58 protein-coding genes (2 of these 58 running past the window's edge) are annotated in these 55,344 nt (G+C 68.5%); 25 read left to right on the top strand and 33 right to left on the bottom strand.

Annotated elements, in window-relative coordinates:
• From ABD357_RS20970 to ABD357_RS20955, 4 genes are all read right to left on the bottom strand, one after another.
• Nucleotides 1-1,986, bottom strand: the 5' end (the start) of a protein-coding gene (locus tag ABD357_RS20970) for an FtsK/SpoIIIE domain-containing protein (protein WP_344391972.1). It extends 2,478 nt beyond the left edge of the window; only the first 1,986 of its 4,464 coding nucleotides appear in the window; its start codon is at nt 1,984-1,986; its stop codon lies off the left edge, out of view.
• Between the two features lie 111 nt (nt 1,987-2,097).
• Nucleotides 2,098-4,437 (bottom strand): serine/threonine-protein kinase, encoded by a 2,340-nt coding sequence (locus tag ABD357_RS20965; RefSeq protein ID WP_344391971.1) that lies wholly within the window; start codon nt 4,435-4,437, stop codon nt 2,098-2,100.
• Between the two features lie 230 nt (nt 4,438-4,667).
• The gene (locus ABD357_RS20960) at nt 4,668-6,467 is read right to left on the bottom strand and encodes a serine/threonine-protein kinase (RefSeq protein WP_344391970.1); all 1,800 of its coding nucleotides are present in this window, start codon (nt 6,465-6,467) and stop codon (nt 4,668-4,670) included.
• Between the two features lie 73 nt (nt 6,468-6,540).
• The gene (locus ABD357_RS20955) at nt 6,541-7,389 is read right to left on the bottom strand and encodes a menaquinone biosynthetic enzyme MqnA/MqnD family protein (protein WP_344391968.1); all 849 of its coding nucleotides are present in this window, start codon (nt 7,387-7,389) and stop codon (nt 6,541-6,543) included.
• A gap of 353 nt (nt 7,390-7,742) precedes the next feature.
• On the opposite strand from ABD357_RS20955, the gene ABD357_RS20950 reads away from it, so the two are divergent.
• Nucleotides 7,743-7,946, top strand: coding sequence for a cold-shock protein (locus ABD357_RS20950; protein WP_033319512.1), 204 nt, complete (start codon nt 7,743-7,745; stop codon nt 7,944-7,946).
• Between the two features lie 154 nt (nt 7,947-8,100).
• Here the strand turns inward: ABD357_RS20950 and ABD357_RS20945 are convergent, their stop codons facing one another.
• Nucleotides 8,101-10,002 (bottom strand): AMP-dependent synthetase/ligase, encoded by a 1,902-nt coding sequence (locus ABD357_RS20945; RefSeq protein ID WP_425584949.1) that lies wholly within the window; start codon nt 10,000-10,002, stop codon nt 8,101-8,103.
• 323 nt (nt 10,003-10,325) lie between these two features.
• On the opposite strand from ABD357_RS20945, the gene ABD357_RS20940 reads away from it, so the two are divergent.
• The gene (locus ABD357_RS20940) at nt 10,326-11,240 is read left to right on the top strand and encodes a MaoC family dehydratase (RefSeq protein ID WP_344391964.1); all 915 of its coding nucleotides are present in this window, start codon (nt 10,326-10,328) and stop codon (nt 11,238-11,240) included.
• Between the two features lie 12 nt (nt 11,241-11,252).
• On the opposite strand, the gene ABD357_RS20935 is transcribed toward ABD357_RS20940, so the two are convergent.
• From ABD357_RS20935 to ABD357_RS20905, 7 genes are all read right to left on the bottom strand, one after another.
• Nucleotides 11,253-11,906 carry a TetR/AcrR family transcriptional regulator gene (locus ABD357_RS20935; protein WP_344391961.1) on the bottom strand — a complete coding sequence of 218 codons (654 nt, stop codon included), beginning with the start codon at nt 11,904-11,906 and terminating at the stop codon, nt 11,253-11,255.
• A gap of 112 nt (nt 11,907-12,018) precedes the next feature.
• Nucleotides 12,019-12,324 (bottom strand): DUF4229 domain-containing protein, encoded by a 306-nt coding sequence (locus ABD357_RS20930; protein WP_033319671.1) that lies wholly within the window; start codon nt 12,322-12,324, stop codon nt 12,019-12,021.
• A gap of 111 nt (nt 12,325-12,435) precedes the next feature.
• Nucleotides 12,436-12,969, bottom strand: coding sequence for a GNAT family N-acetyltransferase (locus ABD357_RS20925; protein ID WP_344391960.1), 534 nt, complete (start codon nt 12,967-12,969; stop codon nt 12,436-12,438).
• Between the two features lie 101 nt (nt 12,970-13,070).
• Entirely contained in the window at nt 13,071-13,721 is a 651-nt protein-coding gene (locus ABD357_RS20920; RefSeq protein ID WP_344391959.1) for a UdgX family uracil-DNA binding protein, read from the bottom strand.
• Nucleotides 13,722-14,088: 367 nt separating this feature from the next.
• A complete protein-coding gene (gene mqnE, locus ABD357_RS20915; RefSeq protein WP_344391958.1) occupies nt 14,089-15,252 on the bottom strand; it encodes an aminofutalosine synthase MqnE in 1,164 nt (387 codons plus the stop codon).
• Nucleotides 15,253-15,301: 49 nt separating this feature from the next.
• Nucleotides 15,302-15,757, bottom strand: coding sequence for an Lrp/AsnC family transcriptional regulator (locus tag ABD357_RS20910; protein WP_344391957.1), 456 nt, complete (start codon nt 15,755-15,757; stop codon nt 15,302-15,304).
• A gap of 90 nt (nt 15,758-15,847) precedes the next feature.
• Nucleotides 15,848-16,522: a UbiX family flavin prenyltransferase gene (locus ABD357_RS20905; protein ID WP_344391955.1), complete on the bottom strand. Its 675-nt coding sequence runs from the start codon at nt 16,520-16,522 to the stop codon at nt 15,848-15,850.
• Nucleotides 16,523-16,695: 173 nt separating this feature from the next.
• Between ABD357_RS20905 and ABD357_RS20900 the strand changes: the two genes are divergently transcribed.
• Nucleotides 16,696-17,331: a rhomboid family intramembrane serine protease gene (locus tag ABD357_RS20900; protein ID WP_344391954.1), complete on the top strand. Its 636-nt coding sequence runs from the start codon at nt 16,696-16,698 to the stop codon at nt 17,329-17,331.
• Here ABD357_RS20900 and mqnP read toward each other — a convergent pair.
• A complete protein-coding gene (mqnP, locus tag ABD357_RS20895; RefSeq protein WP_344391952.1) occupies nt 17,321-18,223 on the bottom strand; it encodes a menaquinone biosynthesis prenyltransferase MqnP in 903 nt (300 codons plus the stop codon). The two genes, ABD357_RS20900 and mqnP, sit on opposite strands and share 11 nt — an antisense overlap.
• Nucleotides 18,220-19,680, bottom strand: coding sequence for a menaquinone biosynthesis decarboxylase (locus tag ABD357_RS20890; RefSeq protein WP_344391950.1), 1,461 nt, complete (start codon nt 19,678-19,680; stop codon nt 18,220-18,222). Before ABD357_RS20890 ends, mqnP begins: the two co-directional genes overlap by 4 nt.
• A 186-nt stretch (nt 19,681-19,866) precedes the next feature.
• Here ABD357_RS20890 and ABD357_RS20885 point away from each other — a divergent pair, with 186 nt between their 5' ends.
• The gene (locus ABD357_RS20885) at nt 19,867-20,271 is read left to right on the top strand and encodes a PLD nuclease N-terminal domain-containing protein (RefSeq protein WP_344391949.1); all 405 of its coding nucleotides are present in this window, start codon (nt 19,867-19,869) and stop codon (nt 20,269-20,271) included.
• On the opposite strand, the gene erm is transcribed toward ABD357_RS20885, so the two are convergent.
• The gene (gene erm / locus ABD357_RS20880; RefSeq protein ID WP_344391948.1) at nt 20,268-21,065 is read right to left on the bottom strand and encodes a 23S ribosomal RNA methyltransferase Erm; all 798 of its coding nucleotides are present in this window, start codon (nt 21,063-21,065) and stop codon (nt 20,268-20,270) included. The genes ABD357_RS20885 and erm overlap by 4 nt on opposite strands.
• Before the next feature lie 233 nt (nt 21,066-21,298).
• Between erm and ABD357_RS20875 the strand changes: the two genes are divergently transcribed.
• From ABD357_RS20875 to ABD357_RS20865, 3 genes are all read left to right on the top strand, one after another.
• On the top strand, nt 21,299-21,757 hold the full coding sequence (locus tag ABD357_RS20875) for a nucleoside deaminase (RefSeq protein WP_344391946.1): 459 nt from the start codon (nt 21,299-21,301) through the stop codon (nt 21,755-21,757).
• Nucleotides 21,750-22,715 carry an isopenicillin N synthase family dioxygenase gene (locus tag ABD357_RS20870; RefSeq protein WP_344391945.1) on the top strand — a complete coding sequence of 322 codons (966 nt, stop codon included), beginning with the start codon at nt 21,750-21,752 and terminating at the stop codon, nt 22,713-22,715. Before ABD357_RS20875 ends, ABD357_RS20870 begins: the two co-directional genes overlap by 8 nt.
• Before the next feature lie 275 nt (nt 22,716-22,990).
• Nucleotides 22,991-23,830 carry an NAD(P)H-binding protein gene (locus ABD357_RS20865; RefSeq protein ID WP_344391943.1) on the top strand — a complete coding sequence of 280 codons (840 nt, stop codon included), beginning with the start codon at nt 22,991-22,993 and terminating at the stop codon, nt 23,828-23,830.
• 110 nt (nt 23,831-23,940) lie between these two features.
• On the opposite strand, the gene ABD357_RS20860 is transcribed toward ABD357_RS20865, so the two are convergent.
• The 3 genes from ABD357_RS20860 to ABD357_RS20850 are packed head-to-tail and all read right to left on the bottom strand — an operon-like array spanning nt 23,941 to nt 25,035.
• Nucleotides 23,941-24,558, bottom strand: coding sequence for a TOPRIM nucleotidyl transferase/hydrolase domain-containing protein (locus ABD357_RS20860; RefSeq protein WP_344391942.1), 618 nt, complete (start codon nt 24,556-24,558; stop codon nt 23,941-23,943).
• A gap of 56 nt (nt 24,559-24,614) precedes the next feature.
• Nucleotides 24,615-24,806, bottom strand: coding sequence for a hypothetical protein (locus ABD357_RS20855; protein ID WP_344391941.1), 192 nt, complete (start codon nt 24,804-24,806; stop codon nt 24,615-24,617).
• A gap of 1 nt (nt 24,807) precedes the next feature.
• Nucleotides 24,808-25,035, bottom strand: coding sequence for an SRPBCC family protein (locus ABD357_RS20850; protein WP_344391940.1), 228 nt, complete (start codon nt 25,033-25,035; stop codon nt 24,808-24,810).
• Nucleotides 25,036-25,175: 140 nt separating this feature from the next.
• On the opposite strand from ABD357_RS20850, the gene ABD357_RS20845 reads away from it, so the two are divergent.
• From ABD357_RS20845 to ABD357_RS20825, 5 genes are all read left to right on the top strand, one after another.
• Nucleotides 25,176-26,135 (top strand): helix-turn-helix domain-containing protein, encoded by a 960-nt coding sequence (locus tag ABD357_RS20845; RefSeq protein ID WP_344391939.1) that lies wholly within the window; start codon nt 25,176-25,178, stop codon nt 26,133-26,135.
• Complete coding sequence (locus tag ABD357_RS20840; protein ID WP_344391997.1) at nt 26,077-26,214, top strand: DUF397 domain-containing protein; 138 nt, start codon at nt 26,077-26,079, stop codon at nt 26,212-26,214. Before ABD357_RS20845 ends, ABD357_RS20840 begins: the two co-directional genes overlap by 59 nt.
• Before the next feature lie 290 nt (nt 26,215-26,504).
• Complete coding sequence (locus ABD357_RS20835; protein WP_344391938.1) at nt 26,505-27,803, top strand: hypothetical protein; 1,299 nt, start codon at nt 26,505-26,507, stop codon at nt 27,801-27,803.
• An 89-nt stretch (nt 27,804-27,892) separates the two neighbouring features.
• Nucleotides 27,893-28,240 (top strand): carboxymuconolactone decarboxylase family protein, encoded by a 348-nt coding sequence (locus tag ABD357_RS20830; protein WP_344391937.1) that lies wholly within the window; start codon nt 27,893-27,895, stop codon nt 28,238-28,240.
• Between the two features lie 59 nt (nt 28,241-28,299).
• Nucleotides 28,300-28,719 (top strand): SHOCT domain-containing protein, encoded by a 420-nt coding sequence (locus tag ABD357_RS20825; protein WP_344391935.1) that lies wholly within the window; start codon nt 28,300-28,302, stop codon nt 28,717-28,719.
• Nucleotides 28,720-28,801: 82 nt separating this feature from the next.
• Here the strand turns inward: ABD357_RS20825 and ccsB are convergent, their stop codons facing one another.
• From ccsB to hemL, 7 genes are all read right to left on the bottom strand, one after another.
• Entirely contained in the window at nt 28,802-29,923 is a 1,122-nt protein-coding gene (gene ccsB, locus ABD357_RS20820) for a c-type cytochrome biogenesis protein CcsB (RefSeq protein WP_344391934.1), read from the bottom strand.
• A complete protein-coding gene (gene resB, locus ABD357_RS20815) occupies nt 29,920-31,734 on the bottom strand; it encodes a cytochrome c biogenesis protein ResB (RefSeq protein ID WP_344391933.1) in 1,815 nt (604 codons plus the stop codon). The genes ccsB and resB overlap by 4 nt, the downstream gene beginning before the upstream one ends.
• A 3-nt stretch (nt 31,735-31,737) precedes the next feature.
• Complete coding sequence (locus tag ABD357_RS20810) at nt 31,738-32,502, bottom strand: cytochrome c biogenesis CcdA family protein (protein ID WP_344391932.1); 765 nt, start codon at nt 32,500-32,502, stop codon at nt 31,738-31,740.
• Nucleotides 32,503-32,508: 6 nt separating this feature from the next.
• Nucleotides 32,509-33,150: a TlpA family protein disulfide reductase gene (locus ABD357_RS20805; protein ID WP_344391931.1), complete on the bottom strand. Its 642-nt coding sequence runs from the start codon at nt 33,148-33,150 to the stop codon at nt 32,509-32,511.
• Nucleotides 33,151-33,216: 66 nt separating this feature from the next.
• Complete coding sequence (locus ABD357_RS20800; RefSeq protein WP_344391930.1) at nt 33,217-34,488, bottom strand: polysaccharide deacetylase family protein; 1,272 nt, start codon at nt 34,486-34,488, stop codon at nt 33,217-33,219.
• Nucleotides 34,489-34,670: 182 nt separating this feature from the next.
• Nucleotides 34,671-35,345 (bottom strand): histidine phosphatase family protein, encoded by a 675-nt coding sequence (locus ABD357_RS20795; protein WP_344391929.1) that lies wholly within the window; start codon nt 35,343-35,345, stop codon nt 34,671-34,673.
• Nucleotides 35,342-36,658, bottom strand: coding sequence for a glutamate-1-semialdehyde 2,1-aminomutase (gene hemL, locus ABD357_RS20790; protein ID WP_344391927.1), 1,317 nt, complete (start codon nt 36,656-36,658; stop codon nt 35,342-35,344). Before hemL ends, ABD357_RS20795 begins: the two co-directional genes overlap by 4 nt.
• A 145-nt stretch (nt 36,659-36,803) precedes the next feature.
• Between hemL and ABD357_RS20785 the strand changes: the two genes are divergently transcribed.
• A complete protein-coding gene (locus ABD357_RS20785) occupies nt 36,804-37,463 on the top strand; it encodes a hypothetical protein (protein WP_344391926.1) in 660 nt (219 codons plus the stop codon).
• 67 nt (nt 37,464-37,530) lie between these two features.
• On the opposite strand, the gene ABD357_RS20780 is transcribed toward ABD357_RS20785, so the two are convergent.
• Both ABD357_RS20780 and ABD357_RS20775 read right to left on the bottom strand, forming a co-directional pair.
• Nucleotides 37,531-38,874: a tyrosine-type recombinase/integrase gene (locus tag ABD357_RS20780; RefSeq protein WP_344391996.1), complete on the bottom strand. Its 1,344-nt coding sequence runs from the start codon at nt 38,872-38,874 to the stop codon at nt 37,531-37,533.
• 1 nt (nt 38,875) lies between these two features.
• The gene (locus tag ABD357_RS20775; protein ID WP_344391925.1) at nt 38,876-39,178 is read right to left on the bottom strand and encodes a helix-turn-helix domain-containing protein; all 303 of its coding nucleotides are present in this window, start codon (nt 39,176-39,178) and stop codon (nt 38,876-38,878) included.
• A 476-nt stretch (nt 39,179-39,654) separates the two neighbouring features.
• Between ABD357_RS20775 and ABD357_RS20770 the strand changes: the two genes are divergently transcribed.
• The 4 genes from ABD357_RS20770 to ABD357_RS20755 all read left to right on the top strand — a co-directional run bounded on the left by ABD357_RS20770 (nt 39,655) and on the right by ABD357_RS20755 (nt 44,200).
• Complete coding sequence (locus ABD357_RS20770; RefSeq protein WP_344391924.1) at nt 39,655-39,876, top strand: helix-turn-helix transcriptional regulator; 222 nt, start codon at nt 39,655-39,657, stop codon at nt 39,874-39,876.
• Between the two features lie 669 nt (nt 39,877-40,545).
• Nucleotides 40,546-41,715: a DUF3631 domain-containing protein gene (locus tag ABD357_RS20765; protein ID WP_425584950.1), complete on the top strand. Its 1,170-nt coding sequence runs from the start codon at nt 40,546-40,548 to the stop codon at nt 41,713-41,715.
• A gap of 399 nt (nt 41,716-42,114) precedes the next feature.
• On the top strand, nt 42,115-42,516 hold the full coding sequence (locus tag ABD357_RS20760; RefSeq protein WP_344391921.1) for a plasmid mobilization protein: 402 nt from the start codon (nt 42,115-42,117) through the stop codon (nt 42,514-42,516).
• Nucleotides 42,517-42,520: 4 nt separating this feature from the next.
• Nucleotides 42,521-44,200 (top strand): relaxase/mobilization nuclease domain-containing protein, encoded by a 1,680-nt coding sequence (locus tag ABD357_RS20755; protein WP_344391920.1) that lies wholly within the window; start codon nt 42,521-42,523, stop codon nt 44,198-44,200.
• A gap of 75 nt (nt 44,201-44,275) precedes the next feature.
• On the opposite strand, the gene ABD357_RS20750 is transcribed toward ABD357_RS20755, so the two are convergent.
• A complete protein-coding gene (locus ABD357_RS20750; protein ID WP_344391919.1) occupies nt 44,276-45,472 on the bottom strand; it encodes a helix-turn-helix domain-containing protein in 1,197 nt (398 codons plus the stop codon).
• A 6-nt stretch (nt 45,473-45,478) separates the two neighbouring features.
• A complete protein-coding gene (locus ABD357_RS20745) occupies nt 45,479-45,955 on the bottom strand; it encodes an NUDIX hydrolase (RefSeq protein WP_344391918.1) in 477 nt (158 codons plus the stop codon).
• 168 nt (nt 45,956-46,123) lie between these two features.
• Here ABD357_RS20745 and ABD357_RS20740 point away from each other — a divergent pair, with 168 nt between their 5' ends.
• From ABD357_RS20740 to ABD357_RS20705, 8 genes are all read left to right on the top strand, one after another.
• Nucleotides 46,124-46,927, top strand: coding sequence for a TauD/TfdA family dioxygenase (locus tag ABD357_RS20740; protein WP_344391917.1), 804 nt, complete (start codon nt 46,124-46,126; stop codon nt 46,925-46,927).
• Nucleotides 46,924-47,172, top strand: a complete 249-nt coding sequence (locus tag ABD357_RS20735) for a hypothetical protein (protein WP_344391916.1) — start codon at nt 46,924-46,926, stop codon at nt 47,170-47,172. Before ABD357_RS20740 ends, ABD357_RS20735 begins: the two co-directional genes overlap by 4 nt.
• On the top strand, nt 47,169-47,405 hold the full coding sequence (locus tag ABD357_RS20730; RefSeq protein WP_425584946.1) for a DUF7848 domain-containing protein: 237 nt from the start codon (nt 47,169-47,171) through the stop codon (nt 47,403-47,405). Before ABD357_RS20735 ends, ABD357_RS20730 begins: the two co-directional genes overlap by 4 nt.
• Before the next feature lie 297 nt (nt 47,406-47,702).
• Complete coding sequence (locus ABD357_RS20725; RefSeq protein WP_344391913.1) at nt 47,703-47,849, top strand: hypothetical protein; 147 nt, start codon at nt 47,703-47,705, stop codon at nt 47,847-47,849.
• 16 nt (nt 47,850-47,865) lie between these two features.
• Complete coding sequence (locus ABD357_RS20720; RefSeq protein WP_344391911.1) at nt 47,866-49,059, top strand: JmjC domain-containing protein; 1,194 nt, start codon at nt 47,866-47,868, stop codon at nt 49,057-49,059.
• Nucleotides 49,056-49,961, top strand: a complete 906-nt coding sequence (locus ABD357_RS20715) for an aldo/keto reductase (RefSeq protein ID WP_344391909.1) — start codon at nt 49,056-49,058, stop codon at nt 49,959-49,961. The genes ABD357_RS20720 and ABD357_RS20715 overlap by 4 nt, the downstream gene beginning before the upstream one ends.
• Nucleotides 49,942-50,766, top strand: coding sequence for a phosphotransferase (locus ABD357_RS20710; RefSeq protein ID WP_344391908.1), 825 nt, complete (start codon nt 49,942-49,944; stop codon nt 50,764-50,766). The genes ABD357_RS20715 and ABD357_RS20710 overlap by 20 nt, the downstream gene beginning before the upstream one ends.
• A 263-nt stretch (nt 50,767-51,029) precedes the next feature.
• A complete protein-coding gene (locus ABD357_RS20705) occupies nt 51,030-52,115 on the top strand; it encodes an SAVED domain-containing protein (RefSeq protein ID WP_344391907.1) in 1,086 nt (361 codons plus the stop codon).
• On the opposite strand, the gene ABD357_RS20700 is transcribed toward ABD357_RS20705, so the two are convergent.
• The 4 genes from ABD357_RS20700 to ABD357_RS20685 all read right to left on the bottom strand — a co-directional run.
• Nucleotides 52,088-53,923: a ThiF family adenylyltransferase gene (locus ABD357_RS20700; RefSeq protein WP_344391905.1), complete on the bottom strand. Its 1,836-nt coding sequence runs from the start codon at nt 53,921-53,923 to the stop codon at nt 52,088-52,090. The genes ABD357_RS20705 and ABD357_RS20700 overlap by 28 nt on opposite strands.
• Nucleotides 53,920-54,930 (bottom strand): SMODS domain-containing nucleotidyltransferase, encoded by a 1,011-nt coding sequence (locus tag ABD357_RS20695; RefSeq protein ID WP_344391903.1) that lies wholly within the window; start codon nt 54,928-54,930, stop codon nt 53,920-53,922. The genes ABD357_RS20700 and ABD357_RS20695 overlap by 4 nt, the downstream gene beginning before the upstream one ends.
• Before the next feature lie 207 nt (nt 54,931-55,137).
• Nucleotides 55,138-55,311: a DUF3892 domain-containing protein gene (locus ABD357_RS20690; protein ID WP_344391902.1), complete on the bottom strand. Its 174-nt coding sequence runs from the start codon at nt 55,309-55,311 to the stop codon at nt 55,138-55,140.
• A protein-coding gene (locus ABD357_RS20685) for a hypothetical protein (RefSeq protein WP_344391999.1) crosses the window boundary here: on the bottom strand, nt 55,271-55,344 show its final stretch. Its footprint extends 79 nt past the window's final position; 74 of the gene's 153 nt are visible here — the last part of the coding sequence; its start codon lies beyond the right edge, outside the window — the gene reads right to left on this strand; the stop codon is at nt 55,271-55,273. The genes ABD357_RS20690 and ABD357_RS20685 overlap by 41 nt, the downstream gene beginning before the upstream one ends.

The following is a 55,344-nucleotide window of genomic DNA, read 5'->3' as shown; positions in this document are numbered from 1 at the left end:
CGCGATACCGATGGGAGCGGCCGTCGTCGAACCGCCCGCCTGCCAGATCCGCTCCACGTCCCCACCCGTCGGGTCGGGCATGCCGAGCAGCGAGAGCAACCGGGCTGAGGTGGGCAGAGCGCTGTCGGCGTCGTCACGGCTGACGTCCCGCACCGGAGCGAGGGAACGAGCGAGCAACTCGCACCACTCGAACGGGACTTGATCAGCCAGTACGTCACCCACCGACTCAAGGCCGTGGCCGCGTACCCGGACGTGATGCGGCGCGTCGGGTGTCCAGCACACGACGGCCTTGCACTCCTCGGGAAGCAGCCGCTCGTCCTCGTCGATGCAGAGTGCGTAGATCCCGTACTGCGGTCCCTCGGTGAGGATCTGCGGGACACCGGGCATCCGACGCAGCAGCCGCGCCCCGTCGAGAATCACCAGCACGTTGGCGTCCGGGTAGAGCTGCCCCATCATGTTCTGCTGCTCGCGGGCCGCCTTGCGCCGGCTCAGCTCATTCAGTAGCTCATTGACACGGCGAGCGATGGCTTCCGAGTCCGAGGCCACGAGGGCGACGCAGTCCTGGCCCTGGCCGGGCGCCGTGTGGGGCAGCCAGTGGGCCCAGCTCCACTCGGCACCGGCGGCCGCCGTCGAGGAGAGCGAGACGAGAGAGAGGTCCCTGGGGCTGTGCAGAGCCGCCGCCTGCACTCCGAGCCATCGCGCGGTCGCGAGCGCACGGGCGCGGTCGCCCGCCACACCGACGACCCCCAGTTCCGCGAACGGAAGGGTGACCGGGACGTCAGGGAGGATCGGTGGTTCGGGGCGGTCCTCGTCGTAGTGGGTGCCGCCACGCCCCAGCACGAGCTCGACGTCGGAAGGCAGTCCGCCGACACCGATTCTCAACTGCATCGCGTCCGGGTCCGTGAGTCTGCGCTCCCAGAGGCGGCGGCGCGGTCCCGTTGCGAAGAGCAGGATCTCCGCCGGGTCGGGGTGGTCGGCACGCCGGTCGCGCTGCTCCTCCTTGGCCACAAGCTCGAGTTCGGCCTTGTGGGCTGCGAGATCCTTCTTGTACTGCTTCAGCGAGGTCTTGTGTTTCTGTTTGCCCTCACGGTTCTCGCTCAGCCACTGGCCCGCCATCATCAGGGGGCTCATCAGGCAGAAGAGCAGCATGTAGATCTGCTGGGTGACGAAGTACATGACCAGGCCGAAGATCATCGGCGTGAAGGCCATGATGAACTGGAAGCGGGCCCGCTCCCCCTTCGTGGGCGGCTGCGGCACGACGAGCCGCCGTCGGGGCCGGAAGGGGGAGAGCCGGGGAGGTCGGTTGTACGCGAGGCCGCCCTCGGTCATCGCGGACAAGTGCGCGTCCGGCTCGGTCACTTGGTCGAGAACGAGTATGGAATCGCCGGCCCGGACCACTCCGCCGAGCGGCCACGCGGTCTCGCCGTCCACCGTCTCGTCATCGAGGAGCACGTCGACGCCGGGCTGCGGGACGAGTACAGCCCCGCCCTGGACGTCGATCGTCAGACGGAGCGCCACCGGCGACAGCGAGGAGTCCGGCAGGGACAACGAGCAGGTGGGCGCCGAACCTATGGTGGCCACTCCGGCGCCCAGTCGCACCACGCGACCGGACGCGGGGCCGGCCGCAGCTCTCAGTTCGTACTGCCCGACGGGCTCCCCTCTGCGCAGCAGCGGTCCGATCGTGTCATCGACGGAGACGCGCATACCGTCGCGCAGCACAGGCGCCGCCGGTGACAGCGGGTCGCAAGGGAGGCCGTCGGCCCACAAAGTGGGCGCCGCCGGTCCGCCGTGGCCGGGCAGCGAGGCCAGTGACGTACCGGGCAACGCCACGACGTTCGGCAGCGCGCCGCTCGCGGGTGGCCTCGATGTACCGAGGGCTGCCGCGAGAGCTTCCGCGACGTCGCCGGCGGTAGCCGCGTCGTCCATGGTGACCATTACGTCCTGCGGCTCACCGCCCTCGTGCACGACAGTCACCAGCACCTGCATGGTCGCTTTCCTCCCCGTCAGCCTGTGCGGCTACGTTCATTGCCTCGGTTCACGGAGACTAGCCGCAGTCTCGAGTCCTGTGGCCAGTCGTCTTGATTGAGTGCCGGCGCATCAGACGGCAGGCAGCGCGTAGATCTCGTAGCCGTGCGTCACCAGCAGCCGGTCGCCGGATATAGCGACTTGAAACGGTTCCACCGGGTCCTTGTTGTCGTTGTAGACCCAGCGGGACTTGCCGGTCTTCGCAACGAGCGCGAAGATGCCGCCCTCGTCCTTGTACGAGGCTCCGTAGAGGGTTGCGCCGGCGCGCAGGAACGTGGTGGGGGCTCTCCTTGCACCGGGGTCCTCGCAGAGCCAGATCTTCCTGCCCGTCTTGACGTCGACTGCCCATACGCCGTCGTCGTAGTCGCTGACGTACAGCACGCCGTCGATGACCGTGGGGTCGTTGAAGCCACGACGGCCGTTGGGAGACAGCGTCCAGCGCCTCTTGCCGGTTTCCGCATCGAGCGCTGTCAGGTTGTCGCCCGGGAGGAAGACGAGGCCTGAGGCGACAGTGGGTGTCCAACTCCAGTCGTCGCCGAGCTTCTTGGTCCATAGCTGGCCACCCGTTGCGGTGTCGCGGACGGTGAGGTTGTACTTGGAGTCGGCGTAGACGAAGTACTTTCCGGAGGCGGTGCCCTCGACGTCCCAATTGTTGGTTCCCCAGTCGCGCATCTGGACCCACACCGTCTTACGCGTGGTGTGGCTGATGGCAGCAACGCCCATGCGGTAGTCGGTGGCGCTCTTCGAGTCGCTGAAGTCTGTCACCGTGACGTAGACGTTCTTCTCGTCGATGGCGATCGTGGCGTCGAGTTCCAGATTCTTGCCGAGGCGACTGCGCCAGGCCTCCTTGCCCGTCCTCACGTCCAGTGCCACCAGTGCGCCGTCGTAGTCGCCGTCGGCCAGGAACAGTTTGCCGTCGGCAAACAGCAGCTGGGCATTTGGCCGGACGACGCCAGGGCGAGACCAGCGCTTCTTGCCCGTTTTCACGTCGTACGCCACCAAAGGGTCCCCGCTGATCAACAGCAGGCCGTCGTGGGTCAGCAGCGGAAGGTTGGTACTGATGCTGTCCTCCGCCACCGACTTGTGCCACAGCGGCTGCGGGGCCGTGCCCGCCGGGGGTGTCGTGAAGTTCTCCGCCGCGGGCTCGGCCGCTCCTCCCTTGCCGTTCGCCGCCGACGCCCCGGTTGCGGCGCCGTCGTCGCGGGTCAGCAACCAGGCCGTGGCCGCGCCTGCGGCGGCCACCCCCGCGACGCCGCCACCGGCCGCGATTCCGATGAAACGGCGTCGGGACGGGGGCGCGGGTCCGGCCGGAATGGGAGCCGGCGGTGGCGTGCCCCCGTTGAGGACGGTCGGGGGCGGGCCGAAGCTCGGCGGAGGCGTGGGGTGGGCAGGGGGTGCGACAACTGGCATGCCAGCGCCCGAAGATGACGGATACGCGCCCGGAGTTGACGGATACCCGTAGGCCCCTGCGGTCGAAGCCGCAGGGGTGGCAGCCACCGGCGCCACCCCGTCCGACGGCGTCTCCAGGTCCAGGATCCCCGCCGCATGTGTGGCGATCGTCGAAGCCACCGCCGACGGCAGCCAGTCCCGGAACAGCCCGTCGACGCCCTGCGGCGCCAGGGCCCGCACGATCTCGCCCGGAGCCGGCCGCTGCCCCGGATCCTTCAGCAGGCAGGCCCGGAACAACCCGACCAACGACTGCGGTACGCCCGTCAGGTCCGGCTCGCCATGGACGATCTGGTAGAGCATCGCGGCGTGTGAGGCGGCGCCCTCGCCGAAGACGTTGCGGCCCGTTGCCGCGAAGGCGAGTACGGCGCCGAGCGAGAAGACGTCTCCGGCGGTCCCGACGTCCTGCCCCAACGCCTGCTCGGGTGGCATGTAGCCGGGCGAGCCGACCACAACTCCCGTCTGTGTCATGCGGTTTCCGTCCACCGCTCGGGCGATGCCGAAGTCGATGACGCGGGGACCGTCCGCCGCCAGGAGGACGTTGGAGGGCTTGAGGTCGCGGTGGATCAGGCCTGCCGCGTGGATCTCCTGGAGCGCGGCGGCCAGGCCTGCGCCCAGGGCACGGACCGTGTGCTCGGGGAGAGCGCCGTGGGCCTCCACCACGTCGGTGAGGTCGGGGCCGAGGACGTACGAGGTCGCGAGCCACGGCAGCGACGCGTCGGGGGCCGCGTCCACGACCGGTGCCGTATAGCGGCCGGAGACCGCGCGGGCTATCTCCACCTCGTGCTGGAAGCGGCGCCGGAAGTCGACGTCGGCGGCCAACTCCGGTCGTACGACCTTCACCGCGACCGTGCGGCCGCCCGGCGAACGGGCGAGGTAGACGCGGCCCATGCCTCCCACGCCGAGCCTCCGCAGCAGCCGATAGCTGCCCAACTCCCGCGGATCCTCCGGCTGCAGTGTCTCCATGGTCGGGCCTTCCCCGTTTCCTCGTCCGCGCGGTGTTTTCGTTCACTCGTTTGCAGACACAGTAGTTATCGATGTGACTGGCGGGAGTGGCCGGGGACGGCAAGGGAGAGCTGACGCGGCTGAAGTGGCCGGAGGACAAGGTGGGCCCAGTGAAGTGGTTCGCCGCTTCGTTGCCCGGGATGTCGCGACCGTGCTCGCCGCGCGCTACCTGTACCGCTCGTCCTCTCGACCTACTTGACCTTGTTCATCCGAGCCACCGGATCCCCCGCCTCCGAGTTGTCCGTCTCGTACCGCAGGTCGTCGTCCACCGGAATCAGGCGGACCTCGTGGCGGCCCATCACGCAGACGGCGTCCTTGGACTTCTTGGCGACGCTGGTGGCGGTGATCTGCCGGGGGGTGGCCTTCTTGAGGATGAGTACGGTGTCGCAGTGGCCGCCGATCAGGTCGGTCTGGCGGAACGTGCCGAACTGTTCGCCCACGCCGGCCTGGCGGACCGTGACGCGGAACTTGCCCATGGGAAGGGTGCCGTTGAGGGATACGCCGTCGCCCTCCCAGGTGCCAAGGTAGCGCTCGGGAATGGCCGCCCCCGTCGCTGGTGCCTCGGTGGCCGGTGCGTCGGTGGGCGCGGACGCGCTCGGCCTCGGGGCCGAGTCGCCGGCCGCGTCCCTGTCGTCCGAAGCTCCGCCCGGCAGCAGGTCGAAGACGAGCACCGAGCCGAACGTCACCGCCGCCAGCGCTCCCGCGACCGCCAGCGCCACCGTGCAACTCAGCTTGCGCCCACGGCCGCCCGCCCCCGGCACGGACGTCGCGGCCACGGAGACGGTCAGCTTCCCGGGGCCAGGGCTCGATCCCGATCCCCCCGATGCCGATCCTGGGCTGTCGCCCTCGCGCGGTTCCGGGACGTACGTCGGTACGTCCGCCACCTGAGCCGCTCGCCCAGCGCCATCCCCCACGCCGTACGAAGGATCCGGCGGCCCGAACACCCCAGCGGGACCAGCAGGACCAGTCGGAGCAGACCCGTTGGCCGCCCCCTCCTCCCCAACCGGCAAAACGGCGTCCGCCCCCACCGAAGGACTACTGAACCCCACCAACCCCGAAGGCTCCGACCCCGAACTCACCCCCGTCGCCTCGAGGTTCAGTACCTGCACCGCACTTCGGCTCACCTGCTCCACCAACGGTCCCGGCAGCCACCCTGCCGCCACCGCTCGCGCCGCCCCCTCCGGCGCGAGCCGCGCGGCGAGCGACCCCGGAGACGGACGCCCACTCGGGTCCTTGGCCAGACAGGCCGCGACCACGTCGCGCACCTCGCCCCGCAACGCCCCTTCCTCGGAGCCGAGTTCAGGTTCCTCGTGCACCACCTTGTAGAGCAGGGCGGCTGAGGAGTCCCCGGGGAACGGGGGCGAACCCGTGGCCGCGTACGCCAGTACCGCCCCCAGCGAGAAGACGTCCGCCGCCCCCGTGGCCCCCTTCCCCAGGATCTGCTCGGGCGACATATAGCCGGGCGAGCCGACGGAGACCCCCGTGGACGTCAGAGACGCCGTGCCGTCCGTCGCTCGCGCGATGCCGAAGTCGATGAGGAGCGGGCCATCCAGCGTCAGGAGTACGTTCGAGGGTTTGACGTCGCGGTGTACGAGGCCCAGTCCGTGCACCGCCGACAGCGCCTCCGCCAGGCCCGCACCCAGGACCCGTACGGAATGTTCTGGCAGTGGACCGGCGTCCGCGACCGCCGCGGCGAGAGAGGGTCCTGCGGCGTACGCGGTCGCCACCCACGGGACCGAGGCGTCCGGGTCGGCGTCGAGGACCGGTGCCGTGTACGCGCCGCCCACCCGGCGCGCCGCGTCGACCTCGCGGCGGAACCGGGCGCGGAACTCCTCGTCGAGTGCGAAGTGCGGGTGCACGATCTTGACCGCGACGGTGCGGCCGCCCGCGCTGCGGCCCAGATAGACGCGGCCCATCCCGCCCGAGCCGAGCCGGCCGAGCAGCCGGTAGGGCCCCACTGTGGTGGGTTCACCGACATCGAGCGGCTGCATGGCGTGTGCCTCCCCCGGACGCGCTCTACTCCCAACCAGCAAGAGTAGGGACAAGGAGCAGGGTAGGCGCTGCTTACGGCTCCAGCAGAGCCACCTTCACATCCGCCGGGAAGCCGGTCGTCGGGCCGACCCGGCGGGCGAACTCCGTGACTGCCTCCAACTGCGGCTCGCCGAAACGGAAGTCGAGTGTCGTGAAGTAGTTCTCCAGAACGCTCTCGTCGAAGGCCTCCCAGCGTGCCGCCTGCTCGGCGACCTTGCGAACCTCCTCCAGCGACAGGTCCCTGGACGCGAGGAAGGCCTCGTGGACCTTGCGCGTGAGCACCGGCTCGCGCTCCAGGTACTCGCGGCGCGCGGCCCAGACCGCGAAGACGAACGGCAGGCCCGTCCACTCCTTCCACAGCGCGCCCAGGTCGTGCACGGCGAGCCCCAACTGCGGCCCGTCGAGCAGGTTGGCGCGCAGCGCCGCGTCACCGATGAGTACGGCGGCCTCGGCCTCCCGCATCATCAGGGCGAGGTCGGGCGGGCACGTGTAGTACGAGGGCTGTACGCCGAACCGCTCGGCCAGCAGCAGCTCCGCGAGCCGTACCGACGTGCGCGAGGTCGAGCCGAGGGCGACTCTGGCGCCGTCCAGGTCCTCCAGCGGGACCTGGGAGACGATCACGCAGGACATCACCGGGCCGTCGCAGCCGACCGCGATGTCGGGGAAGGCGACCAGGTCGTCGGCGTGCTTGAGGAACTCGACGAGCGTGATGGGCCCGATGTCGAGATCGCCGCGCACGAGCTGCTCGCTGAGCTGTTCCGGGGTGTCCTTGGTGAGCTCGAAGTCGAGAAGCGTCCCTGTACGAGCGAGCCCCCAGTACAGGGGCAGGCAGTTCAGGAACTGGATGTGGCCGACGCGCGGCCGGGTGCGAGAATTGTCCACATCGCGAGGCTAGACCCTTTGGGGTAGCGTGCAGGCTTCGGGTCCCGGAGTGGTGGGAGCCATTCCGAAACCGGCGGCGCCTCTTGTGTCAATCCCTTTGACACCCGGTCGCCACCCTCACGTCAACCCCTCGGGCGAACTGCTCAAACCTTTGGGTGACGTGATCTTGACCTCTATTGCTTTCGGCTACCTGCGTGCTAGGCTCGGCCGCAAGTTGCAGTTTGGTTTCCCTTGCAGTACAGAGCCTGCGGAGCGCATGTAACCGCGGGCTCTCGTCGTTTTCAGACGAATGCAGTTGTTTACACAATCGCTGGTTCTGGAGCAGGGCAACCCTTTGGGCCCAAGGAGGGCTTATGGCTACCGGAACCGTGAAGTGGTTCAACGCCGAAAAGGGCTTTGGCTTCATCGCCCAAGAAGGCGGAGGCCCCGACGTCTTCGTCCACTACTCCGCGATCAACGCGAGCGGCTTCCGCTCCCTCGAAGAGAACCAGGCGGTTACCTTCGACGTCACCCAGGGTCCGAAGGGCCCGCAGGCGGAGAACGTCACCCCCGTCTGATCCTTCGGCTTCTGGAGCGAACGCTCTGATGCTCTGATCTCCGGAACGAGTGCAGTACCCAAGGAGCCCCGTCACCATTTGGTGCCGGGGCTCCTGCCTTTTGCCTGCGGCGGTTGGGCGGCCTTACGAGGCCGAAGGCCCAGCCCTCGCTCGCCTACCGCTCGTACAGCCCCTCTATCTCCGCCGCGAAGTCCCGCGCGATGACCTCCCGCCGCAACTTCATCGTCGGCGTCAGGTGGCCCGCCTCCTCGCTGAAGCGGCCCGGCAGGATCGTGAAGCGGCGGATCGATTCCGGGCGGGAGACCAGTTTGTTGGCCTCGTGGATCGCTCGATTGAGGATGGTGTTCAGCTCCTCGTCGTCTACGAGGAGCTCGGTAGGTACCGCGTGTTTGCGGTTCATCTGGCGCCAGTGGGCGATGCCGTCGGGGTCGAGGGTGATCAGGGCGCTGACGTAGGGGCGGCCGTCGCCCACGACCATGACCTGGGCGATCAGGGGGTGGGAGCGGAGCCAGTCCTCCAGGGGGGCCGGGGCCACGCTCTTGCCGCCGGCCGTGATCAGGATTTCCTTCTTGCGGCCGGTGATCGTGAGGTAGCCCTCGTCGTCGAGAGCGCCGATGTCGCCCGTCGCGAACCAGCCGTCGGGGGATGCGGGGACGACTCCGCCCGCGTACGGGTCCCAGTAGCCACGGAAGACATGGCTGCCGCTCAGCAGGATCTCCCCGTCCGCGGCGATACGGACCCGGGTGCCGGGCAGCGGCCAGCCCACCGTGCCGAGGCGGGGTTTGAGCGGCGGGGTGACCGTGGCCGCCGCCGTCGACTCGGTGAGGCCATAGCCCTCGAAGATCTCTATGCCCGCGCCGGCGAAGAACGCCGCCATCTCGCGGCTGAGCGGGGAGCCGCCGCAGATCGCGTAGCGGACGCGGCCGCCCAGGGCGCCCCGGATGCGGCGGTAGACGAGGGGGTCGTAGAGGGAGCGGGCCGCGCGCAGGGAGCGGCTCGGGCCGGAGCCCGTGCCGTGCTGCTCGGCCTCGACCGCCACGCCGTACGCGCGGGCGACGCGGGCCGCGCGGTCGAAGGACGAGGCGCGGCCCATGCGCTCGGCGGTCGCGCGGCCCGTGTTGAACACCTTCTCCAGGACGTACGGGATGGCGACCAGGAACGTCGGCTTGAACGAGGCCAGGTCGGTGAGCAGTTCCTCGGAACCGATGCCCGGGGCGTGCCCGAGCCGGACGCGGGCGCGCAGGCAGCCGATCGCGATCATGCGGCCGAAGACGTGGGAGAGGGGGAGGAAGAGGAGGGTGGCCGCCGGTTCGTCGGTGAGGGACCTGAAGGCCGGGTAGAGGAGTTCGATGGCGTTGTCGACCTCGGCGAAGAAGTTGCCGTGGGACAGTGCGCAGCCCTTGGGGCGGCCGGTCGTACCCGAGGTGTAGATGATCGTGGCGAGGGTTCCTGGCCCCAACATCCCACGGCGCACGGCGACTTCCGGGTCCGGCACGTTCCGGCCCGACTCGGCGAGCCGCTCCACGTGCCCCTTCTCGAAGACCCACACATGCCGCAGATCCGGGATCCTCTCCCGCTCCGGGCCCAGCGCGGCGGCCTGCGCGACGCTCTCGACGGCGAGCGCGACGGCCCCCGAGTCCTGGAGGATCCAGCGGGTCTGGAAGAGGGACGAGGTCGGGTAGATCGGCACGGTCACCAGGCCGGCGGCCCAGGCCGCGAAGTCCAGCAGCGTCCACTCGTACGTCGTACGCGCCATGATGGCGATCCGGTCACCCGGCATCAGCCCCTCGGCGATCAACCCCTTGGCCAGCGCCAGCACTTCGTCCGCGAAGGCGTTCGCCGTCACGTCCACCCAGTCGCCGTCCGGCCCCTTGCGGCTGAGCACGACATCGGCGGGGGCCGCGCTCGCGTTGTCGAACGGGATGTCCGCCAGGGATCCATGCGTGACCGGCGCGACGAGCGGCGGCACCGCCGCCTCCCGTACGACACCGTCCAGCCGCTTGAGGTCGGGCTCGACGAGCGCGGGGGCGGGGGTGGAGGACTTCCTGGCGGACATGGGGCGGCTCCTTGTTGTCATGCCTGGCGGTCCCTCCAGGGGTCCCCATGGGTCCTACGGGGCTGATCTACCCGGTGTTCAGTGGGAGTCGGGCCATCAACATACGCATTACGACGTACGCGGGTGTCGTCGACGAACCGTCTTCACCAGCGACGACGCCACCCTCCACAACATTCACAGGCGCTGGGGTGCGTCTCGACCGCTTCCTGACTTTTGAGTAATCTTACTCTGGAGTAAGAACCGTGATGAGACCCGCGATCGGATCCGGGACCATCCGCGATCAGATCCACGACTGCGCCGATCGAGCTGGGAGTTCTTGGACGATGGCCGACCACTGCTCCATGCGCCGCATGCACACCCGGACCCTCGCCGCCTCCCCAGCTCTCGCCCCCCTCCTCGCGTGCGGCGCCCTCGCCTCCCCCTTCAAGCGACCCCGGCCCGGCGGCATGCTCAAGACACCGCCAACTCGCCTCGTACTCCCGGGCGTTCGCATCGACCTCGCCAAACTCGCCGCGTACGAGCGCGTCTGCGGGTACGGCGTGGGCGCCGACGCGCTGCCGGTGACGTATCCGCATGTGCTGGGGTTTCCGCTGGCCATGCGGCTGATGAGTGCGCGGACGTTTCCGTTGCCGTTGCTCGGGCTTGTGCACACGGCCGTCGAGATCGTGCAGCGGGACGCGCTCCCGGCCACCGGGGAGTACGAACTCCACGCGTACATCGAGGGACTGGCGCCCCACCGGCGCGGGACCGAGGCGACCCTCGTCACCGAGGCCCGGGCCGGCGGCAGCCTCGTATGGGAGTCGAGGAGTACGTATCTCGCCCGGCATCGGACCGAGCAGACCGGGCAGACCGAGGCGCCGCGGAAAAAGGCCCACGCCGGGCCGCCGTCGGGCGAGGTCCGCAAACCGACACCCCTTCCCGCCATCGCCGAGTGGCGGCTGGGCGGGGATCTCGGACGGCGTTACGGGGCGGCGTCCGGAGACCGGAACCCGATCCACCTGCATCCGCTCACGGCCCGGCTCTTCGGCTTCCGGAGGCCCATCGCGCACGGCATGTGGACGGTGGCCCGCTGCCTCGCGGAGCACGGCGTTCCCGAAGCCGCTCACATCAAGGCCGAGTTCAGGGCACCGGTGCTGCTGCCGGGGACGGTGACGTACGCGGCGAAGGGGGGCGCCTTCGAACTGCGTGGGGGCGGGGAACGCGTGCACGTCGCGGGCGAGGTACGCCCACCGGCGTGATGGCGTGACTCGTTACGACTTCGGGGGTGTCCAGGCCCGCCCGTCCATCAGGTTCCCGAGTCCCGCCCAGGCGAAGTTCATCAGCGTCGCCGCCGCCTGCTTGGCGGAGACTCCGGGCGTGGTGTTGGCCCAGGCGGCAAGGGACTCGGCCGCGCCGACCAGGGCCTCGGCGAGGCCGGCGACCTCGTGCTCGGCGCGCTCGGCCGGCGACGGATCCCGGTGGGCCTCACGGGCGGCCACCGCGATCAACTGCGTGACGAACGCGACGAGTTCCTCCCGCATCGCGGTGACCTCGGCGGCGAACGGCTCGCCGTGCGTACGCGCCTGGAGGTGCAGCACCGCCCAGCCGTCCGGGTTCTGCGCGGTGTGCGTGAAGAACGCCCGCAGCCCTTCCCAGAGTTGGCGGTCGGCGGGCAGGCCGGGGTGAACTCCCGCGCGTACGGCGGCCGTCAGGGCGGCGGCCTCGCGGCGGATGCAGGCGCTGAAGAGGTCTTCCTTGGAGTTCAGGTACAGGTACACAAGCGGCTTGGACACGCCCGCCAGATCGGCGATCTCGTCCATCGAAGCGGCCCGGTACCCCCGCTGCCCGAAGGTCCGCACCGCGGCGTCCAGCATCTGCTGTTCACGCACGGCACGCGGCATCCGCTTGTTCTTCACAGCACCCATATGGCCTAGCCTACGGTTCTCCGCCACCCGAGGGCGCCCACGGTGTCGCCGTCAGTGACCAACGCTGTGTTGCGAAGGCTGGGTCACAAAGGCTGGGTTACGAAGGGTTGGGTCACGAAGGCTGGCCCTGTGCCCCACCGCGCGCCGCGTCGTCCGCGGTGTCCTCCTGGGAACGGTTGCGCTCCAGGTTGGCCTTGGTCCGGTCCACCCGCTCGACGATCTTCGCGGAGGCGCGGTCGCGTTCCTTGCGCAGGACCACGAAGCTGATCGGAGCCGAGAGCACGAGGGCGAGCAGGACGATCCACATGCCGTTGGAGTCGCCGAGGCCGCGCGGGGCGATGCCGGAGTAGACGAGGCCCCAGACGACCACGAGGCAGCCCGCGAAGATTCCGAGGCGCATCAGTGTGTAGCGGAGCATCTCAATCCACTCTTCCCGTTCGAACGTTCCCAAAGGGCACCCTCCAGTCAAGCACGTCCTGCCCGTGAGCTCGCAGGGGGGCGGGGCTTCCATGGCCGCAGGAGAGTGGCCTCAGGCGGGGCGGGTGAGCGGCAGCAGCATCGTGACGTCGTCGCGGTCGTCGCCGGGTGCGACGCGGATCGCGCCGGGTACGCGGCCGACCTCCTTGTAGCCGCAGGAGGCGTAGAAGCGCTCGAGCCCGAGTCCGCCGCGGCAGGAGAGCCGTATCGCCTCGATGCCCTCGAAGCCGACGGCCGCCTCCGCGGCGGCTGCGAGCAGGTCATGCCCGTAGCCCTTGCCCTGGTGCTTCGGGTGCACCATCACCGTGTAGAGCCACACCCAGTGCGTCATCAGCCGGTGCGTGTTGAAGGCGAAGAAGCCGGTTGCGGCCATGGCACCCTCCTCGTCCCGGCCGACCAGCAGCCGCATACGGCCCTCGCTCATCGCGGCGAGATGCTTGACGAGTTCCGGGCGGATCGCGTCCGCGGTCACGGGCGGTACGAAGCCGACGGCTCCGCCTGCGTTGGTCACGTCGGCCCAGAGGTCGAGGAGGCCGTCGCGCAGGGCGGGGTCCACGGAGGGGTCGAGGGTGAACGTAAGGGGCATATAGCGAGGTTATCCATTACGGCGTACGGGGCTCAAGCGCATTCGGAGGACCGACGGTCCGTCGGCCCGTCGGTCCGGCTCATTCTCCGCTTTGCCCGCGCTCAGCCCAGCGCCCGTGCCGCCACCTTCAGGTCGGAGACCAGCCCCTGGTACACCGCCTCGCGGTCGTCCGCGCGCAGGGCGGCGGACGGGTGGATGGTGGCGACCACGCGGGCCTTGCGGCCGTGGATCTCCTCTTCCAGGAGCGTTCCGCGCTGCTGGGTGACGCGGAACGAGGAGCCGAGCAGGGCCTTGCCCGCGGTGGCACCGAGTATGACGATCAACTCCGGGTCCACCAGGGCCAGTTCGGCGGCCAGCCAGGGGCCGCAGGCCGTCATCTCTCGCAGGCTGGGCGCCTTGTGGATACGGCGCTTGCCGGGGCCGGAGCTGGTGAACTTGAAGTGCTTGACGGCGTTCGTGACGTACGTCTGGCCGGGGTCGATGCCCGCCTCGGCCAGGGCCCGGTCGAGCAGGCGGCCCGCGGGGCCGACGAACGGTTTCCCCTGCCGGTCCTCCTGGTCTCCCGGCTGTTCCCCGACGATCAGCACTCGGGCGTCGGTGTCGCCGTTGCCGAACACGGTCTGCGTGGCGTTCCGGTGCAGCGGGCAGCCCCGGCACTCGGCGGCGGCCTTGCGCAGAGCGGGCAGGCCGCCGCGCTCCGGCACGAACGGCTCCGCCGTGTACGCGTCCTCGGGGGTCTTGGTGCTGACCATGCGCTTCGGGTACCCGTGCTGGGCGGGGGCACACGGACTTCTCCCCCAACCCGCCCTTCCCGTAACCAGGGGCGCTGCCCCTGGGCCCCGCTGGGGGCTCCGCCCCCAGACCCCCGTATCGGCCTGAAGGGCCTCGTGCTCAAACGCCGGACGGGCTGGGGGTGCCTGGGCTCAGCTGGACAGCACAGGGTGCGCCCCGTAGGGGCGCGGGGCGTGACACTATGCGGCTCCGCCGCGTGGGCGCGACCAGCCACCAACAACCCGCACCCTCCCGACTACCACACGTAGCAACCCGGGTGGAGCCGGGAGTTCAAGAGGGCGGAGCCCTCCTGAACCCGGAAGGGCGGGTGGGCGGGGAAGGAAACCCTCAGACCCGCATGGGCTGAGGCGACTCGCGGCGCGACGCGTCCGGGCCCTCGTACTCGCGGATGATCTCGTACCGCGTGTTCCGTTCCACCGGGCGGAAGCCCGCGTCCCGGATCAGGTCCAGCAAGTCCTCGCGGGTCAGCTTGTTCGGCGTGCCGTAGTTGTCGGCGTCGTGGGTGATCTTGTACTCCACCACCGAGCCGTCCATGTCGTCGGCACCGTGCTGGAGGGCCAGCTGGGCGGTCTGGACGCCGTGCATGACCCAGAAGACCTTGACGTGCGGGACGTTGTCGAAGAGCAGCCGCGAGACCGCGAAGGTCTTCAGAGCTTCCGCCCCTGTTGCCATCTGGGTGCGCGCCTGAAGGCGGTTGCGTACCTTGCCGTCCTTCATGTCGACGAAGTCGTGCTGGTAGCGCAGCGGGATGAAGACCTGGAAACCGCCCGTCTCGTCCTGCAGTTCACGAAGCCTGAGCACGTGATCGACCCGGTGCTTCGGCTCCTCGATGTGGCCGTACAGCATCGTGCAGGGGGTCTTGAGGCCCTTGGAGTGCGCCAGGCGGTGGATGCGCGACCAGTCCTCCCAGTGCGTGCGGTGGTCGACGATGTGCTGGCGTACCTCCCAGTCGAAGATCTCCGCGCCACCGCCGGTGAGGGACTCCAGACCCGCCTCGATGAGCTCGTCCAGGATCTCTGATGCCGACAGGCCCGAGATCGTCTCGAAGTGGTGGATCTCCGTCGCCGTGAAGGCCTTCAGGGAGACGTTCGGCAGCGCCTTCTTCAGCTCCGACAGCGACCTCGGGTAGTAGCGCCACGGCAGGTTCGGGTGCAGGCCGTTGACGATGTGCAGCTCGGTGAGGTTCTCGCCCTCCATCGCCTTGGCGAGCTTGACCGCCTCCTCGATGCGCATCGTGTACGCGTCCTTCTCGCCCGGCTTCCGCTGGAACGAGCAGTACGCACACGACGCCGTGCACACATTCGTCATGTTGAGGTGCCGGTTGACGTTGAAGTGGACGACGTCACCGTTCTTACGGGTCCGCACCTCGTGCGCGAGACCACCCAGCCAGGCCAGGTCGTCCGACTCGTACAGCGCGATGCCGTCCTCACGGGTCAGCCGCTCACCGGCCCGGACCTTCTCCTCCAGCTCGCGCTTGAGCCCGACGTCCATGCCCCTACCTCTCCCTGCCGACAACTCAGTCAACCGTACGCCTACTGCCTTACTGCTCCTCGGGCAGCTCACCCACCCGGTTCTCCCACTTCGTGGAGAGCACGATCGTCGTACGCGTACGGGACACGCCCTTCGTCCCCGACAGCCGCCGGATCGTCTTCTCCAGGCCGTCCACGTCCGGCGCCCGGACCTTGAGCATGAACGAGTCGTCGCCCGCGATGAACCAGCAGTCCTCGATCTCGTTCAGGTCCCGCAGCCGCTGCGCGACGTCCTCGTGGTCGGCGGCGTCGGAGAGCGAGATGCCGATGAGGGCGGTGACGCCCAGGCCGAGCGAGGCGGCGTCGACCGTCGCGCGGTAGCCGGTGATGACACCGGCCGCCTCCAGGCGGTTGATGCGGTCGGTGACGCTGGGTCCCGACAGTCCGACGAGGCGTCCCAGCTCCGCGTAGGAGGCCCGGCCGTTCTCCCTGAGGGCCTGGATGAGCTGCCTGTCCACCGCGTCCATGCGATCGATAGCCTTCCGCTGAAGAGTTCCTGAAGTACTGAGGTACTGAAGTGCGTTGTGCTGAAGTGCTGAGTGGGTACTGCCAGTTGCTCAGGTGGGGCGTGAGCCGCCGCCCAGTTCGCCCTCCCAGCGGCGGTAGAGCGTGTGCTCGACGCCTGCCACGTCCAGCACCCGGCCGGCGATGAAGTCGACGAGGTCCTGGATGTGGGTGGCGCCCGCGTAGAACGCCGGGGACGCCGGCAGTACGGTCGCGCCCGCGTCGTCCAGGGTCACCAGGTGCCGCAGGGTCTGCCCGTTCAGCGGGGTCTCGCGGACGGCGACGACCAGCTTGCGGCGCTCCTTGAGTGTGACGCTCGCGGCGCGTTGCAGCAGGTCCTTCGAGAGGCCGAGCGCGACCCCCGCGACGCACCCGGTGGACGCGGGCACGATGAGCATGCCTTTCGAGGTGTACGAGCCTGACGACGGCCCCGCTGCCAGGTCACCGGGGTTCCAGTACCGTACGTCCCGGGCCTGGATGTCGAAGGTGCCGGGCTTGCCGTCCGCGCCACGGGCCAGCCATTCGCGCAGGTCCTCGTCCCAGTGGGCGTCCCGGAAGCCGATCCCCGTCTCGTCCAGCAACGTCAGCCGCGAAGCCCTGCTGATGATCAGGTCGACGCTCTCCCCAGCATCCAGAAGCGCACGCAGCACAGCAGCGGCATACGGCGTACCGGACGCACCGGAGACCCCCACGATCCAAGGCGTGCGCTGCGTCTGTCCTGGCTTCATGGTGTCGAGCCTATCCGGCGGCCGGGAGTGGGAACGGAGCGAGGGGCAGGGCCGTTAATCTGACAGAGCCGGGCGACTGGTGCGTACGACAGAAGCGTGCGACAGATGCGATGGACGCGGCAGATGCGTACGACGGGTGCGGGCTCCGGTACGGGCGGACATGGGGGACGGCGATGGCTGGTAGGGACGTCAGTTGGACCCGGAGTGACCGGGGCTGGTCGCAGGGCGAGCGGGCGAAGACGGCCGCCAAGTTGATGGTGAGCTGGGTGGCCCTGCTGTGGCTGCTCGAAGTGGTCGACGTGATCACGGGCCACTCGCTGGACGGCCTGGGGATCACTCCGCGCACACCGTCGGAGCTGGTCGACATCGTGCCGGCCTCGTTCATCCATTTCGGCTTCGCCCACCTGGCGGCGAACACGGTTCCGCTGCTGGTCCTGGGTTTTGTCGCGGCCCTCAGCGGGCTGCGCCGCTTCGCCGCCGTGGCCGCACTGATCATCGTGGCCGACGGGCTCGGCGTCTGGCTGATATCTCCGGCACACAGCAACACCGCCGGTGCCTCCGGCCTGATCTTCGGACTGTTCGGCTTCCTGGTGATCAGCGGCTTCGTGGAGCGCAGGCCGCTCGGCATCATGGCCGGTGTACTGATCGCGGCGGTCTGGGGCAGCTCGGTCCTCGTGGGCATAGCCCCCACCAACACCACGGTGAGCTGGCAGGGGCATCTGGTCGGCCTGGTGTCCGGCGTGGCAGCGGCATTCCTGTTCCGCCGCCGCTCGGCCTCCGGCTCATCGGAACGCGCTGCTATACGGTAAGCCCGCGCACCAGCAGGTCGAGCAGCGCGCACGCGAACAGTGCGATGCCGATGAATCCGTTGACGCTGAAGAACGCCCTGTTCACCCGGGACAGGTCGTGCGGCTTCACGATCGAGTGCTCGTAGAGGAACGCGGCGGCGACGATCAGCAGGCCCAGCCAGAAGAAGGCGCCCGCGTCCGTGGCCAGGGCGTACCAGACAAACAGTGCCGTGGTCATCGTGTGGCAGCCGCGCGCGCCCCAGATGGCGGCCGGGATGCCGAAGCGGGCCGGGACCGACATGACGCCGATCTCGCGGTCCGTCTTGACATCCTGGCAGGCGTAGATCAGGTCGAAGCCGCCGATCCAGACGCCCACCGCGAGGCCGAGGATCACCGCTTCCCAGGACCATTCGCCGGTGATCGCCAGCCAGCCGCCGATCGGGCCCATGGCCTGGGCGAGACCGAGGATGGCCTGCGGGAAGTTCGTGAACCGTTTGCCGTAGGGGTAGACCACCATCGGGATCACGGCGATGGGCGCGAGCGCGAGGCAGAGCGGGTTGAGCAGGGCCGCGGCGCCGAGGAAGAAAACCAGGGCGACCAGCGCGCCCGTCCACGCGTGCCGCACCGTCATCGCACCGGTGACCAGCTCCCGTTGCGCCGTACGAGGGTTGCGGGCGTCGATCTCGCGGTCGATGATCCGGTTCGCTGCCATGGCGAACGTACGCAGCCCGACCATCGCGATGGTGACGAGGAGCAGGCGGCCCCAGTGGATGTTCCGGTCCGTCTGGAACATCGCCGTCAGCGCCGCGATGTAAACGAAGGGCAGCGCGAACACGGAGTGCTCGATCATGACCAGGCGCAGGAACGCCTTCGTACGGCCGGGTTGAGGAATCGCTGCGGAAGCGCTGCTCACTTGAGTCCGTACTCCTTCCAGCGGCGGTCGACCAGCGCCGCCGTCTCGGGGTCGGACAGCACCATGTCCGGCCAGCCGCCGTCCCGCGTATAGCCCTCCTCGGGCCACTTCTTCGTCGCGTCGATGCCCGCCTTGCCGCCCCAGAACTGCTGGTAGGAGGCGTGATCGAGGTGGTCGACCGGTCCTTCCACGACCGAGAGATCGCGGGCATAGTCCGTGTTGCCGAGCGCGCGCCACGCGACCTCGTGCAGATCGTGGACGTCGCAGTCCGAGTCGACGATCACGATCAGCTTGGTCAGGGACATCATGTGCGCGCCCCAGATCGCGTGCATCACCTTCTGGGCGTGCTTCGGGTACTTCTTGTCGATCGCGACGATCGCGCAGTTGTGGAAACCGCCTGCCTCGGGGAGGTGGTAGTCCACGATGTCGGGAACGATGATCTTGAGTAGGGGCAGGAAGAAGCGCTCCGTCGCCCGCCCCAGCGGGCCGTCCTCCGTCGGGGGCCGGCCGACCACGATCGACTGGAGCAGTGGCCGCTTGCGCATCGTGACGCAGTCGATGGTCAGGGCGGGGAAGGGTTCCTGCGGCGTGTAGAAGCCGGTGTGGTCGCCGAAGGGCCCCTCCGGGAGCATCTCGCCCGGCTCCAGCCAGCCCTCCAGTACGACCTCCGCCTGCGCCGGCACCTGGAGCGGCACGGTCTTGCAGTCGACCATCTCGATCCGCTTGCCCTGGAGGAACCCGGCGAAGAGGTACTCGTCGATGTCGCCGGGGAGGGGGGCCGTGGAGGCGTAGGTGACGGCGGGCGGGCACCCGAACGCGATCGCGACGGGGAGCTTCTCGCCGCGCCGCGCGGCCACTTGGTAGTGGTTCCGGCTGTCCTTGTGGATCTGCCAGTGCATGCCGATGGTGCGCTTGTCATGGCGCTGGAGGCGATAGAGCCCGAGGTTGCGGATGCCGCTCTCCGGGTCCTTGGTGTGGGTGAGCCCGAGGTTGAAGAAGGACCCGCCGTCCTTCGGCCAGGTGAAGAGGGCCGGGAGCTGCTCCAGATCGACGTCGTCGCCGCGCAGTACGACCTCCTGCACGGGGGCGTTGTCGGACTTCACCTTCTTCGGCGGTACGTGCGTCATGGCGCCGAGCTTCCCGAAGGCCTCGCGCACGCCGACGAAGCCGTGCGGCAGCTCGGGCTTGAGCAGTCCGCCGATCTTCTCGCTGATCTCCCCGTACGACTTCAGGCCGAGCGCCTTGAGCAGGCGCCGGTCGGTGCCGAAGACGTTCATCGCGAGCGGCATTGCCGACCCGCGTACGTTCTCGAAGAGCAGCGCCGGGCCGCCCGACTTCTGTACGCGGTCGACGATCTCCCCCACTTCCAGATACGGGTCGACCTCGGCCTTGACGCGTTTGAGGTCACCCTCGCGTTCCAGTGCCCTGAGCAGGGAGCGAAGATCGTCGTAAGCCATGCGGTCAAGTATCGCCGAGGGCGGTCGGAAGCATGCGCGCGCCCCGCGTTCCGGCCGGGGGTCCGGCCCGCCGCGCAGCGGCAACGGGACACAGCGCCCCGGGTATAGCACAGCGGCTACGGGCTACCCTGGCCCCGTAACGGGGCCTGGTCCAGTGGCCCCGATCGCAACGCAAGGGGAGTGCTCATGCTCAGGGTGCTGATGGTGCTGGTGCCGCTGGGGCTCAGCATCTACGCGTTCATCGACTGCATCAGCACCGATGAGAAGCAGATCCGGCACATCCCGAAGCCGCTCTGGGCCATTCTCGTCCTGCTCTTTCCGCTGGTGGGCTCCATCTCCTGGCTGCTCGTGGGCAAGGAGCGCACGGCGCCGCGCCCCGCGGGCGGACGGCGCCGCGACGGCTGGGTGGCGCCGGACGACAACCCCGAGTTCCTGAAGTCCCTGAAGGACGAGGAGTTCCCGAAGGACTCCTCGAACTCCTCCGCCTCCTCCGACTCCCCCAAGGACGCGCCGAAGGACCTTCCCGAGGACTCTCCGAAGGACTCCCCCAAGGGCGAGAAGCGCGAGCGGGACGAGGGCAGCGAGAGCTAACGCTCCTGCCGCAGCCGGTACAGCTCCGCCCACTGCTCCGCAGTAAGGCTCTTCGGCAGGGCATTCGGAGCGATCCGGTGCTGCCGCGTCCAGCGGCGGATCCGTTGCCGCGGCAGCTCGGGCGCGGCGGCGCCGAGCATGTCCGGCAGGCTGCGCCCCTTGGCGGTGAACACCCGCTGTACGAAGTCCTGGTAGCGCCGCTGGTCGCGACAGTCGACAAGGGACCGCTCGCGTCGGGACACCGTCATCAGCCCGCCGTCGACACCGGGACGCGGCCGGAACGCCGCCGCCGGTACGCGTCGTACGAGCCTGAACTCGAACCAGGGCCACCACTGCGCCGTCATCATCGTCGCCCCGCCCACACCGGCCCGACGGCGCGCGACCTCCCACTGCACCAGCAGGACGGCCTCGGTCCAGCCTGGGGCGTTGAGGATGCGCCGGAGCATCGCGGTCGTCTGATGGAAGGGCAGGTTGCCCACCAGGACATGGGGCGTGGTGGGGACCGTATACCGCAGGAAGTCCGCCTGGACGATCGCGGTCGACGGGCGCGTACGGCGATCGAGCCGGGCCGCGCGCCGGTCGTCGATCTCGACGCCGGTCAGGGGCCTGGCGAGGCGTTGCAGGGGGAGGGTGAGCGCGCCGTCGCCGGGGCCGATCTCGATGATCGGCCCGTCGGTACTGGTCACGAGGCTGACGATGGTGTCGATGACGCTCTGGTCGACGAGGAAGTTCTGACCGAGTTCGTGACGGCCAGGATGCTGGTGCGAGTGCTGATGATGACGCTGGGTGCGCACAGGATCTCCGCGGCTTCGAAGGGAAGCCGGGCAGCACGGCAGGGGCCGCCCGGCGGGAGGTCTCCGGAGCGGCGGATGCTCTCGTTACGCGAGATCGCCACGCGTCATGTGTGAGAGTGCCCGCCGCTAGAAGCGGCGGGTCCTGGTGATAGCTGCGGCTGCGCACATGCCGATCAAGTTACGTCATGCCAAGTAACCCTCTGCAACTGATTTTTTCGTAGGAGAGTGGAGTCATGGAGCGTATGGACCAGGCCCGGGCACGCGCGTGGCTCGCCACCGCCGTCGAGGAGGCGCGGGCGGGGCTTGCCGAGGGCGGCATCCCGATCGGCGCTGCCCTCTACGGCGCCGACGGGACCCTCCTGGGCAGCGGCCACAACCGTCGCGTCCAGGACGACGACCCGTCCATGCACGCGGAGACGTCCGCCTTTCGCGCTGCCGGCCGACAGCGGACGTACCGCGGTACGACGATGGTGACGACCCTCTCGCCGTGCTGGTACTGCTCCGGCCTGGTGCGGCAGTTCGGCATCTCGAGGGTGGTGATCGGCGAGGCGACGACGTTCCACGGCGGCCACGACTGGCTGGCCGAACACGGCGTGGAGATCGTCCTGTTGAACGACGCCGAGTGTGTCGAGATGATGCGCGACTTCATCAAGAACAATCCGGCTTTGTGGAACGAGGACATCGGTGATTGACGCCCGTATCCCCACGATTGATCTGAAGCCGTGGACCGACGGCGATCCCGCGGCCCGCAAGGAGATCGCCCGAACAGTCGACGAGGCCCTGCAGACTGCCGGGTTCCTGCTCGTGACGGGACACGGCGTGGCCCCGGAGCTGCGGTCGGCCATCCGGGACTCCGCCCGTGCATTCTTCCGGCTGCCCGTCGAGGTCAAGCAGCCGTACGCCGCCAGGGTCGGCGGCCGCGGCTGGCTCGGTCCGGGCGCGGAGGCCAACGGCTACGCGGAGGGCACGGAAACCCCGCCCGACCTCAAGGAGTCGCTGACGTTCGCGACGCATGAGCCCTTCGAGGACCCGGTCGTGAACGCGGAGTGGTACGCGCCGAATGTCTGGCCCGAGGAAGCTCCCGGGTTGAGGTCGCTCTGCGAGGAGTACCTGGCCCGGATGGCCGAGCTGGAGAACCACCTCCTCGCCCTCCTCGCCGAGGCCCTCGGCCTGGAGCCGGACTTCTTCACGAAGCACATGGACCACCCGACCTACGGCTTCAACATCAACTGGTACCCGGGCAGGGATGTGATGGGCGAGCCCGAGCCGGACCAGTTCCGCATCGGCCCGCACACCGACTTCGGCACGGTCACGATCCTCGATCGGCAGGCCGGCAAGGGCGGCCTGCAGGTCTACACGGACGACGGCGGCTGGGAGGACGCCCCGTACGACCCCGAGGCTTTCACCATCAACGTCGGTGACCTGATGGCCCGTTGGGCCGGCGACCGCTGGCGCTCGGGACGGCACCGGGTGCTGCCGCCGCCCGCGGACGCGCCCGCCGAGGAGCTGCTGTCCCTGGTGTACTTCGGCGAGTGCACGCCGGGGACGCTCGTGGAGTCGGTGCCTGCGCCGGTGGGACGGGTGGCGTACGAGCCGGTGGACTCGCACGTGTATCTGCGGGAGAAGCTGGACTCGATCACGGTCGGCTGAGAGCTGGGGCACGGCACGCCTCCGGCAAGGAGGTCAGCAGTCGGCTCGCCTTGGAGAATGGCGGGTTGTCGAGGATAGGGCGGGCCTGCCCTGGGGCAGGCCCGCCCTGGCGTCAGCGGCGGGTCTCCCACCACAGGATGAGCAGGGTCACCGCGCCGCTGCGAGCTTGTACACCGCGCCCTGCAGGAACTCGCCCGGGACGTTTCGTCCCTGCTGTATGGACTTGTTAGCCTCGACCATGGCCCGTAGCCCGACGTTCCGGTGGACTGTGGATCATGACAGCGACTGCGCCAACAACGTTAGTCCTCGCGGGGACAGGCAAGACCGGACGCCGCGTCGTGTCCGGGCTCGAAGCGCGTGACGTGCCGGTACGGGTTGGCTCACGGCGCGCCGATCCGCCTTTCGACTGGCAGGACGACACCACGTGGGAACCCGCGCTACGAGGCATGGACGCGGCTTATGTGGCCTTCTACCCTGACGCGGCGTTCCCCGGGGCGGCCAGGACCGTGGGTTCTTTCGCAAACCTGGCAGTGGCCTGCGGCGTCCGGCGCCTCGTCCTGCTTGCCGACCGTGGTGCTGATGAGGCCGAGCGGTGCGAACAGGCGGTGCGGGACTCGGGTGCGGAGTGGACCATCGTGCGGGCGGGGTTCATCACGCAGAACTTCAGCGAGGCGTTCCTCGTAGAACTGGTCCGAGCCGGTGTGGTCGCACTTCCGGCCGGCGACGTCGCGGAACCGTTCACTGACGCAGAGGACATCGCGGATGTCGCCGTCGCGGCGCTGACCGAGAACGGCCATGCCGGCCGGATCCACGACGTGACCGGACCACGACTGCTCACCTTCGCCGATGCCGTCGGCGAGATAGCGAGGGTGACCCGCAAGGAGGTTCGTTATCTGCCGGTCACGCCCGAGCAGTTCGTCTCATCCCTGACCGAACGAGGCGTGCCGGCCGAGTACGCAACGCAACTGGCCGGTCTGATGGTCGAGGTCTTCGACGGCCGCAGGGCCCACGTGACCGACACCGTCGAGCGCATCCTCGGCCGCCCGCCCCGCGACTTCGCGGAGTATGCAGACGAGACAGCCGCGACTGGTGTCTGGGATGCCCCAAAGTCGTGATGCTCGGAGCCCTCATCGGACTAGCCCCGCCCAAAGATCCATACCGGAGGTTGAGAAACGGGCGTGAGGCGGAGTCCGGGTCTTCTGCCGAGCTTGACGTCGCCCAGCGGTCAGACGCTGGTGAGCAGGCCGTCGAGTGGGGCGGGTACGCGGTCGGGTTCGAGGGCCTCGACGAGTACACGGCCGTAGTGGATCTTGCGCCCGCTCGTCGTGCCGAGGAAGCGCCGCAGCTGCTGCTGTGAGGTGCGGCTCCGCTGTGCGGGCTGGTTCTGGAACGTCTGCAGGGCGCGCAGGTCGCCCTCCGCCCGGACGAGCTCCTCCACTCGTGTCACCCCCAGCGCGCGGATGAGCTCGTCCTCCAGATCCGCCGTGCAGACGAAGAACTCTTGCTGTGCCGCACCGGCCCGTTCCAGGCCGCGGGCGTAGTAGCTGCGCTCCCGCTCGTCGCACAGGCCTGTGAGGCTCAGGTCCAGGCCGGGTGGTCCGAGGAGGCCGGCGAAGCGTCCGACGCTCATCGCGCCGCCCATCGGCAGGACGCAGACTCCTTCGGCCGCGAGATCCCGGCCGCGGCTCGATGCCAGCGCGTCGACCGCTGCGACGTCGCTCGGCCCTTCGAGCAGGACGGCGGCCCGGACGGGCAGCCGCGCGGCCAGCTCGCGCGCGGGGTCGCCGGGGCCACCGGCCGCCCACGCGACGACCGCATCCCGGAACGCCCCCATGTCAGCCATGACAGGAGTCTCCGCCTTTCCCGGCCGCGACGGTAGGGAATTACCGCATGGTGCGGTTACCGCGTGGTGCGGCAGGCGTGTTCGCCGCGTTGGTGGCGGCGCAGGAGAATGTCGGCGTCGGTTGCGGCGCTGCGGTTGCCGCGGACGCGGGCGTCGTCTCTGGTGATGGCGAGTTCGGTGCACGTCGCGCAACCGGGGGTCGGGACGGACGGGCGGCTGAGGCCGTCCGGCTGAGCGGGCTGATGCAACTCACACCCTCCGCTTCGTACGGTGGTTGGCCGCCCGCAGCGTCGCGTCGATCCGTTCCTCCTGCGTCGCCGGGCGGAGCAGCGCCGGGTCGGCCTCCCACTCCCGGCCGCCGCCGACGGGGCGCAGCATCGCGTACGGGCCCGCCTTGTCGCGGTACTCCCCCACCCTCCGCGCGCCCGGGTCGAAGACGAGCGCCCCCGGCTCCAACTGCCCTGCTTCGTCCGGCATTTCCACTCCATACGTTCTTTGCCGTTCGCACCTGCCAGGGGCGAATGACTCGTTACTCTGGGTGAATCCAGCGTTGCGCAGCGAAGCGTCACGTTCAACGCCGGACGCGTGCCACTGGCCCACTGTCACGGAGGGATGTTGTGAGCCGACGTAATGCCGAGGGGGGTTCGGCCGCGACCACCGGGGCCGTTTTCGGGGAGTTACTCAAGCACTTCCGTGAGGCGGCACTGCTGACGCAGGAGGGGCTGGCAAAGGAGATCCCGTGCGATCGCTCGCATGTGGCGCGGGTCGAGGCGGGGACGCGGGTCCCGCAGGACACGTTCGCCAAGAAGTGCGACGAAGTGCTGGATACGGGTGGGGTGTTGGTGCGGTTGTGGGGGCGGATTGATTGGTATCCGCAGGTGGAGCATCCGGATTGGTTCAGGCGCAGGGCTGAGATGGATGCGGTGGCGGTTGCCCTGCGGGAGTATCAGGAGCGGGTGATTCCAGGGCTGTTGCAGACGCCGGACTACGCGCGGGCGCTGTTCTCACGCGTCGCGAGCGGCGATGAGTTGGAGGAGCGCGTTCGGGCCCGGCTGAGCCGGCAGCAACGCTTCCTGGCCGAGGGCAGTCCGCTGTACGTCGTGGTTCTGGACGAGAGTTGTCTGCGTAATGTGGTGGGCAGCCCGGCCGTCATGCGGGACCAGTGCGTGCACCTGCTCAACGTCGGGCGACACCCCAACATCCGTATCCAGGTGGCCCCCGCCAGTCTCCTCGGGCTCGTCCGACCCAGCGGCTCCATGTCGTTGATCAAGCTGCCCGACGGGCACGAGTGGGTCTACTCGGAGTCGCTGGATCGTGGCCATTTCAACGATGATCCGGCCGTCTACGCAGGCCACAGCCAGACCTATGATGTGCTCAGGGCGGACTCTCCGTCGGCCCGCGAATCCGCCGCCCTGATCAGCGGCGTGATGGAGGGGTATGAGCAGCATGAACCAGCACCAGCTCAGCGCCGCGACGTGGATCAAAAGCAGCTACAGCGACTCCAACGGCGGCAACTGCATCGAAGTAGCCCCCGATTTCCCCGCCGTCGTCCCCGTCCGCGACAGCAAAAACCCTGACGGACCGGTCCTGTTGATCAGCCGCTCAGCCTGGTCGTCGTTCGTGTCGGCCGTACAGGAACCCGGGCTCAACGTCTGAACTACAAGTCGCCAGACTTGCTCGTCCCGCCGCTCGGCGATGCGACGTCCGCAGACCCTCGCTATGGTTGACAAGACGGCAAAACGTGCCAAAACGCATCGCTGACGGCTTCGTGGCCGACGATGGAACTGGCCTTTCGGTTAGGCCCTGGAAGAAGCCTGAGGCCCCCTCCCCGCGAAGGTACGCGGCTCTTCAAGTCGAAGCTGCAAGCCAAGGGACGACTCATGGATTCCTCTGGTGGTTCGTCATCGGCTTCCGAAGGCCCTGAACGTCCGGCCGCCGGCCCTCCCTTGAACGCCGCGGAACGGGACGAGTACGAACGTCTGCGCAGGGCGGCGGCCGTTCGTCACCGGCACCTGCGCTATACGGCGGTCTCCGTACTCCTGCTGCTGGCCTTCGTCTTGGCACCGGCGGCCGTCGTCGCGGCATGGGTGGACTCCGAGGTCTCCGACACCGACAGGTACGTCCAGACCGTCGCCCCGATCGCCACGGAGCCCTCCGTCCAGAACACCGTGACCGACCGGCTCACCAAACGCGTCGTCGACAACATCGATGTCGCCGCCATCACCGCGGCCACCGCTCGGGCGCTGGAGCGGGCAGGGGCGCCACCTCAGGTGGTCCTGGGCGCCCGGGCACTGACCGGCCCGCTGAAGAGCGCGCTCAGCGCGGCCGTCCACGACATCGTGAACAAGGTGGTGACCAGCGACCAGTTCGCCGAAGCGTGGGACGACGCCAACCGAACGGCCCACGCCGCCGTGGTCAAGGTCCTCACCGGCAAGGGCAGCAGCGCCGTTCAGGCCGGCGACGGCAGCATCGACCTGAACATCGGCACCGTCATCGACAGCGTCAAGCAACGACTGGCGGATGCGGGTTTCGCTCCGGCCGCGAAGATCCCCCAGGTCGACAAGACGGTCACCCTGCTGCACACCGACAAGCTGAACGAGGCTCAGGACGGCATGCGGCTGCTGCACGTGATCGGCGCCTGGCTCCCCGTCATGGTCCTGATCCTGGCGGCGCTCGCCGTGTGGAGCGCCCCCGCGCATCGCGCCACACTGATGACCACGGCCATCGGCGTCGGGGTCATGATGATCGTGCTGCTCGTCGGCCTTGCGGTGATGCGCCAGGTCTATCTGGACTCCGTCCCCACGACCGCTCTGCCGCGGGACGCCGCAGCCGACATCTACGACACCTTCGTCCGCTTCCTGAGGAACAGCACGCGTACGGTCCTGGTCATCGCGGTGATCACCACGTTGGCCGCCTATCTGTACGGTCCCGGACGCGGTGCCCGGTGGGTCAGATCAGCGGCGGCAGGCGGAACCGGGGCCACCGGCCGGTCCATGGCGCGCCACGGTCTGCATACCGGGGCGGCAGGCCGCTGGCTGGGCACACACGGTGACTGGACCACTGGCATCGTCATCGCCGGCGGCGTACTCGCCCTGGTGCTGTGGAACTACCCCACCCCCGGGGCCGTGGCGCTTGTCCTCGGCCTTGTCCTCCTCGTACTGGCGCTTCTCGGAATCCTCGCCGCGGCCTCCGGCGCAGCAGAACGCCCGGCCCCCGGCGATCAGCCAGTCATCCGCCCCGGGTGATGCCGACCGGCGCGCGCCGGGGCTCTCCTGAAGGCGTACGTCACACCAACCGCCATGGAAGCCAGGGAAGCCAGGGAAAGGAGCCCGAGATGGCTGAGGAAGAGACAGGAGCGGGCGCCGTTGCCGCCCTCGCCGAAGCGAACGCGCCTGTGTTCGAGACGCTCGTCCAGATGACGCTCGACACGTTCGAGCGGTCCGGGCTGGATGAGGAGACGTATCTGCTGGCACGCATCGCGGCCCTGGTGGCCATGGACGCCTCTGCCCCCTCGTACCTCCTCAACATCGGCACCGCCGCGGAACTCGGCGTGCCGCTGGAGAAGATCCAGGGAACGCTCGTGGCGATCGCCCCCGTGGTGGGCAGCGCCCGCGTCGTGTCCGCCGCCCGCAATATCGGCGACGCCTTCGGGCTGGAGCTTCGCGGCGAAGACCAGCAGTAACGACCGGCCCGGCACGGGCCCGCGAGCCCCTCGCACCGCGCACACCTTCAGGAGAAGCAATGGGCAGCTATGTGAACCTGGCCTACGACTACCCGGTCCTGGGGGCCTTCTGGACGGTCCTGTGGATCTTCCTTTGGGTCATGTGGATCTTCCTGCTCTTCCGCGTCATCGTCGATGTCTTCCGCGACGACTCCCTGAGCGGAGGGGCCAAGACGGGATGGCTGGTCTTCACGATCGTCCTTCCGTTCCTGGGTGTCTTCGTCTATGTCGTTGTCAGGGGCAAGGACATGGGCAGGCGTGAACAGGCGCACGTCAGGGCCCAGTTGGACGAGACGAACCGGTACATCCGCGAGACCGTCGGCGCCACCGGCCCAGCCGGCGAGGCGGACCAACTCGCCAAGCTCTCGGAGATCCGGGCCCGCGGCGACATCTCCGATGACGAGTTCCGCAGGGCCAAGGAGAAGGTCCTCCACCACTAGAGTTCGCCGAACGCCCCCGCGTCTCCGGCCCGGATACGCGCGCGCTGTTCACGCCGTTCCGGGCGGTCTTGGTGTGCTGCGCTCAGCCGACGTCGGCGTACGAGTGCTTGCCGCTCACGAAGATGTTCACGCCGTAGTAGTTGAACAGCCAGCAGGCGAAGGCGGCGAGGGCGATGTACGCGGCCTTGCGGCCCTTCCAGCCGGCCGTGGCCCTGGCGTGCAGATAGCAGGCGTACGCGACCCAGGTGATGAACGCCCAGGTCTCCTTGGGGTCCCAGCCCCAGTAGCGGCCCCACGCGTCGCCCGCCCAGATCGCGCCGGCGATGATCGTGAAGGTCCACAGCGGGAAGACGGCGGCGTTCACGCGGTATGCGAACTTGTCGAGGGAGGCCGAGGCGGGCAGCCGCTCCATGACGGAGGTCGCGAAACGGCCGGGCGTGCCGCCGCTCACCAGCTTGTTCTCGTACGAGTCCTTGAAGAGGTACAGGATCGTGCTGACCGCGCCCACGTAGAAGACGGCGCCGCAGAAGATCGCGGTGGAGACGTGGATGTAGAGCCAGTACGAGTCGAGGGCGGGAACCAACTGGTCGCTGGCGGTGTACAAGACAGTGACGGCCAGACCGAGGTCGAGGAGGACCGTGGTGACCAGGGGGAGTCCAAGCCAGCGGACGTTCTTCTTCAACGCGAGGACGGTGAGGTACACGCCTACGGCAACGGTGGAGAAGGTGATGTTGAACTCGTACATGTTGCCCCACGGCGCCCGCTGCACCGACAGGGCCCGCGTGAGCACTCCGCCGAACTCGATGAGGAAGGCGAGCACGGTGAGGGACACGGCGATACGCCCGTAGAGGTCGCCCTGTTCGTCCCCGCCGTGCGCACCCGGTCCGTCCGGCACGTCCCGCGCACCAGCGGCGGCCCGCGTGACGACCTCGGGCCGCTCCAGTACGGCCGTGCCACCGGCTTTCTTCACGGTGACCTCGGGCGCCCCGGCCTTCTTGGCGTCCTTCTTCGCGCCCTTCGCGTCGCCGGTGAGCGCGGCGGCCGTCCGACTGACCTTGCTGCGGCTGCCGAAGGTCCACTCGGCGATGTACGCGAAGAAGGCCAGGGTGTACACGGCCATCGACGAGTAGATCAACGTGTTGCTGATGTTCGCGAGGTTTTCGTTGGTGGCGGCGGCCAGCTCGGTCGCGGCGGCGAGAGTCACGTCGTCTCAGCCCCTTCGGCAGGTACGGCTTGGGAGTCGGGGGTGGTGTCGGCTTCGGCAGTCTTGCCGTCCGGCTCGGGCGCGGCGCCGGAAGTCTTGGTGTCGGGCTCGGGGTCTGGGTCCGGTGCGCCGGGAGCCGTGTCGTACAGGATGGCCGCCAAGTCCCCCAGTTCCTCCGGGACCTTCGCGGACTCGCTGCGGCCGAGGCCGGCCATCTCGACGACCGTGACACCGTCCGCACCCGCGGTCGCCCGCACCCAGACCCGGCGACGCTGGATGAAGAGCGAGGCGGCGAGGCCGAAGATCGCGGCCATGGATGCGGTCAGGGCCCAGCCGCTGCCGGGCTCGTGGGTGACCTGGAATCCGGCCCACTCCTTGACGTCCTTCTCGAAGGTGATCGAGCCGTTGCCGCCAGGGAGCTTCATGGTCTCGCCGGGCAGGAGCCGCTGCTTGAGCAGGTTGCCCTTGGAGTCCTTGAACTCCTTCATGTTGGTCCTGTCGAGCTGGTACACGCTCTGCGGGAGGCCCGAATTGACGCCCAGGTCGCCGTGGTAGGCGGAGAGCGCCAGTACCGGGAAGTCCAATGCCGGGAACTGGGACAGCATCTGGCCCTGGCCTGCACCGGCGAAGGTCGGCACGAAGAAGGCGTTGAAGCCGAGCTGTTCCTTCTCGCCCTTGGCGTTCGTGTAGCCGTCGAGGACCTTGATCGCTCCCGAGGAGGTGACGTTCGAGTCGAGCGGCAGCAGCGGCACGGCCTGGCGGTAGACGACTTCGCCCTTGGCGTCCCGGACGGTGACGACAGGAGCGTAACCGTGGCTGACAAGGTAGACATTCGAGCCGTCGAGCCTCAGCGGATCGGTCGGCCCGATCTTGGCCTTCTGCTCCTTGCCGTCGGCACCCTCGCTGTAGGTGAGGGTGGCCTCGTAGACGCGCGGCGTGCCCCTGTTGGGCCCTGTCCTTGCGTACGTGCCCTTGAAGTCCTTCAGGGTGAAGCTGAACGGCGACAGGTCGTCAGTACTGAAGAGGTTCCCGGACTTGAAGTCGTCGTACTGCGTGAGGGTGTTGGCGAACCCGTCGCCCTCGACGATCAGCTTGTTGCCCTCGGACCTGAAGAGCTGGCCCCAGGCGAAGGCGATCAGCATCACGATCAGCGCGATGTGAAAGGCGAGGTTGCCGACCTCACGGAGGTAGCCCTTCTCGGCGGCGATGGCGTCGTCCGCGGTGTGCGCGCGGAAGCGCCGCTTCTTCAGCAGCGTGAGCGCGGCCTCGCGGACTGCCTCGGGCTCAGCCTCCGTACGCCATGTCGTGTACGCGGGCAGCCGGGTCAGGCGACGGGGCGCGCCCGGCGGCCGGCCGCGCAACTGGCCGACGAACTGCCAGGTGCGGGGCACGATGCAGCCGATCAGCGAGATGAACAGCAGGATGTAGATCGCCGAGAACCACACGGAGCTGTAGACGTGGAACAGCCCGAGCTTCTCGTAGATCGGCCCGAGCGTGGTGTGGTCCTTCGTGAACTGCTCGACCTTCATCTCGTCGGTCCCGCTCTGCGGGATCAGCGAGCCGGGAATCGCCCCGAGCGACAGCAGAAAGAGCAGGATCAGCGCGACCCGCATGGAGGTGAGCTGCCGCCAGAACCAGCGGGCCCAGCCGATGACGCCCAGCGAGGGCAGGTTGGGCGCGTCCTCGCGGGGGGCGGTGGAGAGCTGCGAACCGGCGGCGCCGAGGTCGCTGTCGTCCGGCGCGCCGGAGTCCCGTACGGCCGGGGTGTCGTCCGGCGCTTCGGTGGGCTTGCCGGTGTCAGTCGAGCTCATGGATCAGATCCCTACGACGAAGCCGTTGGACCAGACCTGCATCTCCTGCACGATGCGGTCCCACGCGCCGGTCAGCAGGAGCACCCCGGTCACGATCATCATGGTGCCGCCGATGCGCATCACCCAGACATAGTGGCGCTTGACCCAGCCGAAGGCACCAAGCGCCTTGCGGAAGGCGACCGCGGCAAGGACGAAGGGCACGCCCAGACCAACGCAGTACGCGACCGTCAGTATGGCGCCCCGCCCCGCGCTCGCCTGCTCGAACGACAGCGCCTGCACAGATGCGAGCGTCGGGCCGATGCACGGCGTCCAGCCGATCCCGAAGAGCGCGCCGAGCAGCGGGGCGCCCGCCAGTCCGGCCACCGGCCGCTTGTGGAAGCGGAATTCACGCTGGGTGAGCCAGGGCATCATGCCCATGAAGAAGAAGCCCATGAGGATCATGAGCCCGCCGAGCACCTTGGACAGGGTGCTCTGGTGTTCCAGCAGTGTCGAGCCGAAGTAGCCGAACAGCGCCCCGCCCGAGACGAACACGGCGGTGAAGCCGAGCACGAAGAGGGAGGCGCCCACGACCATCCGCCCACGCCGGGCCTCGGCCAGGTCGGTGCCGGTGACTCCGGTGACGTACGAGAGGTAGCCGGGCACGAGCGGCAGGACGCACGGCGAGAAGAAGGACACGAGTCCGCCGAACACGGCGACCGGAAGGGCGAGCAGAAGGGCCCCGCTGAGGACTGTCTGATTGGTATCGGTGGCTGCGGCGAGAAGGGACACGAGCGGTCACTTCTCCGCGAGGATCGGCTTGATCATCTTGCGGAGTTTCTCCTCGCTGAGCGGCTGCAGCGAGCGGGAGGCGATGTTGCCCTCCCGGTCGATGACGATCGTGGAGGGGATCGCCTGCGGGTTGAGCGTGCCCTTTTCGAAGCGGAGCATGAGCTTGCCCGTCGGGTCGTACAGGCTGGGATAGGTGACCCCGTACTCCTTCTCGAAGGCCACCGCGGGCTTGGTGCTGGTGTCGCGGGTGTTGATGCCGACGAACTGTACGCCTTGGTCCTTGAGGTCCTCGGAGACCTTGACGAAGTTCTTGGCCTCCAGGCGGCATGGCCCGCACCAGGAGCCCCAGACGTTGAGGACGACGATGTCGCCCTTGTAGTCGGCGACATCGAGCTGCTTGCCGTCGATGGTCATGCCGGACAGCTCGGGGGCCGCTGCCCGCTCGGCCTTCTCGACGGTCGCGATGCCGTCGGTGCCGGTGACGAAGCCCGTGTTGCCGGATCCCCCGGACGTACCGCCCGACCCGCACGCGGACAGCACCAGCGCCGAGACGGCGGCCCCGCTGGTGAACAGGGCGGCGCGACTGCGCGTACGACTGGACGAGCGGGTGCGGTTCGAGCGCTGGGGGTCGTGGCTTGCGGCACTCATGTGAAAAGTTTCGCATGTCCGTTCCGGGGATCTTGCGCACCCCCCTCACGGGTGGAAACCCGCATTTCAAGCCGCCTTTTCGGACCCCTTCCCGGACCCCTTCGAGGTGCTCGCGGCGACATCTCCGAGGTACGCGTTCCAGCCACCCGCCGGCTGCTGCCCGACATCGAGCGACCGAAGCTTCTCCAGCACTTCCGGCTTCTGTACGTCCAGCCAGTCCACGAACTGCCGGAACGACACGAGTCGTACGTCCTTCTTGCCGGCCATGTGCTTGAGGGCGTCCTCTACGGCGTCCATATAGATGCCGCCGTTCCAGTCCTCGAAGTGGTTGCCGATGAAGAGGGGCGCGCGATTCGTCTCGTATGCCCGCTTGAATCCGGCGATGTACGCCTTGGTGGCCTGCTTGCGCCAGCCCGGGTAGTTGGCGGGCGGGGCCTGGGTGGAGTTGAGGGACTGGTTGGCGAGGATGTTGTAGTCCATCGAGAGGACCTCGAAGGTGTGGCCGGGGAACGGGATCGCCTGGAGTGGCAGATCCCACAGGCCCTGGCTCTTTCCGGGCCACTGCTGACGGCCGCCGGGCGAGGAGGCGTCGTAGCGCCAGCCGAGTTCGCGGGCCGTGGGCAGCAGGTTCTCCTGACCGAGCAGGCAGGGCGTGCGGCCGCCGATGAGTTCCTTTTCGTAGTCGAAGGGCAGCGCGGGCAGATCGGTCCAGCCCGTGTTCGTACGCCACCCTTTGACAAAGGACTTCGCCTGGTCGATCTCGCTGCGCCATTGCTTGGGTGTCCAGTTGCCGACGGTGCCGGTGCCGCCGCAGAAGTGGCCGTTGAAGTGCGTGCCGATCTCATGGCCGTCGAGCCAGGCCTGCCGTACGTACTTCAGCGTCGACTTGATGTGGTCGTCGGTCAGATAACCGATGTCGGAGGCGCCCGGCGCATTGTTCGGCGGAAGGTACTTGCGCTTTTTCGACTCGGGCAGGAGATACAGCCCGGAGAGAAAGAACGTCATGTGTGCGTCGTGCTCTTTGGAGAGGTTCAGGAACCGCTCGAAGAGGCCGTTGCCGACGTCTCCGGCACCGTCCCAGGAGAACACCACGAACTGCGGCGGGGCCTGGCCGGGTTCGAGGGGTTCGGGCTTCGGGGGCTGGTTGGGCTGCTTGCCGGTGTAGGCGGTGGAGCCGTCGCCTATGGGACGGTCGGTGCTTCCCTTGCCGTTGCCGTCACTGTTTCCGTCGCCGGGGTCTTTTTCGGAACCTTCGTCACCACTGAAACCGTTTCCCAATTCGGTACCGCAGCCCGCGAGTCCCACGGCCGCCGCAGCACCGGCCCCGAGTCCCAGCATTCCCCGTCGTGTGATGTGGCGCATTCCCACCCCGTTCGTCGCGCTGTTCCGTGCCGGATGACACCGGGTTAGAGGGCGCGACGAACATGGGGGTTCCTGGAAAGCACGTCACATTTCCCCTGCGGGACGGGGATGAAGTTGTTACAGACGAAATGGAACGAGAGGGCGCGATTGACCGTCGCCTACGCTCCGAAAGCCTTGTCTTTGCCCTTGACCGGCTTCGCCCCCGCCAGCAGATGCGCAGGTACGAGATCTCGGGCGGGCTCGGTGTAGCCGACGGAGACGATCTTGTCGTCCTGGTAGGTGAACGTCGTCAGCGAGGCGAGTGTGCACTGCCGCTTGCGCGGGTCGTGCCACAGCCGCCGCCGCTCCACGTAAGAGCGCACGATCCAGATCGGCAACTGGTGCGAGACGCACACCGCTTCATGCCCGCGCGCCGCGTCCTTGGCGGCGTCCAGTGCCCCCATCATCCGTACGACCTGCTCCAGATACGGCTCACCCCAGGACGGCCTGAAGGGGTTGAGGAGGTGCTTCCAGTTCTCGGGCCGGCGCAGCGCGCCGTCGCCGACCCCGAAGGTCTTGCCCTGGAAGACGTTGCCGGCCTCGATCAGCCGGCGGTCGGTCGCGAGGTCGAGGCCGTGTCTCTCGGCGATCGGGGCGGCCGTCTCCCGTGCCCGCTCCAGCGGTGAGGAGACGACGTGCGTGATGTCCCTGGCGGCGAGGTGCTCGGCGACCCGCTCGGCCATCCGCAGCCCCAGCTCGGACAGGTGGTAGCCGGGCAGGCGCCCGTACAGAATTCCGTCCGGGTTGGCGACCTCGCCGTGCCGCACCACGTGTACGACGGTGATGTCACTCATGCTGCCGTGGCCTCCGCTGCTGCCCGTGCCGCCGCCGGAAGGGCGTCGGCGATCCGCTGGACCGCCCGCTCGTCGTGAGCCGTCGAGACGAACCAGGACTCGAAGGACGACGGGGGCAGATAGACGCCCTGCGCCAGCATCGAGTGGAAGAACGCGGTGAAGCGGTACGACTCCTGCGCCTTCGCGTCCTCGTAGTTCTTGACGGGGCGGTCGGTGAAGAACACGGAGAACATACTCGAGGCGTTCTGCACCCGGTGCGCCACACCCTCCTTGGTGAGCGCGTCCGACACCAGCGTACGGAGCTGCTCGGACACCGCGTCGATCTTGTCGTACGCCGCGTCGTCGAGCAGCCGCAGCTGGGCGAGCCCGGCGGCGGTGGCGACCGGGTTCCCGGAGAGGGTGCCCGCCTGGTAGACGGGGCCGGCGGGCGCGAGGTGCGCCATGACATCCGGCCGGCCACCGAAGGCGGCGGCCGGGAAGCCGCCGCCCATGACCTTGCCGAAGGTCATGAGATCGGGACGTACGCCGTCGATTCCGAACCATCCGGCCTTACTGGTCCGGAACCCGGTCATGACCTCGTCAGAGATGTACAGCGCGCCGTTTTCCGCACAGGCATCCTTGAGCCCTTGGTTGAAGCCGGGCTCCGGCGGCACGACGCCCATGTTCCCGGGCGAGGCCTCGGTGATCACGCAGGCGATCTGGCCGGGGTGGGCGCGGAAGGCCTCGTGGACGGCGTCGAGATCGTTGTACGGGAGGACGATGGTGTCGCCGGCCTGGGCACCGGTGACGCCGGGGGTGTCGGGCAGCGCGAACGTGGCGAGTCCGCTTCCCGCGGCGGCCAGCAGGGCGTCCACATGCCCGTGATAGCAGCCGGCGAACTTGATCACCTTGGCCCGCCCCGTGTAGCCGCGGGCGAGACGGATCGCGGACATGGTCGCCTCGGTGCCGCTGGAGACGAGCCGGACCTGCGCGACGGGCTCGATGCGGGCGACGATCTCCTCGGCGAGCGCGACCTCGCCCTCACCGGGCGTACCGAAGGACGTGCCGCGGGCCACGGCCGCCTGGACCGCCGCGATCACATCCGGGTGGGAGTGGCCGAGGATCATCGGCCCCCAGGAGCAGACGAGGTCCACGTACTCCCTTCCGTCGGCGTCGGTCAGGTACGGACCGGTTCCGGACACCATGAACCGGGGCGTACCACCCACGGCGCGGAACGCTCGCACGGGAGAGTTCACGCCGCCGGGTGTGACGGCCGCCGCACGGTCGAAAAGAGCATGAGAAACTGGGGCGTCGTATTCGTACGGATAGTTCACACAGCCATGGTGTCAGAGGCCTCGAAGATCCTGCGGACAGGTGTTTCAACGCACGTTTCGGCGGGCGGTCGTGGGGGAGGTCACTGGCATGATGATCGGGTTGCGTGGCGGGGGTTACGCACCTTAAAAGCAGTCGGGTGGAGATATGCATCGCGGTGGCGGACTGGGCGAGGGGACCGATGACCTCGGTCCTCGTCGTGCCCGGCGGGGAAGGCACCGGCGCGAGGCGGAAGCGGCGGCCGAGACACGCGAAACCCGCGAGGTACGGCAGACGGAGAGTGAGCCCGAGCCGGGCGAGCGGATCGACGGACTCAACGGGATCCGTCGGATCGATGCCCCACGGGCAGGGAGCAGGAATGGTGGCCGGGTGGGGGTGACGTACAAATACTTCGGGGCCCCGGACGGCGCGACGGCCGCTCGCGTCCCCATCTCCATGCGCCCTGAGGAACTCGGCGGCGACGAGCTCGGCATGAACGGCATGTTCACGAAGATCAAGCCGGAGACGATGGCCGCGATGGTCCTCACCGGCATAGAGGGCGTCCCGTTGAACAGGGTCCCTCCACTCGAACTCGTAGTCCTTCACCCGGACTACGCCGTAGTCAAGCTCCCCATGACGGTCGTAGACCCCCTACGCGGAATCGGCGAGGAGGCGGTCGGCGCGGCGGCCTTCATCTGGTCGACGGTCCCGGACCGGGGCGGGCCGCGGGACGCGTTCAACGTGTACCAGCTGCTGCACGAGTGGCAGGACTTCAGCCATCGGTTGCATGAGGCGGGGCATCAGCCTTATTGCTTGGTGTGGCCCTGAGCTGGGGTTTCACTGGTAGCGGGCGGGGTCTTCGGGCCTCGCCCTTTTCCATGCCGGAGAGGGGCCGTCAGGCGGCCAGGGCACATTGAGGGCACATTGGTTTTGCTGGGGGCGCTGATGTGCCCTGGTCGGCGGGCGGGTCACCGCCGTCTTCCACCTCGGCCTCCGCCTCCGCCTCCGTGAAGGCGTCGTCGATCGCCTTACGGGTGCGGGTCTCGCTGGACGGCAGCAGGTGCGTGTACGTCCGCAGCGTGAAGCCGGGGTCCGAGTGGCCGAGGTACTCAGAGAGCGCCTTGATGCTCTCCCCCGCGTCCAGGAGCACGGACGCGTACGCGTGCCGGAGGGCGTGCATGCCGTCTTCCGGGGCCGCCTGAAGGTACCTCGCGCCGCGCTCGCGCGGAGGGATCACGCCAGCGGCGGCCAGGGCGAGCTTCCAGGCGCCCATGTTGAAGACGCTGCGGTTGTAGGCCCGGCTCTTCTCGTCGACGAAGAGGAGGCGGAAGGTCTTCGGTTCGCCGTCCGGCTTGGCCCACGGCAGGGTGACGGCGACGGGCGGGAACTCCTTCATGTGGGCCTTGAGGGCAGCCGCAAGTTGGGCCGGCAGGGGCACTGACCGGATCTTGTTGCCCTTGGGCAGGGCGAAGACAGGCTTCGTACCGACCAGCCGCACCTGGCGGTTGACGTGGATCCAGCCGCCCTTGAAGTCGATGTCGTCGACTGCGAAGCCGAACACCTCTCCCTGGCGCAGGCCGCAGCCGAAGGCGAGCTTGCCGCCGGCCTGGAAGCGCTTCGGGAGTCCGGCGACAACCGCACGTACGCGTTCCAACGACCAAGGGATGATCTTCTTCTTGGTCGCGGTCGGCAGCTTGACCGACTTCGCCTTGCAGGGGTTCTTCGGCAGCAGCCCGTCCTCCACGGCCATGCCGAGGATGCTGGAGAGGATGTCGAAGATGCCCTCGATCGTCGACACTTCCAGTTCCGCGTCCTGGAGCGTACGGATCCAACCCTGGATGATCGAGGGCTGGTTGAGGGACCGTAGCTCGCGCCGACCGAGGTGCTCCACGATGTGGTTGCGGACGGTCGCCTCGTAGCGGAGCGCGGTTGTCGGGCCGACGGAGTTCGCGTCGAGCCACTTCTGCGCATAGGCGCCGAGCGTCTGCTTCGTCTCGGCCGGGACGACGTAGGAGCCGCGACGGATCTCGACGTCGACCTCGGCGGCGCGGTTGTCCGCCTCGGCCTTCGTGTGGAAGTTCTCCTTGCGCTGGCGGCCGTCCAGGTCGCGGTAGCGGACCTGCCAGCGCTTGCCGGTGCCGTGGTCGACGCTGGGGACCATCCGCTTGGTGCGGCTCTTGTGTTCGCCGCACTCGGCCTCGGTGGGCCTGGGGTGGGACTTGTGCCAGCGGTCGTACACGTCAGCCAAGAAGGACCCCCTGGATGTCGGCGGCGTGGGAGAGGGGGCCGTGAGCGGTCGGCAACGGCAGGACGGCCGACGGCGAGACACCGAGCGCGACGGCGATGGTGACGAGGTCGTCGATGTCGCAGCGGCGGCGGGCGCGTTCGGTGCGGCTGAGGGCGGTGTTTGTCATCGGGCGGTCCAGTGCGGTGCAGCGGACGGCGAGTTGCTGCTGGGTCAGGCCGCGCGCGAGGCGTAGGTGCTCGATGGCGCGGGCGGCGTGGAGGCCAGCGGGGCCTATTTCGACAGGTCGGGTTGCCATGACAGATAGCTGTAACTTGCATCCGGGCGCCATGGCAAGAGTTAGTTCTTAAACTCTATAAAAGCCGTTCCGAGGCGAAGTGGTGTTCGTCTCATCGAATTCCGGTACATCGCGAGCCTTTTCAGCGGGAAGGCCGTGCTACCTTCCCTCCGCGTCCCAGAGATGGGCGATTTGAGCAGCTATCAGCCGCGGTGTCCTGTGGGCTGACCGCGTCACTTCTGACTGCCAGGCCCTGCCTCTGAGCTGCTGATGTACCGGATTCCGACCCCTCTCCCGGCCGCTTCGCCGCAGAAAATTTCGGCTTCCGCGGGAGCAATTTCGGCAACCGGGGATCCGCCCTTACTGTTTTGTCTTCCCCAGCCACGCCGAGAGAAGTAGCCAGAGGTTCAGAACCAACTTTGGACTTTTCCCTGGGTGGTGTGGCCGTGTTGCCCAAGCCCGCCATCCAAAACCCCGATCCCGATATGGAGACCTCATTGCCGAACCACTCCCCGCGCCTTGCCGGCGCCGAGCGTGACCAGCTCGCCACCCCCGCCGACGTGGCCGCGTACCTCGGGGTGCCGGTGAAGACGCTCTACCAGTGGAAGTACCGGGGCACCGGCCCCAGCGTCCACAAGGTCGGCCGTCACCTGCGCTACCGCTGGCAAGAGGTGGACGCGTGGCTGGACGCCCAGACGTCGTACAACCTCACGGCCTGACCCCGCGCCTGACGCGGACAGACAAACGGCCCCCGGCGCGCCAACGCCGAGGGCCACACACTCCCCTGCCGAATGCCCATCCCTGAACGAACGAGCTGGTGAGGGGCGGGACTTGCCCGTCCTGCCCCTCACCGGAGAGGAACGCCTATGGAGGACTCTACGTCCCCCACCACGAACGAATCCCCCACCACCTGGCCCACTCCCGCGGTCCCCGGCGAAGGCATCCCCTGGCACCGCGGGGACCAGGCGGACACGCTGTCCCCTACATCGGGGACCGTCGAGCAATCGGCAGTTGCGGAAGTGCGCGGTCCCCAGCCTCCCGTCGACACAGCTGCTGTTGGGGACCGTCCCGGCGACGCACCCGGCGCCCGGTCCCCGCAGGTCACGGTCCCCAAATCCACATCCGGCGCAAACCCGCAGGCCAACACCGCGAAAACGGGGACCGGTCCCCAAGCGGAGACAGTTACACCAGGGGACCGCAATGGGGACCGTGATCACGGTCCCCGCCGACCGCTGGGTACCGACAAACCCGTGACGGGGACCGCCCAGCAGAACTGGACCGGTCCCGTCGACGCATGGGGACCAAATCACAGGGCCGGATACCGGCCTCCTCGGGGACCGGAAGACCGCACGGAGCATTCCGGTGAGGGTGCGGAATTGCTGGATGAGTTGCGGGCGGCGATCGGCAAGTACGTGGTACTGCCACGTGAGGAAGCCCTCACCGCAGTCACGCTGTGGGTGGCAGCGACGCACATCCAGACTGCTCTGCAACACGCGCCCCGCCTGGCGGTGATGAGCCCGACGAAGGGCTGCGGCAAGTCCCGCGTCTTGGACGTGCTGCACGAGACCGTGCACAAGCCGATGATGACGGTCAACACCTCCCCGGCGGTCATCTTCCGCGTCATCGGCAAGAACCCACCCTCTCTGCTGGTGGACGAAGCCGACACCATCTTCGGCCCCAAGGCGGGCGACAAGGAGGACCTGCGCGGCCTCCTGAACGCCGGACACCAGCGCAACCGGCCCGCCTGGCGGATCTCCGGACCCGAGCACAAGCCCACCCCGTATCCCACCTTCGCCATGGCTGCGCTCGCGGGCATCGGCGACCTGCCGGACACGATCACGGACCGGGCAGTCGTGCTGCGGATGCAGAAGCGCAAGCCCGGCGAGAAGGTCGCCCCGTTCCGCTCGCGGTACTCGGCGCCTGAACTCAACGCGCTGCGTGACCGGCTGGCCGCCTGGCTGGGACCGCTGCGCAGCACCGCTGCCCATATGGTGCCGATGATGCCGGTGGAGGACCGGGCGGCGGACACCTGGGAACCGCTGGTGATCATCGCCGACCTGGCCGGCGGCCACTGGCCCGTGAGCGCCCGTGCGGCCTGTGTGGCGATGACCCGCTACGAGGCGGTCCAGGACGAGCAGACCAGCCTGAAGACGCGGCTGCTGCGCGACATCCACCGCATCTTCGAGGCACATGGCAACCCCGAGGCCCTGTCCACCCAGGACCTGGTCGCCGCCCTGCTCCAGGACGCCGATGCCCCGTGGGCGGAGTACGGCACCAAGGGGCTGAACGCCTACCATCTGGGCAACCTGCTGCGGGACTTCGGCATCGGCTCCGCCAACTACCGTTTCGACAAAGACAGGCAGGCCAAGGCGTACGCCCGCAACCGGTTCCTCGACGCCTGGGCCCGCCACTGCCCCGGTCTCACCGAGGCGGCGCCCGAGCCCGCGCACGACGCCACGCCCGCACGCCCAGCCCAGGGCAAGCCGCCCACCACTCCGGCGGGTTCGCTGCCCATCGGCCCGCCCGGCGGCCTCGCCGGACCTACGCGCGCCCGCTGACCCGCCTCCCCTCTGGGATCCGTATCACTGCGTCGCGTCCGTCCCCGCGCAGGTCAGCGCGGGGACGGACGCCCTTGCCGGGACGCACTTCTCCGTACCTGCCCAAGCGTCCGTACCTGTGCTGACCAGGCATGCAACGGACGCAACGGACGTGACACAGCGCCGCCCCACCTGACCGCCGGAGAAACACCCATGCACGAACAACACCAGGAACTCCCAACAACTCAGCAGCAGATACCCATCACCTCAGCCCCACACAGCACAGCAAGTTGTCGGGTAAGGAGTCCTTACCCGGCCTCCGCCCCGGGAGAGGCGGAGGCATCCGGCGCCGAGGGGGCGCCGGGATCGGCCGGCCCGGGGGAGCCGACCGGGACAGGGGGCAGCGAGCCGTCGTCGAACGTGCCACAGCAGTCCGCGCCGCGTCGCCGCCTGCGTGACAAGCAACTGCGCGAGCACCGCGTCCATCCTCGCTACAACGACGACGAGTTCGACCTCGTCCAGAGAGCCGCCGCCCTGAGCCGCATGAAGCCCGGCGGCTACGTCGCCGAGTGCGCGCTCGCCGCTGCGCGCGCCGACGATCCCACCGCAGCCGTCGCCGACTACCGCGCTCTGGTGAAGGCGCTGATGGCCGCCAACGGGCAGCTGGGCAAGGTCGGCAGCAATCTCAACCAGCTCACTCGGCACCTCAACATGGACGGCGCCTTGCCCCACCCCGACATCGTCCAACGGCTCCTGGAGCGCGTCGAGGCGTCCATCGCCGAGCTGGACACCGCCGTCGCCCAGATCACAGACGGGCGGTGAGCCATTGATACCGAAGATCATCCTCGGCAAGGGGCCCCAGGCCACGCGCCGCACGATCGGCTACCTCTTCGGCAAGGGCCGGGCCAACGAGCACATCGACCCGCACCTGGTGGCCTCCTGGAACGGCTTCGCCCCCGACCCCGGCCGCAGCCCCCACCGCGACCCCAAGGACGTGGAGGCCCAGCTCGCCGCGCAGCTCGACCAGCCCGTGAAGATGCTGGGCGACAAGGCACCCAAATACACCGTGTGGCACTGCCCCGTCCGTGCCGCACCCGAAGACCCGATCCTCACCGACGCCCAGTGGGCGGACATCGCCCGACGGATCGCGGCCGCCGCCGGCATCGCCCCCAAAGGCGACGAGGAAGCCTGCCGCTGGGTGGCCGTCCGCCATGCCGACGACCACATCCACATCGCCGCCACCCTCGTACGGCAGGACGGCCGCCGCCCCCAGCGCGATTACGACATCCGCGCCGTGCAGAGGGAAGCCCGCCGGATCGAAGTCGACTACGGGCTCAGGCGGTTGAAGCCGGGCGACGGCACCGTGGCCAAGCGCCCCACCAGCAAGGAGCACTTCAAAGCCAAACGCCTGGGCCAGGACGCCACCTCCCGCGAGATCCTGCGCCTGCGCGTCCGCCGCGCGGTGGCCGCCGCGTCCACCGAGGCCGAGTTCTTCGCCCTGCTGGAGACAAGTGGTGTGACCGTGCGCCTCAAACTCGGCCCGTCCGGCGACGCGCTCGGCTGCAACTTCGCCCTGCCCGGCGACACCAACGACAAGGGCGAGCCCGTGCTCTACGCCGGTTCCACCCTCGCCGGCGACCTCTCCCTGCCCAAGATCCGCCAACGCCTCGCCACCACCACTCCCGAACCGGTGGCCCTCCGGCCGGGCAACCCCTGGCACCAGGCCACCGCCGCCACCGAACGCATCCCCCACCACCTGGCCCTCAGCGACGACGCGGTGGCCCAGGGCCAGCTGGCCGCGCTCGGCGGAGCACTCGACCTGCTCCCCCTCACCGCCCCCGCCGCGGTGCGGACCGAACTCGAACGAGCCGCCGTCGCCTTCGAGCGCGCCACCCGCTCCCGCATCGCCGCCGACCATGCCAGCGCCCGCGTCCTGCGCCGCAGTGTCCAGGCGCTCTGGAAGGACCCCGCACGGCATGGGGACGGTGCCGGGCTGGCGATGCTGCTGGACGTCGCGCTCACCGCGGTCGCCTACGCGATGCACTGGCACCGCACCCGCCAGCACGCCCAGCAGCAGGCGGCCGCCGAGCAGACCCTCATCCACCTGCAGGCCGCGTACGCGCAGATCGCCGGACCGGTCCTGGCCGGCCTCGCCAGCCGGGCGCCCAGCCCGCAGACCAAGCGCCGCTACGCCCACCAGCTCCAGCAGGCGGCCCCCGAGCAGGCCGAGCGCATCCTGGACGACCCCGCCTGGGACGCCCTGGCCACCGTGCTCGCCGAGGCGGAAGCAGCCGGACACAACCCGACCACGGTCCTCGACCGGGCCCTCAGTCAGCGCACGCTGGACGACGCCCACAGCCCCGCACGAGCACTGACCTGGCGCATCCGCCGCCTCGGCGAACGCCACGCACCCGGCCCACGAGCCCAGGCAGCCAACGCCAGCCATACCACTCAAGACGCCGCGACGCCGCCTCCACGGCAGCCGCCGCAAGGGCAGCGGCGCTGATCAGTCGACCCGGCGACGTGTGACAAGGATGGTCAGTCCCTGGCGCCACGGCCCAACTAGTCGCCCGGACCTGGATCAGGCGGCCATCTCGCTGCGTATCCGGTCCAGTGACTGCGAAGCGGCGGCCTGCTGAGCAGGGAGCCGTGGCCCTGCAGTTCTCATGATCCGCTGTAGCTGATGAGGGAGGCGCTGCACAACGGCCTCCTGGGTTGCGGTATCGAGCGACTGGGCGGCGCCGCCCGTGTCGTTGGCGAGTAGTTGGACGTGCGCGACAGTGATCAGTTCGATGACGCGCCACTGTGGAGCCACGACAGTGGTGGGCACTGGACTGTGTTCCACCAGTCGCATAGCCATGTCGGTGCGCCCCGTTGAGACGAGACCGCGCAGGCGGATCTCATGGAGGGAGAAGGGATTGAACAAGCTGGTGTGGTCGACACGGTCGAGCAGGGCGTCAGTCTCCCGCATCACCCGGTCGAACAGTTCGCCGTTGCCCAGCCCGCCGGCGGCCCGGGCGAGCAGCGGCAGCGCGGCAGCGCGGGCGTTTTCGTCAGGCGCGGTGGCGACAGCGCGGCACAACCGCTGGACCGCCGCGCCCCGTAGGTTGGCCTTGCGCAGCTCGTTGCCGTGCATGCGCAGCACATACGAGGTCATGCCCGGGTCCCCGAAGTACTCGGCGATCTCAAGGCTCTTGGCTGTCCAGCGGGCGGCGGTGGTAAGGCGTTCCTCCGGCAGAACGTTGCCCAGGGCGACGCCGAGACCGACGCGGGCCCGGGCAAGCAGCCGCAGAACGTCCCGCTCGGTGTGGCCGTCGTCGACACGGGCTTCGAGCCGAGCAACGAGCGGCCACAGCTCGGAGACGGCTTCGGAGGCGTGCCCGGACTGGCGGGCGATCTCGGCAAGCCGGACGGTCGACTCCCCGAACTGCAGCATCGCCCGGTGGTCCGTGTCGGTGGGCTCGGTGATGCCGAGGACGTGGGGCGGCAACCGCAGAGCCTCGCAGACACGGCGCCGGGAACCGATGTCGTCGAGGGCGCGCTTCCCCAACTCCAAGGCGGAGATGTAGGTCTTGTCGTAGCCGAGGAGTTCAGCGAGCGCCGTCTGGTTCAGGCCGTGCACACGTCGGTAGAAGCGAAGGATGCCGGCCAGATCCCCTGCGGCCAGTACAAGTTGGGCCTGCGGTGTCGCCCAGTGCCACTGGGCGTGCCGGGCCGAGGGCCGGGGAGGCGGGAGCCTGCTCTCACCCGCCCGGTTCGCGATCTCGCTCCCGGCCATCGTCGGCTACATCCGCTCGTAGTCGTCCAGGGCCGTCGTGCCGTCGTGCCCGCTGCCGTACCAAGCGGCGATGGCCCGCTTGTAGCCGTCGGGCATGTTCAGTGCCGGTACCTCGTCGGCGGTGAACATGCCCAGCTGCTTGTGCTCGTGACTGACAACAGGCGGTCGCTCGGGGGTCAACACGGTGCAGCCGTAGGTCACGATCAGCACCCGCCGCCCCGGGATGGGCTGGTAGACCCACACGCCGCCGTCGATGAGCGGGCCGGCCTTGACCTCCCAGCCGGTCTCCTCCTGGATCTCACGCTCCAGCGCCGACTCAGGGCTGCTGTCCGGCAGTTGTTCGCCATCGGGGCTGCCGATCTCCAGTCGGCCTCCGGGCAGCTCCCACTCATCACGCTCGTTCCGCAGCAGCAACACGCGATCACGCGCGTCGAGCGCAACGCCCTTCACGGAGACGGGCCAGAGCGGCGGCGTGTACGTCATGACAGTCCTCGTCCTGCGGTGTGCGAGCCGGGTCTTCGGAACGTAGCACGCCCCCTTCAACCCGCCGCCCAGACGGCCGATTTGTCCGAGTCGACAGTCTGTCGCTTTACCCAGACCACCCCGCCTCCCCACTCTGATCACACCGACCCCGATCGAAGGAGTACGGCGATGCTCGACGCCTCCGCAGGCTCCGAGACGCTCTTCGCGGACCACTACGTCGACCTCCGCACCCCGCACGCCAGCGACGTGATCGCCGCACAGCTTCGTGAGACCGGCCTGGTCACCCTCAACGGACTGACCACCCGGCAGGAGGTCCTGGCGTTCGCCTCGCGGATGATGGCGATCACGCCTCACCCGCACGGCGCCCCGGACGGCCTGACCCTGATCCACGACACGGGCAGCCACGCCCACCGTGCCGGCTTCGCCGGCCTCGGCAGCGGCGAACTGCAGGCCCACACCGAACGGTCGGGCAGCCCCACGCCGCCACGCCTGATCCTCCTGGCATGCATGCAGCCGGCGTCCGCAGGCGGTGAGACCCTCCTCGCCGACGGACGCGAAGTCCACGCCCGCCTCATGGGCGAGAACCGAGACGCAGCAGTCGCACTCTGCCAGCCCAGGACCGCCTACTTCGGCGCGGGCTCCGGCCATGCCACCCAGGTCTTCACCGTCCAGGCCGACAGCCGTTTCTCCATACGGCTGCGCCAGGACGGTCTGGCCCGCTGGAGTCCCATCGTCCAGCCCTACCTCCCCGTCCTCCGCAGCGCCATCGCCGCCAGCCAGTACCGCCTCCTGCTCCAGGCCGGACAGGGCTATCTGCTGGACAACCACCGCTGGCTGCACGCCCGCACGCGCTTCACCGGGGACCGGAGGCTCCTGCGTGCCCTGGGGGAGCCCCGTTTCGCCCTACCCGGCGGTTTCGCCGCGCACCCGACATCCGCCGTCCTTCCCAAGACCAGCGAGCCCGTCTCATGAGCTCGCTCCCCGAGGAGGTGGCCGATGTGACGGACGCCGAACAAGCCGACGTGGGAACGCTGATGGTCGACAAGCGCAACGACCAGGTGGGTAGGGTCATGGGGCACGCGGGGCCCTACGTTCAACTCCGCCCCCTGAAGGGCGGCAGGGAGTGGGACGTTCCCCCTACGGAACTTCGCCATCCCACCCAGGCCGAAGAGCTGAGCGCCAAGGTGGCCGTAGCGAACGGACGGTGGGGGCGATGAGCCCACGCGCCGTCCTCCGGCACGAGACCTGGACGCTCGAACCCGACCGGGAACCCGATGCCGAACCGACCACGTACGCGATGCAGTGCGCCGTGGACGGCGAGACTTCCTCATCCAGCGAAGACTTCGCCGAGCCCCAGAACTGGGTGCTGGAGCACTGCGGCCGACACCCATCGCACCACACGTACCGGGAGATCATCACTCGGCCCTGGCGCGCCTGGCGGCGTACGTGACGCGACGACCGGTGGCCTCGCTGTGTCGTTTCGCAGGACCACTACTGATCATCGCAATCGCTGCCTCGTGGGGCTTCGTGATCGGTGTCCCGGTCTCGCCCGCCCCGGCCGACCGATGAGTTCCCGTCCCCGCCGGACGTAGCCGATCGAGAGGTTCCCCCCACTCCGGAAAGCCCTGGCAGGGACGGGCCGCAAACCCCGCTCCGGACGGATCAACGGCCCGACCCCATGGACAGGTCGAGCGCCGTCCGGAGCGGGTCCGCATGGCCACTTCGTCCCCAACTCCGAGGAGGAACAATGCCGAACAACACGGTCCCCAGCCCGACGACCGGTCCGGCACAGCCCGGGCTGGTCAAGGCACGCCGCCGGATCCAGGCCGCCCGCGAGCGCGGTGTCACCCCGTCCGACGGCGGCAGCACCGGCCGCACCGACGGCAACGACTGATCCGGGAGGAGACGCGTTGTCGCCGCTGAACCTGGCGGCCCACCTGGGCCAGGACGAGTTCCTGGCCCAGGTGCTCCACCGCCACCACCGCCACGTCCCCGCCGCCCTCCCCTACCCGGGCAAGCTGATCACCTGGGACGACGTCAACACCGTCCTGGCCACCCACCGCCTGGAGCCACCTCGTTTCCGCCTGTCCGCGGACGGCGAGATGCTGCCCGCCCACCGCTACACCGCGCCGGTCACCACCCGCCGGCACACCGTCTGGCAGCGCCTGCATCCCACCGAGCTGCACGCCCGCCTCGCCGAGGGTGCCTCACTCGTCATCGACGCCATCGACGAACTCCACCTACCCATCGGCCGCGCCGCGATGGAGCTGGAGCACTGGCTGCGCACCGGGGTGCAGACCAACCTGTACGCCTCCTTCACCGCCCGCGAGGGCTTCGGCGTGCACTGGGACGACCACGACGTCGTCGTCATCCAGATCGACGGCGCCAAACGCTGGAAGCTGTACGGCCCCACCCGCACCGCCCCCATGTACAAGGACACCACCGGGCCTGAGCCGCCACCGGAAGAACCGGTCGTGGAACTGGTCCTGCGTCCAGGCGACTTGCTGTACCTGCCGCGCGGCTGGTGGCACTCGGTGGCCGCCTCCGAGGGCGAGCACTCCCTGCACCTCACCTTCGGCATCCAGACCACCACCGGCGCTCAACTCCTGGCCTGGCTCGCCGACGACCTGCGCCGCCACGACGTCTTGCGCGAGGACCTGCCCGTGCACGCGACCGCTGCTCAGCAGGCCGCCTACCTGGAACGGCTGCGCAAGGAAGTCACCACCGCGCTGGAAGACCCGGGTCTCATCGCCCGGTACACGGCAATGCGCGACGGCACGGACCTCACCCGCCTGCGGCCGAGCCTGCCCCACATCACCGGCGTCCCTGCCGACCCGGAGGTGCGCGTCAGGCTGACCACCACACGCGCCCGCCTCGACCGTGCCATCGACGGGGACGGAGTGGTGTTCAGGGCCTGCGACAACGAGTGGGAGATGGCCGAGGAAGCCCGGCCACTACTCCAGTGCCTGATGTCCGCCACTCCCAGCGCCATGCCTCTCAGTGAGCTGGCTGCCGCAGCACGCACCTCTGTCGCGGATGTTGCCGCCGTCGTCTCCGAGCTCATGGACGGCCAAGTAGTCACGGTAGAAGGGGGCGAGCGATGACAACGGCCCTGGGTCTGGGCACTTACCGCATCCGCCCTTCCGCGCTGAACGACGCCGTCGTACGCGCGGCCACCGATCCCGCTGCTGCATGGATCGACACCGCACCCAACTACCTCGGAGGGCAGGTGCAGCCGCTGCTCGCCCCCGTTCTGGTTCGGCATCCCGTCCCGGTCTCCACCAAAGTCGGGTTCCTCACCGACCAGGCCGCCAAGGACGCCGTTTCCGACGGAAGTCTTACCGCCCAAGACGCGGATCGCGGACACTGCCTGAGCACCCCGTACGTCCACTGGCAGTGCGCCCGCAACCGCACCGAACTCGGCCGCGACCACCTGGACCTCGTCTTCGCCCACAACCCCGAGCGCACCGACGGCGACCCGTACGAAGCCCTGCGTAACGCCTTCACCGCGCTCGAAGAAGAAGCAGCCGCCGGAACCCTAACCGCATACGGCGTCGCAACCTGGGACGGCTTCGACACCGGCATCCTGAGCATCGCCACCCTGCACCAGCTGGCCACCGAAGTTGCCGGCACAGAACAGCACCACCTGCGAGCCGTCCAACTGCCCGTATCCCTCGTCACCGCCACCGCCTTCGCCCAAGCACTGGACGGAGAGGGCCCCATCGCACAGGCAGCCGACCTCGGATGGCAGGTGTACGCCTCGGCACCCCTGTTTGGCGGCGAACTGCCCCACTTGGCCACCCGCGAACTCACCGCAATGCTGAACCCGGACCTGACCACCGCGCAGGCGTGCCTGCTAGCGGCGGCATCCTGCCCTGGGGTGACGCGGATTCTGCTCTCCGCATCCACCCCGGCACACTGGTCCGAGGCCCAGACCGCTCTGCGCAACCCGGCCGTCCCGGTTCCTACGCTGCGAAAGGTGCTGGATGTACTCGCCGCCAACTGACCCCACGGCCCAGCAGCGCATGCGCCGGGCCTTCGCGGGGTCCGCCGAGACCCTGGGCGTCACGATCGCCGGCCCCGAGGTCTGGGGCTGGCACGGCCGCACCCTCAGCAGCCGCGTCGAGCACCCGGACCGAGGCGCCTGCTGGCTGAGGCTGCTCTCCACACCGCAGGACAAAGCGGCAGGAAAGATCTGGGAGGGCAACTGCCAGGCCGCTGCGCTGTTCGACGGACACGTCCACAAGCCCCTGCTGTACGACACCACGGAGTCAAGCAGCGCCAGCTACGCGTACCGAGCGGAGCTGCACCAATACGTCGACGAACCTGCCTCCTTCCCCAGCCCCGTACTGTGCACGGATCTCGTTTCACCGCGCTCGTGGTGGGACTCCCTCCGCACCGACCTGGAGTACGTGAACACCGTCCCCACGGACCGCGTGGCCGTACGGCAAGAGTGGGTGGACCGCAGCGTCCCGCGCTACCTCGGCATGCCCGGCCCCCGGATCACGGACTGGGCGACGGCCCACGGAGACCTGCACACCGCCAACCTCACGAGCACCACCCCCTACCTGCTCGACTGGGAGGGTTTCGGCCTGGCGCCAGTCGGCTACGACGCCGCGATGCTGCTGGCGTACTCCCTGCTCGTCCCCGAATTCGCCCACCGCATCCGCGACACCTTCCCCGTGCTCAAGACGGAGCTCGGGCGCGTTGCGCAGATCGTCGTCATCACCGAGTTACTGCAGTCGGCTTCCCGCGGGGACCATCCCGAACTCGTCCCCGCGCTTCGCGCCCTGGCTACAGAACTGGCTTGACCAGTTCGTCGGCGGCCATCAACAAGCCAGCCCATACAGCACCCGGCACCGAGGGCAGCTGAGTTGTTCAGAGTTCCCGTTGTAAAGGTGGTTGCGTCATAGCGTCGAGTCGGCGGGGCGAAGGTGTTGCGGAGGTAGGCGGAGTGGACAGGCACAGAGCGGCGCGCAGGCCGCGCAAACCATCTGCAAGGGTGCGTCTTGAGGTCTGGGTCCGCAGCGGAGGCAGGTGCGTTCTGTGCAACGAATACCTGCTAGAAGGTGCCATGTCAGCGCGCACCCTGAACTTGGGCGAGTTGGCTCATATTGTCGGCCAAGGCACGGGTGTCCTGTCTCCGCGTGGACAGGACCCGCTGGAAACCGACCTGCGGGAAGATGCCAACAACCTGATACTCGTCTGTGCCAACCAGCACGGTGAGATCGACTCCAGTGGCGCGCTGGACGTGTTCACGGTGGAGATGCTCCGCAGGTTGAAGCAGGAGCATGAGGACAGAATCCGGCACGTGACGGGCCTGAGGGCAGACCGTGCCACCACGGTGGTGCGGATGGTGGGTCAGGTCCACGGGCAGGAGGTGGAACTGTCTCGGCAGACGGCCTCCACCGCTGTCGTGGCCGCGCACCGTTTTCCGCTCTTCCTGGAGTCCTACGCACGGCATGGCATTGAGATCGATCTGAGGGGTGTGCCCAGGGAATCGCCCCTCGTCCCGCATGGGGCATTGGAGGCTGCGGTTTCAAGCCGTGCCTACTACCGCTTGGCGGCGGAGATCATTGACGACGTGATCGAGCGACAGTTGCAGCGAGGGATCGTGCGGGATTCCGTGCGGCATGTCAGCGTGTTCGGCTTCGCGCGTCTGCCGCTCCTGGTGCACCTGGGATCCCGTCTGGATGACACTGTGCCGACCGACATCTATCAGCGTCAGCGGCGGGATGAATCGTGGATGTGGCGGGACGACGGTCCGGCTGTCGACTTCACCGCTCGCGTTAATCATGATGCCCCGGCCGGAAGCGATGCGGTGGTGCTCATGAATGTGTCCGGGTCCATCAGGCAGCAGGAGGTGCCGGCGGAACTGGCGGCCCTGCGCCGCTACGAGATCCGGCCGGTGCAGGCGCCTATGTGTCCGGATATCTTGCGTGACCGTGAATCCTTGCGTCGGTTCGCAGCCACGCTTCGGGACTTCTTCGCCCTTCTGGAGCTGGAGGCGAAGACGGTGCGGCGCTTGCATGTTCTCCCAGCGGTGCCGATGTCCGCGGCGGTTGCGCTGGGCCGTGCCCATCACCCTCAGGTTCATCCGCAACTGGTGATCTACGAGCGGCTGGAAGGGGATTACGTGCCGACGCTCGAGGTCGGCTGATCCAGTCGGTCTCCGCGGCCCGGGCTGGGAAACGTGGGCGAGGACGCTTGTTGGGGTGTGTAGGGCACAAAGCGGTGTGCTGGGTGGGTGCCTGTGTGGGGCTGAGCGCACAGGTGGGTTCCGGAGAGGGGATGGCGCAGCTGCATGCCCAGGAGGGTGACGAGGGTGGCGGTGATGCCAGCAAGGTCAGCGGCGGATCCGTGGAAGGTGGGAACGGAGCATCCGCGGGTGGGCCGAATCTCGTCACCTGGTTCCGGCTCGATCCACAGCGCGTGGTAGGGCTCCAGGTCTGGGGTGGCCAGGACGTGCCGGCCGGTGGCGTGATCGATGGCCGACGGACCCTGGCCGGTGTCCGGCGTTGAGATGCTGAGGACTCCGTGGCTGGCGCTTGCCGTGTCTGTGGCCATCTGAGCCAGCACGGCCTTGCGGCCGGGGAGGCGTGCCAGAAGGTCGAGGAAGCGTCCTGCAGTGACGCTGACGGTGGCGTCGATGATGACGTCGGCCTGCTGTGCGGCGTCCAGCAGTGTGGGTGACGGAGGCGGGGCGGAGATGTCGACGATGAGGTCGTCTCGAATACTCCTGAGGCGTTCTGCCAGGGCGATGGTCTTGGCTGAGCCGATGTCGTTCTCGGTGTAGTTCTGCCGGATGAGCAACCCCCCGGTGATGGTGCCCAGGTCGCTCAGCGTGATGTGGGCGGCTCCTGCTCGCGCCACCAGTTCGGCGGCCCACGCGCCGATGCCGCCGCATCCCCAAACTTGGATGTGAGTGCCGTAGAAGGCGCTGACCGGCCGTTGTACATCGCGGCGTGTGGTGACAGCCGGCCGCTCATCGGAGAGGTAGCACCATTCGAGTGCGGCCTCACGGACGTCGACGGGCAGCGAGGAGAGTTGGCGTGGCGCCGTAATCCGGGATGCATGGCGCAATGCGTCGCTGACCTGGGCAGGCAGGCGTCCAGCCAGGAGGAAGTACGGAGCTGCGGCGAGGTTGGGGTGCGGGACAGCGAGGACAAAATACTGGCATGTTCCGTGGGGGTTCCTGAGCGCGCTGTTGGCCAGTGCCGTCAAGAAAGCGGGCGACCGTAGCCCAGGCTGTGGGCCGGTTGGCGGTGTTCCAATCGGCGATGTGTCGTCGATGCGGAAGAGGAGGTCGGCGAGTGTACGGCCGGCTCCGAGAGGCAGGGAATGACTGAGAGCCATTACCGGAAGGCGGAGGCTGTGATCGCCCGCCGAACGGTCAGACAGGTCGAGCCGATGGGTGGAGCGTGGGGTGAGCCAGCCGGTGCGTGCGGGGCTGCGCGGGTCTGGTTCTCGCACCACGATCGTGGGAGTGCCGGGTGTGCGGTGCACGACTCCTCCCACGGCATGGAACAAGGCGGTGGTGGCGTCGAACCGGTTGGCTGCTGCATCGGTAAGCCACTGCCACAGCCGGTTCAGGACGGGCACGATTCCTCCTTCCGGGTCCCATTCGCGGGCGGCATCGAGGTATATGCACAGCCGATAGCCCTCCAGTACGTGCGGATGGCCAGCGAATCGTGTGTGCGGGGTCTGCACCCAGGGAGGCACCAGGGTGGACGGCGGGAGGGTGAGGAGGAATTCCTCGTCCTCACCCAGGACCAAGCCGCCTTCGATGTGCAGGAGGCCCGCCGTGTGGAGGCTGATCCTCACGGCTGCTGGTCCGCTGGGGTCGACCTCTGGGCGGCCCATGATGCGGATGTCCTGGGGGCGGTGCGTAGCCAGCCTCTTGAGGTCCGCCAGCAGATGCTGTTGCCACGGATTCAGCCTGGGCGGGGGCGGCTTTCGCTTGGTCATCCTGCGCGTCCTGTCCGGGAGGTGGTGGTGATGAGGGGCGGCAGCGGGAACTTCGGGCCGACCGCAGGCGGGGTGGACGACGCGGACGGACGGGGCGGTTCGGGGAAGCGGCTACCGAACAGCTCGCGCCACAGGCGCACGCTGGTGTCCTGGTCCGTCTCGTCGTAGGCCGCTCGGATCTGGGCGGCGTGGGTGTGGATGCGGTCGCGGAAGTAGGCATACGTGACCTGGTCCCAGCGGTGGTCGAAGGTGACGCCTGATCCGGAGGGGTCGGGTATGGAGGGCTTGAGCGGCCGAGCCTGCAGCCAGTCGTCGAGGTCTTCGACGATGGTGAGGAGTGCAGTGGGCACGTTGCCGTAACAGCCGGACCGGATCAGGGCGTTGGCCTGGGAGACGCGTTCGCCGAGCAGCGTGGTGAGGATGATGGACCGTGTTCCGGTGAAGGAGTTCTTGTGGTCGCGCAGGTACTTCATCAGCCGGATGACCTTGCGGAGGTTGCCGTTGGCGATGGCGTCCTTGTCCTGCATCCAGGTCGTGAAGCCGGCCGGATTGGTCACCTCCCACTCGTTCTTGTCACGGTTGACGATGACTTGGCGGCCGTCTGCCAGACGAAGGTAGGGGACGATGTCGACGTGCATGGAGTTGGCGTAGCTCAGCTGCACGCAGCGGCACTTGCGGGTGTGGGGCATGTCCTTGTAGACGCTGTGCCGATGAAGTACGGCGTAGATCTTGTCAATGTAGGTCTTCGGGTTCTCCGCCCACTCCAGCACCTCTTCCAGGTGGAGCATGAAGTCGGCATCGAACTCTTTGTCGCCAACCGGGTTGATGATGGTGCGCTGCGCCCACGACCCTTGGGGTTTCTTGCCAAGAATCAAAGGGCCGAGTTCAGGGTCACTTTTGAGGGCCTGGTAGATGGCCTCCACGCGGGCGTCGAGGAGGTCGAGTTTGGCCTGGCTGAGGTTCACGGTGTCCCGCAGAAACGTGGTGAAGCCATTGACGTGCTGCATGGAATCTCCTTTTGTGAGAGACGTGGCGCGAGTTCTGCTTTGCTCGGGCGACGCTGGGGCGACTGGGAATGAGGTTGAAGGCATCCGCGTTGGTCCGGGCTAGAGCAATGTCGGTTGAGGCGCATCGTGAAGTGGATGCCGGGTCTCACCCCATGGGTGCCTTGCCAACCAATGACCCAAGTGGCTGATCTATCTGTTTGGTTGGCCTCAGTACCGAGGAAGCGCCAGCAAGTTGTCCGTCCAGACACCGTCCGCGTAGGTCCGCAGGTACTTCTCGCCGTAGGCGGGAGTGACGACGAGTACGTACGCCCAGTGCCCTCTGTCGTCGTCGGTATAAGCCTTACCGTTCTCGATCCTCGATCCACCTAACGATCTCGGCACGGGCGTTGTCGCCCGTGCTGCCGGTAACGGGGT

Origin of the sequence: Streptomyces vastus, from assembly GCF_039532825.1 — a bacterium.
GTDB lineage: Bacteria > Actinomycetota > Actinomycetes > Streptomycetales > Streptomycetaceae > Streptomyces > Streptomyces vastus.
The sequence above is the reverse complement of the archived record's forward strand: the minus strand, read 5'-3'. Positions and strand labels throughout refer to the sequence as shown.

Bases quoted from the DNA above. Each gene is read 5' to 3' on its own strand.
- ABD357_RS20965 (WP_344391971.1), bottom strand. From the start codon at position 4,437: ATGGAGACACTGCAGCCGGAGGATCCGCGGGAGTTGGGCAGCTATCGG.
- ABD357_RS20960 (WP_344391970.1), bottom strand. From the start codon at position 6,467: ATGCAGCCGCTCGATGTCGGTGAACCCACCACAGTGGGGCCCTACCGG.
- ABD357_RS20950 (WP_033319512.1), top strand. From the start codon at position 7,743: ATGGCTACCGGAACCGTGAAGTGGTTCAACGCCGAAAAGGGCTTTGGC.
- ABD357_RS20945 (WP_425584949.1), bottom strand. From the start codon at position 10,002: ATGTCCGCCAGGAAGTCCTCCACCCCCGCCCCCGCGCTCGTCGAGCCC.
- ABD357_RS20940 (WP_344391964.1), top strand. From the start codon at position 10,326: ATGGCCGACCACTGCTCCATGCGCCGCATGCACACCCGGACCCTCGCC.
- ABD357_RS20935 (WP_344391961.1), bottom strand. From the start codon at position 11,906: ATGGGTGCTGTGAAGAACAAGCGGATGCCGCGTGCCGTGCGTGAACAG.
- ABD357_RS20930 (WP_033319671.1), bottom strand. From the start codon at position 12,324: ATGCTCCGCTACACACTGATGCGCCTCGGAATCTTCGCGGGCTGCCTC.
- ABD357_RS20925 (WP_344391960.1), bottom strand. From the start codon at position 12,969: ATGCCCCTTACGTTCACCCTCGACCCCTCCGTGGACCCCGCCCTGCGC.
- ABD357_RS20920 (WP_344391959.1), bottom strand. From the start codon at position 13,721: ATGGTCAGCACCAAGACCCCCGAGGACGCGTACACGGCGGAGCCGTTC.
- mqnE (WP_344391958.1), bottom strand. From the start codon at position 15,252: ATGGACGTCGGGCTCAAGCGCGAGCTGGAGGAGAAGGTCCGGGCCGGT.
- ABD357_RS20910 (WP_344391957.1), bottom strand. From the start codon at position 15,757: ATGGACGCGGTGGACAGGCAGCTCATCCAGGCCCTCAGGGAGAACGGC.
- ABD357_RS20905 (WP_344391955.1), bottom strand. From the start codon at position 16,522: ATGAAGCCAGGACAGACGCAGCGCACGCCTTGGATCGTGGGGGTCTCC.
- ABD357_RS20900 (WP_344391954.1), top strand. From the start codon at position 16,696: ATGGCTGGTAGGGACGTCAGTTGGACCCGGAGTGACCGGGGCTGGTCG.
- ABD357_RS20890 (WP_344391950.1), bottom strand. From the start codon at position 19,680: ATGGCTTACGACGATCTTCGCTCCCTGCTCAGGGCACTGGAACGCGAG.
- ABD357_RS20885 (WP_344391949.1), top strand. From the start codon at position 19,867: ATGCTCAGGGTGCTGATGGTGCTGGTGCCGCTGGGGCTCAGCATCTAC.
- ABD357_RS20875 (WP_344391946.1), top strand. From the start codon at position 21,299: ATGGAGCGTATGGACCAGGCCCGGGCACGCGCGTGGCTCGCCACCGCC.
- ABD357_RS20865 (WP_344391943.1), top strand. From the start codon at position 22,991: ATGACAGCGACTGCGCCAACAACGTTAGTCCTCGCGGGGACAGGCAAG.
- ABD357_RS20860 (WP_344391942.1), bottom strand. From the start codon at position 24,558: ATGGCTGACATGGGGGCGTTCCGGGATGCGGTCGTCGCGTGGGCGGCC.
- ABD357_RS20850 (WP_344391940.1), bottom strand. From the start codon at position 25,035: ATGCCGGACGAAGCAGGGCAGTTGGAGCCGGGGGCGCTCGTCTTCGAC.
- ABD357_RS20830 (WP_344391937.1), top strand. From the start codon at position 27,893: ATGGCTGAGGAAGAGACAGGAGCGGGCGCCGTTGCCGCCCTCGCCGAA.
- ABD357_RS20825 (WP_344391935.1), top strand. From the start codon at position 28,300: ATGGGCAGCTATGTGAACCTGGCCTACGACTACCCGGTCCTGGGGGCC.
- resB (WP_344391933.1), bottom strand. From the start codon at position 31,734: ATGAGCTCGACTGACACCGGCAAGCCCACCGAAGCGCCGGACGACACC.
- ABD357_RS20805 (WP_344391931.1), bottom strand. From the start codon at position 33,150: ATGAGTGCCGCAAGCCACGACCCCCAGCGCTCGAACCGCACCCGCTCG.
- ABD357_RS20800 (WP_344391930.1), bottom strand. From the start codon at position 34,488: ATGCTGGGACTCGGGGCCGGTGCTGCGGCGGCCGTGGGACTCGCGGGC.
- ABD357_RS20795 (WP_344391929.1), bottom strand. From the start codon at position 35,345: ATGAGTGACATCACCGTCGTACACGTGGTGCGGCACGGCGAGGTCGCC.
- ABD357_RS20785 (WP_344391926.1), top strand. From the start codon at position 36,804: ATGCATCGCGGTGGCGGACTGGGCGAGGGGACCGATGACCTCGGTCCT.
- ABD357_RS20775 (WP_344391925.1), bottom strand. From the start codon at position 39,178: ATGGCAACCCGACCTGTCGAAATAGGCCCCGCTGGCCTCCACGCCGCC.
- ABD357_RS20750 (WP_344391919.1), bottom strand. From the start codon at position 45,472: ATGGCCGGGAGCGAGATCGCGAACCGGGCGGGTGAGAGCAGGCTCCCG.
- ABD357_RS20745 (WP_344391918.1), bottom strand. From the start codon at position 45,955: ATGACGTACACGCCGCCGCTCTGGCCCGTCTCCGTGAAGGGCGTTGCG.
- ABD357_RS20740 (WP_344391917.1), top strand. From the start codon at position 46,124: ATGCTCGACGCCTCCGCAGGCTCCGAGACGCTCTTCGCGGACCACTAC.
- ABD357_RS20735 (WP_344391916.1), top strand. From the start codon at position 46,924: ATGAGCTCGCTCCCCGAGGAGGTGGCCGATGTGACGGACGCCGAACAA.
- ABD357_RS20730 (WP_425584946.1), top strand. From the start codon at position 47,169: ATGAGCCCACGCGCCGTCCTCCGGCACGAGACCTGGACGCTCGAACCC.
- ABD357_RS20725 (WP_344391913.1), top strand. From the start codon at position 47,703: ATGCCGAACAACACGGTCCCCAGCCCGACGACCGGTCCGGCACAGCCC.
- ABD357_RS20715 (WP_344391909.1), top strand. From the start codon at position 49,056: ATGACAACGGCCCTGGGTCTGGGCACTTACCGCATCCGCCCTTCCGCG.
- ABD357_RS20710 (WP_344391908.1), top strand. From the start codon at position 49,942: ATGTACTCGCCGCCAACTGACCCCACGGCCCAGCAGCGCATGCGCCGG.
- ABD357_RS20705 (WP_344391907.1), top strand. From the start codon at position 51,030: ATGTCAGCGCGCACCCTGAACTTGGGCGAGTTGGCTCATATTGTCGGC.
- ABD357_RS20700 (WP_344391905.1), bottom strand. From the start codon at position 53,923: ATGACCAAGCGAAAGCCGCCCCCGCCCAGGCTGAATCCGTGGCAACAG.
- ABD357_RS20695 (WP_344391903.1), bottom strand. From the start codon at position 54,930: ATGCAGCACGTCAATGGCTTCACCACGTTTCTGCGGGACACCGTGAAC.